The sequence below is a fragment of the Photobacterium phosphoreum genome (assembly GCF_002954725.1).
Taxonomy (GTDB): domain Bacteria; phylum Pseudomonadota; class Gammaproteobacteria; order Enterobacterales; family Vibrionaceae; genus Photobacterium; species Photobacterium phosphoreum.
Window position 1 is genome coordinate 1,201,358 of record NZ_MSCQ01000002.1, and the last position, 57,671, is coordinate 1,259,028.

The following is a 57,671-nucleotide window of genomic DNA, read 5'->3' on the forward strand; positions in this document are numbered from 1 at the left end:
AACCATTATGGTCGCTTTTTTTGTCTTTTTTATCAGTAACAATAAAAGATTATCGATTTATAACCAAAATCTAACGAATAGAGTTCAGCATAAAATCCATTACTGGATCAATCTTTGCTTCAATCGCAAGTGCTTTTGGCATAAAGCTTGGCGTTTTAAGAATACCGCGCTCAATTAACTCATCAAGTAATGGTTTAAATTCAAACCCTGTTTTACCAATGAATAATGAGGTTAGATCTTCCGTTTTATATGCCTGAATCGCATCTTTTAAGCCACGTAGATAGAGGAAGTCTTTAGTAAAACCACCGCCACGATACGCTCGAGCAGTAATGGTAAAGGCTTCGTCATCACAGACGTCATAATCATGACGCAAGCTATTAAAACAGTCGTTAAAGCTATCACCATTGACCATCATTTCGACTGCAACCACACGTAACGCCAATGTTTTTAGACGATGAAGTGGGAAGCTGCCAGATAAATGCTCACATAAAATCGCTAGACCTTCTTGAGTATGAGTATTACCCGGTAAGCCTAATTGCAATATTTTAAGTGGCTGTCGTTCAGCATTGACAGAGGTGACAAGGTGTACACCTAGTTCGTGGTGGATCAATGCATCTAGATCACCTTGGGTAAAGCGACTGTTTGGATTGACCTTAATAACCTTACCACTCACCATCGCGCGAGCAATTAACTGCTTTGATGATACCACTTTACACGGAATATTATATTCAGCCGCTGCTACTTTAAAAGCTTCTATTGCTTCTTTAGCACTGATGTTAGCGGGCTGTTGTTCTTTATATTCACACGCATGCAGAATAAATTTTGCATTGGCGATATCACGTTCATCTGGCTGACCATAGTAACGTAATGAGTTATATAAAAACTCGTCAGTACCAATACTGCAAAGTAAATCAATACGTACCGCTAACTGATCGATGACTTTTCGGTACATTTTTTGTACGTCAGCATCTCGGATCGTTTCAACAGGCAAGCGATAAAGCTGCTCACGGAACTTATACGGATCCAAATCCAGTTGACGATAAGTAAACTGTGGTTGGTAGCTGTATGGTTTACTTAAGAAGCGTTTTTTTTCTTGCTTTAAGTTAGTTGGATTTATATAGCTTAATGTATTGATACCTTTTGCTATTTTGTACAACTGACGATCAAGGTTAATCACTTCTTTCGAAAGGTTCGATGCTAAGACATCGCTACCAGTAAGCCCTTTGGCCTTGGTGCGCTTAGTGATAGTGAACGCTGCATGTTCAGTGATCACTGTCTTCATCGACTCTTTCAACTTTTCAATCACTAGAGGGTAGGCTTCACCGCCTTCTTCGTTCATGAAAATCTTTTTCACCTCAATGGGCATAATTAAGGTGTTTTTGAAGTGTTGTTTAATGAAAGCGGCTTGGTAGCCTAAACCTTTGAAAATATCATTCTCAAGCGCAATAACATCAATATTTGGCAATTCAACATTGTTAAGCCCGTCAAGCAAAACATCGATTTCTTTACGCCAACGACGACGGTTAACCTGCATTGTACCTACATTAAATGTCGGTGTTGCAGTATCAATACGTTGGTAGTTGTACGAATGAATATCGTAAATTAGGCACAAACCGAATTGCAGCTCTAAGGTCTCAACTAAGCACTGTAGAATGCGATAGTAACTTTGGTGTTTAGCCAAGGTTATTTCACGCTCAGCATCACTGAGAGGCGCTAGCCAAACCTTTTTACCCCATGCATCATCATAGATACAATTATCTGGCGCACGGTTAAGATCGTATTCATAACGCGAGTCTTCACCTTGCAATACAATCGGTAGTGAAGAAATGAAGTCTCCTGTAAACGGATCTTCTTCAAAATAACGCTCTTCTTCTGTTAGTGCACACTGTGATTGCAGTGATTGACGCAGTTGATGACCGTTATGGATTGCAGTGGCGATATAAGGCTGATATTCACTAATGCGAATCATCAAGCTACCATCGTCACGATGGGCCTCAAATGGCGTAAGACTACGGATTTTTTCTACAATTTCTAACTCAGTAAGCAGCATCTGCAATTACCTTCCGAAAATCATTTTTGCGTGTAATGCCAACTTCTTTTGCCATCACAACGCTTTCAACAAAATCGAGTACATCACGTTGCAATTTAACGCGATTTAGACGGTTAATACGGGTAATACCACCAGGGCTTAAAACGTTAACTTCAACTAATTTACCGTTAATAACGTCGAGGCCAACGAAGTACAGACCATCACGGACCAATTTAGGACCAATGTGTTTACATAAAGCAAGTTCTTGTTTAGTTAATACGTGCTTAACTTCGCGACCGCCGGCATGAATATTTGAGCGTACATCGCCTTCTGCTGGCACACGACGCATAGCACCAATAGGCTCACCATTAAGCAACATAATACGTACGTCACCTTCTTCTGCGCCTTCAATGTAGTCTTGCAGGATAACGTAGTTCTGATCATCACCAATGTAAAAATCTAAGAGTGATTTCACGCTCGATTTAGCGCTTTTTTCAATTAAGATAACACCCTTACCGCCGTAACCATTAAGTGGTTTTAGGATCATGCGTTCGTGAGGTGATTCATCAAGTACACGCTCAAGATATTCGCGGTTTTTAGAAACGTGAGTAACAGGGATAAATTCTTTGTTTGGATCAGGCAATGAAGCGGTATAAAGTTTATTATTTGCTACACGTAGACCGTCGATATCGTTAACGATAAACGTATGGTCACGCACTGAGTCAAGGAAGTTCAGTGCCATCGTGTCTAATGGCGGGTTAGCGCGCATAAAAATAACGTCAAAGCCCGCTAATGGTAGCTCGGCGTTATTAAATTCAGCTTTACGGTAGAAGCTTGGAATATTGTTTGAGACTTCACCTTTTTTTAATACGTTACAGAAAGCAATTGCCATACTGTCGCGCATGGTTAAGTTACTCGGTGTTGTAATGGCAACCGTGTGACCGCGGCTTGCGGCTTCGTGAATCAAACGTAAAGTAGAGTCGTTTTCTGCTTCAACGCGTTCCCACGGATACATAACAAAACAAATTTTCATAGCTATACCAAAAAGTGGCCTGCTAAATTGGAACGCAGGCTAATATAAGAAATAAGCCATCACACAGAGTGGGATGGCTTCATTTTGTTGGCGATTGTCTTGAAAATCCGTTTCTAAAAGTGTTGTCTAATAATCAAGGTCGTTATCAGTACCACTATCGCTATCATCATCATCACCGTATGAGCCTGTCGTATGAGCTCGTTGTGAAACACATAATGTATAACTACGTGTTTTATGACTGGTATGGTTTAGGTATTTAATCCAGCACTTTCCAAACTCAGACACCGCTTGTTGTTGACCTTGCACTTCAGCTAAAAACTGAATTTCTGAGTCATCAATCGGTTGGGTGGTGCCGTCAAAGAGCGCACGCATAGAACGTCCATAGTTTTCTAATACGCTGGTTTCACTAATAGTAAAAACCCCTGAGCGGTTAAAGCCGCGTGGGAAGTTTTTATCGTCGTAAAATTTACCTTCACTTCTCATTCATAAAGTCCTTGATGTGATTTGCGCTGATATTTATCCAGACTTGCAATGTTGTAAATCAATTATTTTTTATTGTTAAGATGAAAATATTTGATTAATATTCAGTGATAATAGATTGTACTATTTCGCAAGGTATGAACATTGAATCTATTCGCGATATAATGCCATATATATACAATTGTTTTTCTATTTAACCTACTCTTATTATTGAGAATTTTGCCGTGGATACTGAATTACTTAAAACATTCTTAGAAGTTACCAAAACTCGTCACTTTGGTCGTGCTGCTGATAACTTATATTTAACCCAATCAGCCGTCAGCTTCCGTATCCGCCAGCTTGAGTCACAATTAGGTAATCCGCTATTTTCTCGTCAACGTGGAAATGTGCACCTTACTGCTGCTGGTGAGCGTTTGCAGCCTTATGCTGAGGCTATTTTGCAAACTTGGGGACGGGCTAAACAAGATGTTGCTTTAACGGATAGTTTAAATACTCAATTGGCAATTGGTGCTTCACCTTTATTTTGGGAGTTTGACGGTATATCTGCTTGGATCAATCGTATTTATGCGACAGTACCTGGACTTGCGTTACGTTTAGAGTCAGTGAAACGAGAAGGAATGGCAAAACGATTGTTTGATAAAAGCATTGATTTGTTTATTACCAGTGAACCTCCCAAAATTGAAAATTTACATGTCCAAAAAGTGCGTGACTATCAATTACAGTTAGTGACTAACCAACCACACTGTGATGTGCATAGTGTGCGTGATATTCCACTTATTTATCTTGATTGGGGCACGCGATTCTCTGTTGAACACAGTCGTATACCGGAATTACAGCGTACACCTATATTGCATACGCATTCATGTAAAATGGCATTAGATTATATTTTGGAAAATGGTGGTGTCGGCTATTTCCCATCGCCAGTTGTTGCTAATAGCGCAGCATTAGGTGAATTGTATGTTGTTGAAGATGCTCCAATTATGGAACAGAGCCTATATTTAGTATGGCGTGAAGCGAGTGATAAAGAAGCATTGATAAATGCAATTGTCGATGTGCCATTCAAGAATGTGATCGAAAGCATTTAAGTTAAATTATTTATTATTACCAGTAAAATAACTTGTTGTACGGGAGCGAATTCCTGAATTAGTCTAAGAAAAAATGCTGCTAAGGTAAGAAACAATGAACCATGGACCGGATTGTCTGTCATGTTTTTTATATTAACTTAGCACTGTTTTGTCACAATAGAACATTACAATTGCCTGTGTTCTATTTTAATAATTATCTACTCTGGATGTAGGTCAGGAAACGTAAATGGCTAAGATAAACCAAAAATTTCACAAAGGTAGCAAATCAAAGTTAAATTCTGAGTTTGCAGATGACTTTCAGGATTTAGATCAGCAATCTCGTGGTAAGAAGAAACGTCGTGTAACACGTTCGCGTTTCGATAGTCCGGAGTACAGTGATTTCGATTATTAATAGTGATGTGTAATTCACGATAAAAGATCGGCAATTAAGCATTAAAAAAAGGCGTACCTAGAAGGGTACGCCTTTTTGTTATTAACACCGTATAGTACCAATAAATTTATAGTGCTAATGAATTATTATGATGGACTCTTTTGTTCGTTTAATGTCGCATAACGGTGCAGTAATTCTGTTAATACACTCACCCAACCAAAAGCATTATCAGGTGCGTTGGCTAAAATCTTCTCAACTTCTGCGCAATGTTGTTCTAATGTCACCGCTTCTTCTAATTGAAAAGAGATGGCATAAAAATGCCATAATAGTAAACGGATCATGCGTTCACTGTTTTGCTGCGCATTGTCAGAATCAGAAAATGCGACATTAACTTCCCCTAATGCAATCGCCGTCATTCGTAACATTGCATCAAACTGGGTTGATTTTAGACGTTCGTCGCTGTCAATTTCTTCTTGATCAAAGGTAAATATTTCCTGCATCACATCTTCTGGTACCATACGACCTATTACGCGAAGGCTAAATTCTTCTAATTCATGTCGAGGCATGGTTAAAAGGCAGTTTAAGGTATAATCACGTTGCATATAATTTCTCGCAGATACCACGACGCCGATCAGGATTGATCATTTGGCGAATTATCAAGGTGAGTATTTTGGAGTATTTGGGCACAAAAGGCTAATAAAACCCAAACTGATAGGTTGACGCAAGAATATCTGACAACGTGATGACAACCAGATTTGCATACTTAGGTATGTTAATTCTATTAATGTCAGTGTGTAGGCACTGATCTCATTTAGCGAATGCTTCACCAATTATACGTTGGTCTCCTGATAATCTCATCTATGGTGACGACGAACTTATTACATTGAACAGGCTTATGACGTCAAATAATCAACAATCACCCTCTCAAGCGCCTCAAATGAAGAAAAAACGTAGTGTTATTGTACGTGCCTTAATTGGTGCAACATTAATCGGTACTGCGGGTATGGCTTATTTAGGTTATGACTTAAACCAACAAATTAGTGCTAAATTTGCGGGTCAATTATGGCAACTACCGTCTGTTGTTTATGCGCGTGAGATGGCATTACAGCCAGGTGCACCGATAACTTATAATACCTTGGTGAATGAACTTAAAGTATTAGGGTATCAAAAAGTCGCGAAGCCTGATCAAAGTGGTGAATATGCCGCGAATGGTTGGAAAGTTGATTTTGTACGTCGCCCGTTTAATTTTAAAGAAGGGCCTGAAGGGGCTCGCCATGTGTCGGTATCGTTTAATAATAACAGCATAACGAGCATCATGGATTTAGACTCTAATAAAGAATTAGGCTTTTTGCATATTGATCCCAAGATGTTAGGGATGCTAGAAGCCCATTCAGACGAACAACGTATTTATTTGCCTGAAGATAAAATGCCTAAATTGTTAGTGGCAGGTTTAATCGATACTGAAGATCGCCATTTTTATGAACATGATGGGATTTCATTAGTCGGTATTGCACGCGCATTCATTGCCAATATTAAAGCTGGTCATACGGTTCAAGGTGGCAGTACGTTGACGCAGCAGCTTGCTAAAAATATGTTTTTAAGCAGCCAGCGTACATTCTGGCGTAAATTTAAAGAAGCTTACATGGCGATCATCATTGATACTCGCTATGGCAAACATGAAGTCCTTGATGCTTACATGAACCAAGTGTATCTGGCCCAGTTTGGTGGCTATGGTATTCATGGTTTTGCTTTAGCATCACGTTATTACTTTGACCGTCCATTATCAGAATTGCGGGTTGATCAATTAGCACTATTAATTGGAATGGTAAAAGGGCCGACTTATTACAACCCTTGGCGTCATCCTGAACGCGCTAAAGAACGTCGCAATATTGTGCTGAGTTTAATGAATAAAGACGGTGAAATTAGCGATGATGCTTATCAAGCTGCGATTAAATTACCGTTAGATATTCAGGTAAAAGGACAATTAGCAAAGCGTCAACCAGCTTACTTTGATCAAATTAAAACGGAACTTGAACAAAAAGCAGGGGCTGCTTTTGAAGCCGGTAAAGGATTACGTATTTTTACTTCCCTTGATCCTCAATCACAAAAGTTAGCAGAAGAGGCTGTTGCGAAAGTGATGCCTGAAGTGCAAAAACGGGCAGGTAAAGATTTACAAACCGCAGTGGTGATTGTCGATCGCACAACCGGTGAAATCCGTGCCATGATCGGTGGTGATAAACCGGGATTTGCAGGTTATAACCGCGCGATTAATGCTCAACGTCAAGTGGGATCAGTCATTAAGCCTGCGTTATATCTTTCTGCATTAGAAAATCCGGCTAGATTTAGCTTGGCAACTTCACTGAAAGATCAGCCGTTATCGATTAACATGCATGATGGTGCCGTATGGAGCCCACGAAACTACGATCGTAAATACCGTGGTGAAGTGCCGTTATTTGTTGCACTGGCTAAATCATACAATGTGCCGACGGTGAACTTAGGCATGGCGATAGGTGTTGATAAGGTAACCGATACGCTGACGAAGTTAGGTATTCCACGGGAGAGTATTCCCCAAGTACCTTCATTATTCCTTGGTTCAATTACCTTATCACCGTTAGATGTCGCACAAATGTATCAAGGTATTGGTAATGAAGGCTATTTAGCACCGTTAACTGCCTTGAATGCTGTGGTTGATGAAAATGGTAAGGTTCTGTACCAAAATTGGCCGAAAGCGGCTGAAGTTGTGCCACCGCAAGCAGCATGGCTAACGATGTTTGCATTGCAAGATACGGTTAAGTTTGGTACTGCCCATTCACTGAATAAACTATTCCCTAATACCCATTTAGCGGGTAAGACTGGTACCACAAATAATGGCCGTGATAGCTGGTATGTCGGTATCGATGGCCGTGAAGTGGTGACGGTTTGGATGGGGCGAGATGATAATAAGAGTACCCATTTAACTGGAGCTAGTGGTGCATTGCGTCTTTATACGGATTATATTCAACACCGTAAACCTGAGCCGCTATTGTTACGTCAACCGGCAAATATTGAAGCTGAAAATTATCAGATTGCCGCTGACGGTGAATATATTCCAAGTTGCACCGGCAAAACCCGAATGCCTATTTGGGACCCGCATGGTGATCTTAAACAGAATTGCCAAGCTGAAAAAGTGAAACATAAAGTTGAAGGTTTTTTCAATAAACTGTTTAATTGGTAGTTAGTGCTTACTACAAAAAAGCCTCCAGCTATGGAGGCTTTTTTTGTGGTGAGGTTCGTATTTTAAGTACTAATTCGGTAGGTTATTGGCTTGCAATATAGAAAGAGTAAATATTGATGCGTTTTTTAAAATCGTCAGTTCACACTGATTTAATCCACCTTGATCTTCAATCTCCAGCATTGACAATATATCATCGTCAAGCAACCCGTGCGATTGTACTTAATGGTGACAATATTTTGATGTTGTACACTGCACGTTACCATGACTATACCTTACCCGGCGGTGGTATTGATGCAGGGGAAGATCAGATCCAAGGGCTAATTCGAGAATTAGAAGAAGAAACGGGCGCGATGAATATTCATGATATTGAACCGTTTGGTCTATATGAAGAATATAGACCTTGGCATAAACCTGAACATGATATTGTCCACATGGAGTCATTTTGCTACGTGTGTAAAATTGATGCTCAATTAGGATCTACGCGGCTGGAGGATTATGAGCAGAAAAATGGAATGAAGCCTGTATGGATCAATATTTTTGATGCTATTGCTCATAACGAACAGACGATGTTACATTCAGACAAGAAAGGCATGTCCATTGAGCGAGAAACGTTTTTATTAAAGCGTATTGTCAGCGAATTATTAGCTATACCTGGTACGTAATGAATGGCCATAAAAAGAAAATCCACAATAATAACGTTATTATTGTGGATAATAATAACGTTATTTCTTTTCAGCGCGCTTAAATGTCACGGTATGGTTATCTGAACTTAAGATCAAAGTATTATTATTGACTAAAAATTTAGAAGGACCTGTTAGCATTTGTTTGACAAACCCATCAACAGTCGCTTGTTCATTTTGAATGCACATTTTTTGAGTTGATGCTAAATTTTTAGTGGTAAGATCTTGAGCGGTGATGCGTATTTTACCGGTTAACGTATTACAGCCAGAGTAGCTAACATTAAGGTTTTTATTAATCTGTAGTTGTGGCTTGATGGTTAAAGCATCTACTGGTTGGGTATAGCCATCGATAGCGCTAACTGTCCATGTATTAACAAGATCTGCTGTATTTTTAGGTGTGCCTGCACAGCCCGTTAATATTGTTGCAATAAATAGTGTTGTTAGTAGCGTTTTTTTCATGGATATTCTCTTAATCTTATGTATTAGGATGTACTGTAAGGTGTTGAGATTTAAGTTATCTTTTATGCTGGTAATCTGCATATAAACAGGGATACGAAAAAGGTTAATTGATTACCAATCATATCCGTTTGGTAGTAGTGAAAAAAACGGACGCCAAGTGTGACAAAGATCGCTAAAAATGTAAATGTTCACTTATTAAATAATAGGATATTAATTAAGTAAATTTCCTCATGGTATATATTATTTCATATAACAAATAATTATATCAATATATCGGCTCAAGGCGTGTCATTGTTTATGCAAAACGCCATATAAGTTATTAATCTCATTAGTGTGGTAGTTATGTTTCAAAAACAACATCTTATTCAATTAGCGAATATGAAAATGCCGTTTGGTAAATATGCTGGTCGTGTATTGATTGATTTACCCGATGAATATCTTCTGTGGTTTCAAAAGCAAGGTTTTCCAGAAGGGCAATTAGGCATATTAATGGCATTAGCACTTGAGTTTAAAATAGAAGGCTTAGAATCAGTGATCCGCCCATTGAGACAGGATCAGTAAGGTGGTAAAACGTAAACATCACTATTTATGGAAAACAGCCATGACGATTATGATTGGCTCAGGTCTGGTGGGGTGCGCACTATCACCTCAATTAAACGCATTAACGTTTATGGATCCTAATTTTCAGCGCTGCGTTGCTACACAGGGTAAACAAGATCTTCAGCAGATCACCACATTAGAATGTAGTCATTTTAAGATAAGAGATGCACGAGAGGTGCGCTATTTAACACATTTAAAAACATTAGATTTATCATCAAATCAATTAACGAATCTTGATGTTAGCCATAATCCGCTGCTAACGTATTTGAATTATGATGATACGCTGATTAATCATCTCGATATTAGTCGTAACCCTCACTTACTTGCCCCTTTTTATACTCTTGATGAGCCCAATGGCCCCACAATAATGGCAGAATAATAATGTTAAAAGCAATTCATCATGTCGCGATTATCTGCAGTAATTATACGCGCTCAAAAGCCTTTTACTCACAGTTATTACAATTAGAAATTGTGTGTGAAACTTATCGTGAAGATCGTGATTCATATAAATTAGATCTAAAATTACCAGATAATAGTCAAATAGAGTTATTTTCATTTAATGGTGCTCCGCAACGTCCGAGCTACCCTGAAGCACAAGGGTTACGCCATTTGGCTTTTGCGGTGGATGATATCGCAGCCATTGTGCGTTATCTAGAAGCTAACGGGGTAGTGGTTGAACCGATCCGTATTGATGAACTTACAAATAAAGCCTTTACTTTTTTTAATGATCCTGATGGCTTACCACTAGAGTTGTATCAAATTTAACAAACCGTAGTAACAAATAAAATACGGCGTATACAATATTAATTTTCATGATATCTTTAACTAACAACTATATGCGTGAGTGTGTATAGTTGTTGCTCGTTATTGGCGATCAAGGATGAAATAAATGCGTCGGATTATTTTCAATCAAAAAGGCGGTGTTGGTAAGTCAAGTATCACAGTCAATTTAGCCGCAATCAGCGCAGCTAAGGGCTATAAAACATTGGTGATAGATCTTGATGTACAAGGTAATAGCAGTGCCTATTTAGGGGTTGATATTAATCAGCCGAATGATAAAACTATTGCTGAACTCCTCAATCAAACCGCGTCTTGGTTTGCTGTATCGACCCCTGTACGTGATTACCCTCAGCCAACGGCTTATGATAACTTATTCATTATTCCATCGAGCCCGAAACTTGATAAGTTAGAAGTGGAACTTGAACGACGTTATAAAATTTATAAGCTACGGGACGTATTAGATTCTTTAGCGGAAGATTTTGATCGTATTTATATTGATACCCCTCCTAATTTAAACTTTTATACTAAATCGGGTTTAATTGCAGCCCATAAATTATTAATTCCTTTTGATTGTGATAATTTCTCTCAGCAGGCTCTAATTAAGGTAATGGATAATCTTGCCGAGTTACGTGATGATCATAATCGTGATTTAGTGTTAGAAGGTATTGTAGTGAATATGTTTAACGCGCAAGCAAAGTTTCCGCGTCAAATTATCGAAGAGATTAAAACGCTAGGCTTTCCTATTTTAGAACCGTATCTACCTCAATCAATAAAAATGAAAGAATCGCATTATCAACAATGTCCAATGCTCTACTTTGATCCTAAACATAAATTAACTCAGCAATTTATTGCATTGCATGATGGTATTGAAGCTGCCGTAACACTAGAGAATTAATCATACCGCGGAATAGAATTAATGGTAATTCGAGATTGAATTACCATTCACAGATTATGCTATTTTCGCGGGAAAGGCGCGTTCATATTCTTCCATGAAATCACGACGAATATCTTGTTCAAGGTGGGTTGCGCGTTCTGTTGGACAAAACAACATAAAATGAACGATTTGTTCACCAGTACTTGAACTACTAATATGGATATGAGGTTCTGAACCTGGAAGATCTAGCCCCGCATGCTTTTCTATCACGCTATTATAACGACGGGCAACGTCAATAAAGTCTTCGCTATGATGGTCAATTTTAGTAATTATCGTCGGAAGAAGAGGATATAGATTAACAAAGTCTCTTACGACGATAGAAAAGTTATGATAAACATAACGTTTCATGAAATTAAGATTTTTCACTGGATACGTGAAAAACATGCTGTTGGGTAAGGTGGCTGTTTTCCCTGTGTAATGATACTGCCCATGATGAAGATCTATTTCTTGAATCACTGTCGCCATCATATTGTGTTCAATCACTTCGCCACAAATTTTTCCAACTTCTATCCAATCACCAATACGAAATGATCGTGAACTTGCACGTTGTATTGAGCCAGTAAAGCACAGAATAATTTCTTTTGAGGCGACAACAATAGCAACAGCTATCGCTGTTAAAGAGAAAGCAAATTCACTTATTTCTGAGCGCCACAAGGCAAATACGATCACTAACATTAAAATAAAGGTGCCATTTTTGGTACGAGACATCCATTTACGCTGTGTTTCAGTAACAAAGAAATCATCACCACGAACTTGAGACAGTATAATGCGCCGAACAATAGTAATAACGGCAATGATTAATGCAGTGAAGAGCAGTTTGTGGGTTAATAAATAGGTGAATATTTCAGTGATTATATCCATGTATTCCTTTATATTGACGATATTAAGTTGTTAATATAACAAAAATTCCATATTTTTACTGCTTAATTTACTAATTATTTATACTTTATATATTAAATTTCTTTAATGCAATAAAGAGCTATTAGTATGTAAGATATATTTATTCTGGATAGATAATTATAGTCTTTATAAATATTTACACGACAATTAAGAAAATATGAATTAATTATAATTGTAATTTATAAAATTTTATTGTTGGTTTTTGTGAAACTTTCTATTTATATAAAATAACAAATATGAGCATGTGATATTTCTGTGTTATTAATATAATTAGTATTAAGTGCATTATTTTTTATTGGTTTCATTTATTAAGCGGTGTGTAATGAGCTCAACGTTACTTTCATTTCTAATTGCTTCATCTGTATTAAATCCGACTATGAATAACAATCATATACATACTTTAACGGATAATAATAACTTAGCAATAGTTATTCCTAAACAAAGCAACAAAATATTAACTAATCCTGGGATTGGATTTACTGAGTTGGAGCGAGTGGTTAGTAATGATCCAGAAAATCCTTTTTATGAGGGTCCGCCTGTAATATCGTATCCAGATACGAGTACGATGTATTATCGTTGGTACTGGGATCAATTAACAACGGCAACTGATCCCCAGCTAAATGAAAAGATGCTGGAAGATAAAATTGATAGTGTTTTAAAAATTGCAGCAGCGGTCAATAAAAAAGTTGTTATCCGATTTATGGCTCTGCGAGGTAAAAATGATCCTATTTATGATCCTGACGTGAATAAAGACAGTAGTGGGATTCCATGCTGGCTGGTACAAGAATTATATGGCCATGGGGTAAATGGTGGTAGTTGTCATTTGTCTGATTCAGAAGCTGTAAATATGTTTAAAAATCCATTATTTATTCATCGCATGCGGCAATTTCTTGATGTGTTAGGGAAGCGTTATGATCATAATAAGGCATTATTACGTATTGATATGGGTATGGTGGGAACATGGGGCGAATGGAATCTCTCAGGTTATGCTCCATCAACAAGTCAGAGTGTAGGTTTAACCGACAATGGCTACACACTACATGATTTAGAACCTTACATTGATGAGTTGTCTCATGCTTTTCCGCATACCCCAAAAACGATGCTAGGAACCAATAAAGGTGATTTTCTTAGTTATGCTACGACACGAGGTTTTGGTTGGCGAGTGGATTGTCTTGGTGATTGGGGGGAAGGTTGGAATGAAATGCAAAATGGTTATCCTGATTTAATTGCTCATGCTTCAGATATTAATACCAATATCGCGCCAGATTTTTTGTTTACTCAACGCTGGAAGAAGTCCGCAGTTGATTTTGAAATTTGTCAAGATTCCTTACAAGATTGGAGTCGTACGAGTAATCCATTACACCTTACGTATGATCAGGTTCAGAAAACCTTTAATTTTGCATTAGAAGAGCATGCATCATTAATTAATGCTAAATCTCATCCAATTCCTGAACAATATCAATCATTACTTAAAGGTTTTTTAAATAAATTAGGCTATAGATATCAACTTAATCAAGTAGATTATAGCCGTGAGGTTCCACAAGGTGGCACATTAACGATTAATAGTCAGTGGCAAAATTTAGGTGTCGCACCGAGTTATACTAATTATCCAGTAACATGGCGATTACGTACTACGGATGGCGATATAGTTGCTTATTATACATCGACTGCAAATATTAAAAATTGGTTACCAGCTAATCATTATGAAGATCAATCACCAATATATAAGATCTCTGATCATTTCCAGTTAAGCCCGCATATTGCGAAAGGACAATATTTTGTTGATGTTGGTTTAGTGGCTAAAAATACGCATATGGCTAAAGTATTATTAGCCAATGATACAAAAATGACGACAGATAAAGGGCTGCCTTATATATTGAATAACAACAGTGATGTTGATACACCGAGTAAAGGCAGCGATCATCACCAATATTCTGATAATAGTGGTCAATACGTACCCGATAACCGTGGCCAATACGTACCCGATAATAGTGGTCAGTATATACCGATGGATAATGGACAATACGCAGCAATAACATCAGATAAAATTAAAAATAATAATGATATTGCACCTTATCTTGATAATTATAGTTTGTATTCACATCACCAAATGAATAAAAAATCAGCCTTGTTTTATGTTAGTCAGCACAGTGATAAATATATAAAGCAACAAAATAATATTGGGCGTTGGCATGAAATTACCACTATTAATGTGATCTAAGTGTGATGGAGGAGGCGTTAAAATATTCTTACGATAGGGGATGATTGATGTTGATTATTAATATGTTTTATTTATATATATCACGCGTTAATATTAGCCAAATATAATCATTATTGAATATAATTAGGGATGTAATAATGCACATATTCACCGATCGTAAGCATATTATTATTGATACTCGCTCAGAGGAAGCGTTTATTAATCATCATATTGATGGCAGTGTCTTTGTTGGCTTTCACGGTACAGAGTTTAAATACTGGTTAGAATTATTATTACCAGATAAGAATATAGACATTGAAGTCATTACAGACGTTGTTTCTCGTCAACACATTCTTGATACCATCCATCAATTGGGTTATTCACACGCTACAATTATGACCGATGATGTAGAGTCTGAAGCGTTATCGACAATGCCATTGTTACCAAATAGTGATGATACACCCGTATTGGATGTTCGTGACTATAGTGAATCTGATGCGAAGGCTCATGTTGCTGATATTCTTCAAGTTAAATCTGGCGATGATAACCAGCAATATATTGTGCATTGTAATAAAGGTTATCGCTCATTAATTGCGGTTTCAGTCTTGAAATTATTAGGATTATGTAAGTTTATTCATGTGGATAACGGTGAGTTAGGACAACAAAAAATAAAATAGAGTGGTAAGTAATCTAAGTTTGTTGGATGAAAAAAAAGCCGAAGTATATAAAAATACGTCGGCTTTTTTATTATATATGTGCGTTATTAACGACCAAGAAACGCATAACCTGTTGTAAATGCTGATTCTTGGAATTGACGTAAACCTGTTGCACGGAAATCAATCGCCATCGGATTACGTTTTAATTTCTCTTTGATATCTGCATTAGACATAAAGTTAACATCTAGATCATCAATTAACTGGATAGCCGATTCAAGCTTAAAGCCGACAGAGCTTCCTGCAAATTTTCCGCGTGTTTCACGTGTACGGATCACTACTTTTTCTACTTTGTAGTCATCAAGTAGTTTTTTAAATGCAAATTGGAAATCTCTCATTTTTTGGTTATCAAGAGAATTATCCATAATGAACTTTTGAGTGCGACACTCTGGAATACCGATCATTCCACCTTCTAAAGTTAGTAGGCAAATAATGGCTTCGTTGCTACGTAGTTCAACTGAACAAATTTTCATGTCTATACCTGAATCCTAATATTTTGGTCGTTATTGTAGGCTAAAAAGCGATTAGCTGTTAGTGGTGAGATGTTTTTTTATCAATATTGTTGCGGAAACTTCAATCTGCGCTCTTATCGTCAGATTTTAATATAATGGACGTAAATTTGCGCCTGAAATTTCCTCAATTAATGCCATTGTGTGCATAATTATGGAGTAATAAAGCCAAAATAGGAAAAGAGATAAAAAAGATGTTCTGTTTTTGCTTTAGGGTAATTGAGTAACAATAATGAGGGATTTAATGTAATAAAAGAGAATATTATGAACAATGCATTATTTAGTCGTCAAAATACAACCATGCTCACTTTTTTTAAGCATCAGCTATTGGTTGCAAAAACCAACGATGAGTATGATGCTATTATAGCAATGATTCAGTTATGTAATTGGGATCCTAAGTATTTTCAACAAGATAAAGATTATGCTATCGATTATGAAAAATAGCTGTATGTTATAACGCTAACGACAAACTGCCGTTAGCGTTCTTAGTGTTGTTAGCCGCGTTTAACTGGCTTGTAGGCGCAACCTGCTGCTTGGTAGGTTTCTTTGTCAGTAATTTCAAATGTAGTGTAGAAGAACCAAGCAATAAAACGCATCATCTCATCGCCGTCATTCATTACCCACTCTGCAAACTCTTCAGGTTCACCTTGGTCATTTTCTTGACTAAATACATGGTAAATACGTTTTTCACCGTCAATCTCAGCTAAGCTAAAATGACCAATTAATGCAGCTGCTGCATCTGCAACTTCTGGCTCTTCATTGTTTGTTAGTGCCTCAAGGATTGCTGACACTGAATCAAGTTGTGCTAATTCTTTTACGAGTGTTTCAAATTCTTCTTGTTGCATGATGTTATCTCATTATTTCACTATGGTGAGTATAATAACCTTAATTGTAAATAGAACCAAAATGTTCAACTTGTGTTAGGTACATACGCATATCAAATTCGAGTTGATGGTATTGCGGTTCCATGTGACAGCAAAGTTGATAAAAGGCTTTGTTATGATCTTTTTCTTTTAAGTGTGCCAATTCGTGTACAACAATCATCCGTAAAAAAGGCAGTGGGGCCTCTTTAAAGATGGTAGCGATTCTGATTTCATGTTTGGCTTTGAGTTTATTGCCATGCACACGTGAAATAAATGTATGTAGACCCAATGCATGATTTATAACATTAATTTTATTGTCATAGCCAACTTTACTGATTGGCGCCGATTTTTTTAAATACTGATTTTTTAATTCAATAACATAATCATAAAGGGCTTTTTCTGTTTTAATGGTATGCGGTGCAGGGTAACGGTTAAGTAACAATGTTTTGAGTTGGTCTTTGTCAATTAATTGCTGAACTTGATCAACGAGGTGAGGAGGATAACCTTGAATATATTTGAGTTGTTGCATAACCGATATTACTCTTAACCAAAAGACTTATGCTATAAGTAGGTAACTATCGAGGCAACCTTATTCTTGGGTAAACTGAGATAAAATACTTGGAGCTTGATAACTAACATGACGTTCAATTATAGAAGGATAAGTCATTGTGTTTTTGAAAATTCCCCCACCTATCTTTGTTGTTATCGCATTACTTGCTATGTATGGATGTAAGTTGTTTTTGCCATTATGGCAATTTAAGACGCTTTGGATCATCACTATCCCATTAATTATCATTACGGTGACCATTGGTTTTTTATCCATATTAGCGTTAGCAAAAGCCGATACAACCATTAGTCCTTTTACACCAGAAAAAACAGCTCGACTCGTTACGCGAGGTATATATCAATATAGTCGTAACCCAATGTATCTTAGCTTATTATTATTGCTTATTACGGTAGTGTTTATCAGTGGAGAGTTATCCTCAGTTTTTGTGGTGATAACCTTTGTGTTAGTGGTTAATCACTATCAGATTAAGCCTGAAGAAAAAGCACTAATGTATCTGTTTGGTGATGAGTATCGTCACTATTGTCTACATGTCAGGCGTTGGTTATAGAGACTGATCTTATTTATGCCTTTACCATCTTGCTTATTTGCATACACTGTTTAGCAAATAATAATAAGATGACTGTTATTATGAGAGATAATATTAAGTTTAAATAAATGAGGCCATATATGAGTAAAGCAAAAATTGGTATCGTAACGGTGAGTGATCGCGCGAGTGCTGGTATTTATGAAGATATCTCAGGGCAAGCAATTATTGATACGCTGAATGATTATCTGACTTCTGAGTGGGAACCTGTTTATCAAGTTATTCCTGATGAACAAGATGTGATTGAGCATACGTTGATTGATCTGGCTGATAACCATAATTGTAGTTTAATTGTAACGACTGGCGGTACTGGTCCTGCAAAACGAGATGTCACGCCTGAAGCTACAGAAGCGGTATGTGATCGAATGATGCCTGGTTTTGGTGAGTTAATGCGTGCAGAATCGTTGAAATTTGTACCTACAGCCATTTTATCTCGTCAAACAGCTGGCCTTAGAGGCGATAGTTTAATTATTAACTTACCAGGAAAGCCTAAATCTATTCGTGAATGTTTAGATGCTGTTTTTCCGGCAGTACCGTACTGTATTGATTTGATGGATGGTCCATTCCTCGTTTGTGATGAGAATATAATTAAACCTTTCCGTCCAAAACAAAAGTAAAGATATAAAACGCTAAAGAGAGCGACATATTGATGTCGCTTTTTTTGTTGATCGCTATCAATTAAGCTCTTTATTTTTTTAAAAAATAATTTGAATCTAGATCACGGAAATAGATGATGATTATCATTAATAATACGATGTTCAATATTAAAAGGAGGATAAATTCTCCATAGAGAGTATTTTCTTATTTGTTTTCAATTGGTTATATTTTAGCGTCAATTTCCATTGGTTATTTATTGTTATAGATGTTGGTTTATTTATTTTCTTTGTGAATTGTTTTTTTTTGTTATTTGTAATATTCTCATGCGAAGTTTTACTGCTAGTTTCATATAAGTGCTACTGCGTGGGTTTGAATATGGATGTTAAAAAAAGCTGGGGTTTTATTTCTATCACTTTGGGTGTGATCTCTCTTTTATGGGGTATGGTTTCATTGAGTGGTATCATTGGTCAAGAGCATGTCTTTGCTGAGATGGGATCTTTTGTAACCATGACGGGATCTGATTTGTATAACAGTACTTACACTGAAAATATGTTGGCAGCGGAACGTCATAAAAATTTTATAGTGTTACTAACGGGTGTTGTAATGGCAATTATTGGCTCGTTATTAATGAGAATGCGTTTGTTTAAATTATAATTAATTTTTCAGTCATGGCTATTGTTTTATAGGCATGGCTGATACTTCCCAAGAATCATTTATATCGATTCATTTCTGCCATTTATTTGTTATCGCTGCCTACTATGTTGTGAGATAAAATAGCTATATAACAGTGAGTAACACTTGATGGTTTAAAGAAAAATCAGTGTTATTTTTCAGCTCACAAAGCCTATTAGTTGTCATTTCTTATTTCTTTTTGATATAAAAAAAGATAAAAATTGTCCATTTAAACAAATTTTTGTGTTTTTTTAATAAAACATTATTTAATTGTAACTGTAATTGTACAATGTTTTATTTTTATTGGTGATTTTCGTGTTATAACTGTATGTTTTTAAAAGGTATTCTGAATTCGTCAATTTATTGCTGTTTAAGTATTCTTTTTGTGCATTTATTTATGACAAAAGTGACAGAAACTTGACGGTCTGGCTGTTTTTTACAGTATAATCATATCGAAAGCGTGGATGTTTGAACGCGTAATTATTAGAAAACAATAGAGATGACATTACTCATTATAAAATTAGTAGTGCTAGAGGCTAGTTTAAGCTATGAAAAGACAAGCTATAAAAATAGCGGATGATGGTTATACTGTATTAATAAAAGCCAGTGATTTATTACTGCTCAATATTACATTAACATTTATTATTTCTTTACACAGTATTAGTGAAACCGCTGTTGGTTTGGCTGCAAGTTTTCTTTTTTCTGTCATTTTTTTATTGGTAGGAGAGTACAGTGGGCTTTATAAGAAATATGTCCGTCAGGATTACTATAATACGGTACTAAAAACGTTATTTACCTTTTTCTTGTCATTTTTAGTATGGCGGATTTTGTGCCAGCAGTTGAACACGTTTGAAGGTATTAATGGCTCGCATTTAAATCATGTCATTACTTGGCAATGGATTATTTTGTCTATCATTTCTGTGGTTGTTGTTAAGTTTTTAGTTATTTATGCTACCCGGGAGTTTTGGAAGCGAAGTCCTAATGTTAGACGAATAGCTATATTAGGAATGACTAAAGGTGGTATTGCAATTGAACAAGCATTAAGAAAAAACATTCGTTATCAGAAATTTGAAATATCTTATTTTGATGATCGTGATGAGAGTCGATTTGGTTATTTATCACAATCACCGCTCCATGGGAATATTGACCAATTAGTGCAGTTAGCTAAAAATGGTGAAATTGATGAAGTTTATATTGCGTTACCTATGGTAGCAAAAGATCGTATTCAGAAATTTTTGAAATTGTTATCAGATACGATTGTTGAAACTTATATTGTTCCTGATTTATATACTTATGATTTAAACGTAAGCCAGATTAGTACTATTGGTAATGTTCAAATATTTAGTGTATTTGGCTCTCCGTTTGAAGGAATGGGCGCAGTATTAAAGCGTATTGAAGATATTATTATCAGTAGTATCATTATCTTATTGATTTCACCAGTATTGGTTGCTGTTGCTATTGGTGTTAAACGCAGCTCTCCTGGCCCGGTGTTATTTAAACAAGATCGCTACGGTTTGGGCGGTAAAAAAATTCGGGTATGGAAATTCCGCTCTATGGGCGTAATGGAAAACGATACAGTGGTGACTCAAGCAACGAAGAATGATCCACGTGTAACAAAATTTGGTGCCTTTATTCGTCGTACATCATTGGATGAACTACCACAATTTTTTAATGTGCTACAAGGGAGTATGTCAATTGTAGGTCCTCGACCACATGCTGTTGCACATAATGAAGAATACCGAGTCCTTGTGAATAAATATATGTTACGTCATAAGGTTAAGCCTGGTATTACCGGCCTTGCGCAAATTAAAGGTTTTCGTGGTGAGACTGATACGTTAGATAAAATGGAAATGCGCATTAAGTATGACCTACAATATATTCAAAATTGGAGTCTGTCTAAAGACTTGAGTATTATTTTCCTTACGATCTTTAAAGGATTTGTCAGCGAGACAGCGTACTAAATTATGCATTTATTTAAGACAAAGAATGTTCATTTATTGCTGGTAGGTTGTGTTTGCGCAACCTACAGTTTTACAGCAAGTGCTGATAGTACTTTTCAAGACTCTAAGCATATAGATCCTTTTTTAGGTTTAGAATTTTCTTCATCAATCAATGCGGGCTATGGTTTTGATGATAACGTCTTGCATCAGCGCGATAGTAATATTATTAGTTCTGATTATTATGCGTTAAAACCGACTTTTAGTGTTGTTGGCCAGCGTAATACCAAAAATTTTGGTCTTTATTATTTAGGTGACTACCGAAATTACACTAATAACGTTGTAAAAAGTGATAGTTATGATGACCATCAATTTAATGGTGTGTTTAATTGGGAATTAGGTATTCGTCATCATTTATCTGTGACGGGAAGTTACAGTAAAAACCATGAAGCGTTAGGTACTGGCGTAACAAAAGGTTTTTTCTTTGATAACGATACATCAAAGCCTGATATAGCGACGTTTAATGCTTTTAATATTACGCATGATATTGGTCGAACCAATAAAAAAATAGATACTCAATATACCTATGGTGCCAAAGGGGCCAAGGGAAATATTATTGTTGATTTATCACAAGCCCGTACTAATTATAACATTCTAAATAGTTATCAATCGGCGTTTAAAAATTATTTAGAAAATGAAAATGTTACAGAAAACGATGTACGACTTATTTTTAGGCATCAATATACAGACAGAACACGTTTTGATTATACCTTGATGTATAAAGATTTTAATTACCTTGATCATGAACGTAATAATAATGAGTTGATTGGTGCTTTTTCTGTACTTAGTCAGTTAACAGGAAAGTCAAAAATAGAAGCAACAGTGTCTAAAGTGCAAAAGAAAATGCAAAGTACGAATTTTTCTGGTGTAAATTGGAATGTTTCTTATAAATGGCAACCTGTTGATTATTCAACAATAATGTTAAAAACTTTAAGTGAAGCAAAAGAACCAGATAATACTGGCGATTTTGTACAATCATTTCAAAATAGCATTAGTTGGAAGCATCAATTTTTAGGGCATATAACAAGTTTATTATCTTATAAACATACCTCTGATAAGTATCATATTCGAAAACGAACTGATCGATATGATGATGTAGCGTTGAGCTTACACTACTTATTTAGACCTAAAGTCGAGTTTATTTTCGATTATCAATATACATTATTTCATACTGATAATAGTGCTGATCCAGTGTTTATTGATGGAAATACTTATGAAAGACGATTAGGTTATGAGCAAAATCAATTTGGTTTATCAGTCAAAGTGGCGATTTAAAATGAAGAAAATAGTGTCTATTATTTGGATATTAACCGTTAGTTTATTTATGAGCACTGCTGCATCAGCAGCACCAAAAATAGCAGGTAATGATTATTTACTTGGTGCTGGCGATCAGATTCAGATTTTAGTTTATAACGAAGCTGATTTATCGATGAAATTAAAAATAGATGAAAGTGGCAATATTATTTATCCCTTGATAGGTAAGTTGCAACTTGCAGGAAAGACCCCTGATCAAGTCGCTCTAGATATTCGTGATCGATTAAAAAATGGTTATATTAATAACCCAATGGTGACTGTTTCTATGCTTGAATTCCGTCCTATGTATGTTTCAGGTGAAGTTAAAACACCTGGAAGTTATGAATATCAACCAGGACTTACATTAGAAAAAGCCATTGCGGTAGCTGGTGGTTTTACTGATCGTGCAGATCGTAGTGACATTGATATTCGCCGTTCAAATGGTCAATTATTAAAAGATGTTACACCAACTCAAGCTGTCTATCCTGGTGATACAGTTATTATAGATCAAAGTTTTTTCTAGATTAGGATAGTTATAAATGAGTTCATTATTCGTTGAAGACGGAAGCAAGTTGGAAAGTACAATTGACTTTTCACGCTTACTTAAATCAACAAAAAAAAGTTGGTGGAAAATATTAGCCTTTACTGTTGTAGTAACAGGGATAGCAGCTCCATTCATTTTAAAATTGACACCAAAATATGAAGCTTATGCAACAGTATTGCTGAAAGCTGAATTAACCAATCCAACAACATTTGAAAAAGTCGTTGATTTTGATTCCACACGTAAAGAATATTACGAAACTCAGTACCAATTACTGAAATCTCGTCGTGTAATTTCACAGGTGGTTGATGATTTAAAGCTTTATCAAGATCAAGAGTTTATTGGTAAAAAGCCAGTAAAAGATGACACTTTAGCAAAACAAAAAGAACGCAGTATTCAATATGTGCTTAAGCATATGACAATATCTCCAGTACGTAAAACGCAGTTAGTTGAGGTCGGTTTCGAATCAACGACAGCGAAAGATGCCGCTGCTGTTGCGAATGATATTGTGAAAGTGTTTGTTAACTATTCTGTTGAAGATAATCGTGATGCGAGTTTAAATGTCTCTTCGTTACTTGAAACGGAAGTTAACGATTTAAATCACCAATTGAAATCAAAAGAAGCAAAACTAAATGCTTTCTTGAAAAAAGAAGGGCTAATTACCTTCCGCGGTGTTGATGGTTTCCAGACTGAGCAGTTGTCATTATTGACTGATAGTTTAGCCACAGCAACAGCGCAACGTGTGAATTTAGAAGCGCTTTATAAAACGGTTTCGAGTTATCAAAAACAAGGTTTTAATGCCTTAGCCGCGATTCCTGATGTTTCTCGTCATCCGCAGATGGAAAATCTACGCCAGATGATTATTGAGCAGAAAACACAACTGGCTGATCTTGAAAACCGTTATGGTCCTAAATATGAGAAAGTGATTCAAGCTCGTTCACAACTTGTTGTTCTTCAAGGTCAAGCAAGTAAGTTGATTAACCAAATAGCTGAAGGTATCAAAGAGCAATATCAAGCATCAGTTATTAAGCAAAATCAATTACAAGCTGCAGTTGATAAACGCACTAATGCATTCCAGCTATTAGGTGAGAAAAAGACACAATATAACAATATGATGGATGATATTAGTCAGACACGTACGTTATATAATCAATTGCTACAACGTCAAAATGAAACGCAAGTAAGTGGTCAGTTCTCTGAGCCGACAGCAAAAGCGATTGATAGTGCTATTGTGCTATTAAAGCCGACAAAACCTAACAAGAAGTTACTGATTGTTGTTGTTGCTATTATGTCACTACTTATTGCGGTTCTGTTTGTGATTGTAATGGCGGCTCTCAATAATAAAGTCATGTCGATTAATGAAATAAAACGACGTTTAGGACTTAATGTTGTTGGGGAAATCAAATCTTACCCTCAAGCGGTTACGCCTAAATCAGTGCTGGATAATAGTGCTCAATTCTCGACGTTAGATGAGGCGTCATTGGGTATTAGAAGTCAATTGTTGTTATTAAATGCTGACGCTAAAATGTTAGCTGTAACATCAGCGACCTCTCAAGAAGGTAAGTCGTTAGTAGCAACATTAGCGGCTAAAGCGTTGGCAATTGATACCAAAGTGTTATTAATTGATATGGATTTACGCCATCGGAATATCACTAAATCATTAGGTTATGCTGATAGTAATGGTTTAACTGATATTTTGTATCATAATATCGCAACCAATGACGCTATTGTTAACCATCATGGGATTGATATTTTAGCCGCTGGCAGTGATGCAACACGTTCGCCATTAGTTGTATTAACGCATAAGAAGTTAGCTGCTTTATGTACAGAATTACGCCAATGTTATGATTATATTATTATAGATACACCTGCAGTTACTGATGCTAAAGATGCTATTTTGATTAGCCAGCTTACCGATTCAGTATTATTTGTAGTGGCATCAAATAATAATAGCACGAATGTTTCACTATCAGCGTTGAAGGAACTTAAGCAATATAAAGCAACAGTACTTGGTTGCGTGCTTAATAAAGTGAATGCGAAACTGATTGAATCTAATGAAAATATAATTACAACATCTTCAAAGGATGTTCTTTTATGAGTTTAATTAAAGGTGCCTCTACAATAGGAGGCGCTTCCGTTATCTCGCAATTGATAGGTGCGTTTACCATCCTATTTATGTCATACCGTTTTGGTATGTCAGATGTAGGTAATTACGCACTTACATTTAGCATCATTATGATTGGTGCTCAAATTGCACTTTATGGATCGCACTTTTTATTACCAAAAGTTGATCAACAAGATATAGGCAAAGCCGTGGTGTTTTGCATGTTGCAATCTTGGGGAACAAGTGCAATTTATATCTATATTGTAAGTCATTTCTTTTCGCTACCATTTTTTGCGATTTATGTTTTAACGGCCAGTTATTCAATGATGATTATTTCTGAGTATGTTTTCTTACGAAATAAAATTTTTAGTAAGTTGGCTATTCAGAGAATATCAGTGACCTCAGTTGTCTTTCTGGCATTATTAGTGTCATGGAAAATTGAATATTTTTATTATATATGGGCTGGTGTGCATGTATGTTTAATTGGTTATTGGTTATATAAGTGTCTGGATTTTAGTATGTTTTCTAAATCTGATTTCTTACCAACAACCCAAGTTCGGTTTTTCATTAAACACTGGAATCATTTATCACGAGTCGGTACTGCTGAAGTGGTGGCAAACGCAAGCCTACAGCTCCCGACGGTGTTAATTAACTATTGGTTTAGTCCATTGGTTGCTGGTTACTTTGCAGTTGTGAATCGCTTTTGTTTATCACCTGTACTTATTCTTGGCCAGTCAGTGCGTAATTATACGTTTTCTAAATGGTCTGAAGATTTTCGTAATAAAATCTTTAACTACTCTGAATTTAAACAGGTACGGTTATTTTTAGTGGCGATAGCATCGGTAACTGTTGCCGGTATTTATTTTGTTTATCCATGGTTAACACAACATGTACTGGGTGAACAATGGGTACAATCCGTTGAAACATCGCGTTTAATGCTACCTTACGTATTTGCAATGCTTGCTTTTGTGCCAATGACTGTAATCGAATTGATTTTTGGTGCTCCTAATTATTTCTTACGCATTCAGTGTGAGCAATTAGCGATAGTGATATTAGCGTTTGTGATCATGCCATTTATTTATAAAAGTTATGTAATTTCATTGTTAGCCTTTACGGTGCTAACAGCGGGACGATATTTAATGATTTATATTAAAATTAACAAACATGCGATTGTTTTACGTGATAAAGGCGTAGTGTAAATGAACACAGGTTTTTTCTTTCAAGCTTATGTATTTATTACACTAATTTTTAGTGGGACAGCACAATATTTTACCGATATTGATGCTTTTTTATGGCTGCCGTTTATTATGACGATGGTGATGGTGGCATTGGTACCATTACAAACACGTTATAATTATGAGCCGCTAGATCAGCTTGAAACGACAATTCTCGTACTTTTTACTGGCTTTTTTGTGCTAGCAATAACCAGTACTTTGATGCAAGAAGGGCTAAAAACTACCATAGCAGGTATTAAAAATGGCTTAGGAATATCATTACTATTACCTTGTTTACTATTAGGTTTTTGTCGTGAATCGCAATTATATCGTATTTGCAAAAAATTATATTGGGTGTTTTATGCTCAAATCCCATTTGTTGTTTATCAAGCTTTGATTGTTGTTCCTGCTCGGGTGGCTTTTGAAGGTAAGATGGACTCATGGGATTCTGTTGTGGGTACGTTTGGCGGTAGTATGATTGCCGGTGGTAATGGTGCCTCAATGGGGCTATTTACTCTGCTTATTATGATGATGAAACTGTCTGAATATAAGCATGGGGTAGCAAAATTATGGTCGGTAGCACTACATATAGCCATTGGCTTTATTATTTGTGTAGTTGCTGAAGTTAAATTTGTAACCTTATTAGCGCCATTCTTCTTACTGTATATATACATAAAGCCAAGTTATGTAAAAGAAGTTAGGGTTATCGACTTTAAAACGATTTTATTGTCTATCGTGGGCATTTTTATCTTATTGTCGTTAATAATTACAATATTATCATTAGGATATACCAGTAAGTACCAGTCACATTCGATGAGTATTTTTGATATTTTCCTACAAAATATTGGTTATATTTTTGATCCGACAGTCATTGTTGCTGGTCTCGATGGTAACTTAGATGAATTAGGACGTGTAACAGCATTGGCATTTTGGTCTCACCATTCTGATATTCACGGTCTTGTGAATCAGTTATTTGGTTATGGTCTAAATAGTTCAAATGCTGGCGGTGCTGATCCTGGTTATATTGCAATGTTGTTTGAATTGAGTTTAGGCTCAACCGCATTAGCGATTTTCTTGTGGGAAATTGGTCTGGTTGGTACTGGGTTATTATTAGCGATAGTGTTCCTGATTTTAAAGGGATCAAAGCCCAAACCATTATTCTCGACTAAGGACTTATCAAGAGCCGATATTAACTTGTTATCTTATCAGCCTGCCTTTATAGGATTTACTATTGCAGGTCTGATTACGTTACCTTATTCACCGCTGCTTGCGTTGATACCGGTATTTCAATTTCAGTTTTATTTTGTGTTAGGTGCCATGATGATTATTCGAAAAGCGACCCTAACAAAAGCAAAAGGTTTAGCATGCTTGAATTAATTAAAAAAGAGTTAGCATTAAACCCAGGTTTAACCTCTAAGTTCTTTATTGTTAACTTTCGGTTAGCTTCTTTATTTTATACTCCAGGAATAATGAAAAAAATATTCATTATTAACGTTATTATTCTTAAATTACTCAAGTTTATCTGTGGGCTTGATATATCACCAAAAACAAAGATTGGTGCTGGATTTATTTTATTTCATCCTCAGAACATTGTTATTAATGCTGACAGTGTATTAGGTGACAATGTGATGCTGAAACATAATGTCACCATTGGCAATAAAGTCGATCCTGTGACTGGCCAACATGTATCACCCGTTATTGGCAATAATGTTGAATTAAGCCCCGGTGTGGTTGTGTTAGGTAACGTGAGTATTGGCGATAATTCAATTATTGGTGCGGGAGCAATTGTTGTGAAAAGTATACCTAAAAACGCAATTGCAGTTGGTAACCCAGCTATCGTCATTAAAGAAATAAGTGAGAAATAGTGGATGAACACCAAAATTAATGTCATCAATTTTGTGCCTGAAGAGTTACCATCTTATCGTCCAGACGTTGATGTTTTATACTCTAAAGAGTTACCCAAAGAGGGTGTGAATACCACGATTGTTGGTATGCCTAAAACGGAAACTGTGAATATCCAAACAGAGGGTAGTACCTTAAAAACCAGTAAAAAAACAGCTAACCGTCATTTAGATTCAGTGGTTTATTTCTTTAATGCGGCAAAGTTAGCTTTTAGCGCAAAAAAAGAAGGTTTTCAACTCATTCAAGTGCGTGACATGGTCTGGGTCGGTTTAATCTGTTTAGTGATCGCTAAACTAATTAAGCTACCTTATACCTATTGGGTGTCATTTTTGTATGCTGAAAGTCGTACGATGCGTGCGAAAGATCAGACTGAAAATATACCTAGTTGGAAGCGTCCGATTATTTTAGCGCGTGGTTTGCTTGAGGAGTTTATCCTTTATCGCATTATTTTACCTCATTCAGATCGTGTCTATGTGCAAAGTGACTTTATGCTTAATTATATTAAAGATAAAGGCATCGAACAAAGCAATATGATGGTTGTGCCAATGGGGGTTGATTTTGAAAAGATTGACGACTTCGCTAATACTGATGCAATAAAAATACAACAATGGGGTGATGCGCCTGTTATTGGTTATCTAGGTAGCCTTGATCGACTCCGTAAACTTGACATTATTATTGAAGCATTTAAAGAAGCCAAACTTACAGTGCCTACACTTAAATTACTTTTTGTTGGTGATTCTGAAGTGATGAAAGATCGCGAGTTTTTACAACAAACGGCTGATGATATGGGACTGAGTGATGATTTTCATATTACGGGTTGGGTACAAACAGAACAGGCATGGGCATATCTTAAAGGTGTTGATATGGTGATTGGTTTTATGAATCGTGGCCTGTTGTTAGATGTATCAACGCCGACCAAGGCAATGGAATATATGGCACTTAAAAAAGCCATGATTTGTAATGACTCACCTGATCAGCAATTTGTCATTGAACAATCTGGTTGTGGACGAGTGACCGATGGAACGAGCCAATCCTATGCTGCCGCGATGGTTGAATTGGCACAGCAGCCAATGACACAAACCGAGTTAGATGCTGGATATAATTATATTAAAAATAACCGTTCTTACGCGTTTATTGGTGAGCAAGTTGCTACTGATATTAAGAATGTTGTTAATCAAAAAAATTCATAATGGCTGGTGATTCAATGAAAGTTCTATTTGTTAATAAATTCTTTTTCCCACATGGTGGCGCTGAGACTGTTTTCTTTCAAGAGCGCGATATGGTGCAAGAAGCAGGATATCAAGTTATTGATTTTTCAATGAAGCATGATAAGAATATTGCATCAGATTATGCGGATTTTTTTGTTGATAATGTTGATTACCATGGCAAACATTCAATTTTTGATAATATTAAAGTTGCGGTAAACTTTGTGCATAATCAATATGCATGTGATCAATTTGAAAAGCTCATTAAAGCTGAACGACCTGATATTGTTCATTTCCATAATATTTATCATCAAATCACACCATCAGTGATCAAAATTGCACGAAAATTAGGCTGTAAAACGGTATTAACTGCGCATGATTATAAATCTGTTTGCCCCAACTACAGCATGCTTGCTGCTGGGGAAAATATTGAATTAGATTGGATTACTGGTAGTAATATTAATCTCTTTAAATACCAGTGGCAGGATGGTTCATGGCCACGAAGCGTATTATTGTCACTAGAGGCGTTATATCACCGTACGATGAAGAGCTATGAAGCATTAGATGCCTTTATCGCGCCTTGTGAGTTTATGAAATCAATGATCTTACGTCAAATTCCATCAGCAAATGTTGATGTAATCGTTAATGGTATTGATGCAACAACCACTGATATCGGTAACGACGGCGGTTACTTCTTATTTTGTGGTCGTTTAACTCAAGAAAAAGGCATTGTGACATTGGCACAAGCGCATAGCCAACTTACTGGTAATACGCCGCTTAAAGTATTAGGCACTGGGCCAATGTTTGATCATATTAAACAAAATTTTGATAATGTTGAGTTATTAGGCTTCCAAACAGGAGAGGCACTGACTGAAATTATCAAAAACGCAAAAGCTGTTATTGTGCCATCAGAGTGGAATGAAAACTGCTCGATGTCAGTATTAGAAGCGATGAGCTATGGTAAGCCAGTAATTGGAGCCAATATTGGTGGTATTCCTGAGCAAGTTGTAGATGGTGAAACGGGTTACTTGTTTACATCTGGTGATGCCGATGATCTTGCCGCTAAAATGCAATTATTAGCAGATGATGAAGCATTAGTGGCTGCAATGGGACAAAAAGGGCGCGCACGCTTATTAGAGAAATATTCATTAGATGTGCATAAAAGAGATTTGATTAAATTATATCAATCACTTTTAGCTAATTAATTTCCCCCTAATAATAAAATGTCAGTTAATTGCTGGCATTTTACATTTTAAGAGATGGTATTGTGAATAAATCTATTTTAGTGTTGGGTACGCGTGGTATTCCTAATGTTGCAGGTGGTGTGGAATCACATTGCCAAGCTTTATACCCATTGTTAGTTGAAAAATATGGTATGGATATCACCGTCACTGCTCGTAAGCCTTATGTACCTTATACTACAAGTGTTTACGAAGGGGTGAAGCTCGTCGCCTTACCCGCTGTCACGAATAAAGCTTTAGAGGCTCCATTACATTCGTTACTTGCTGCTTTTTATGCGATAAAAACTGGCGCTGATATTGTTCATATTCATGCGATTGGACCGGGACTCGTGACACCATTGTTACGTTTATTTGGTAAAAAAGTGGTTTTTACTCATCATAGTCAAAATTACGATCACCAAAAATGGGGTAAATTAGCGAAGTTTATTTTACGCTTAGGTGAAAAGTGTGCGATGAAATATGCCTCTGAAGTCATTGTTATCTCTGATTTTATGCAAAATTTGATGAGTGAAAAATATGGACGTAATGATACCCATCTGATTTTTAATGGTGTCAATAAGCCTCAATTACCGAATCAACCAATTATTCAGCAATATTTAGATCGTTATGATTTATCGGCGCGTGATTACGTGGTTGCTGTTGGTCGCTTTTCACAAGAAAAAGGGCTAGATGTATTATTAGAGGCTTACAAGCGCAGTGGTATTAATAAGAAATTAGTCCTTGTTGGTGATAGCGATCAACCGACAGCCTATAGTGAAAAATTAAAAGCCACGGCCCTTGCGACACCGGGTGTTGTATTAACTGGCTTTTTATCAGGAGAAGCGCTTAATAGTATTTTCTCGCAAGCCGATACTTTTGTTTTACCTTCGTTTAGTGAAGGGTTACCAATAGCACTATTAGAGGCAATGTCTTTTTCTTTACCGGTTGTTGTGAGTGATATTCCTGCTAATAAAGCCGTTCATTTAGATGAAAAATGCTACTTTGCATGTGGTGATAGTCAAGCATTAGCCACATTACTTACCACTGCTGTTGATCAACCGTTAGTCTGTTATGCTGAGTATTTAAAAAAATATGACTGGAATTTAATTGCAAAGCAAACGTACGATGTATTTTTAGCAGCAGAAAATGATAAATAATAGGTGAGTAGCGTGTCTTCAAATAGTAAATATACTCAAAGCCAGCAAGGTGTTATTGATCGTATAGTTCACACGATCCCCATTGAAATACGTGATACCTTTGATAAAAAACAGTTAGCTGCTATTGAAGAATCAATTGCTATCAATAGTAGTTATGATCACCATTGTATTGATTTTCGTCCCGTTATTGGTATTGGGCGGTGGCGTTATTATGCTGTGTTTTTATTAGGTAAAGATCGCCGTAAAGCACCACGCCGTCGAGCGAGTATTACAACGGTTATCAAAGCGTTGGCTGTAGTGTTTGGTTTGTTTTTTCTATTTGTTTCTGCTGTATTGACGTTATATTTAATTAAATCAGCGTTGGGTATTGATATTTTTAAACATTTTTCCTTTGGTATTTGGGATTATTTTAAAGCGCATTTTTTAAATTAAGAATAAAGGCATATCACCAACGCTATTTAATAGTAGTAAATCGGTGATATGCCTTATTTTTAATTATTGCTTTTTTAAAATTGTAATCGTCGTGATGTTGTACCAGTTATCGTCCAGTTTGCCTTCAATGCCTAACTTTACAACAGCATTATTTGTTTTTGGGGATACTAACCCAACATCGAGAAAGTAAAAATCAGCAGCAATATTTCCTGATATATGAACTTTATTTTCAACATGATAAGTTGGAGGTGTGCCACCAAGCACATTTGCTGGTAACCACTTCCTGATATTGGTATTGGTATTAAAAGTGGCTACAATTGCACCTGACGAGGAACGTAATCGCCATTTTAGTGAGTAATTATTATAACTAGGGGCGACACCTGTGTTTGCCCACTGACTTTTCAACAATAACATATCCCCTTGATATACTGATTGTTGGGTTGTGAGTTGTTGAAGTTCAAACCGATAACCTAATTTTCGCAATAGATTATCGATAATCGGTTGATATTGTGTTGGTATCATTGATGATCGAGCATTGATCAATGATGCATGCTGCTCTAGTGCGTAATTGAATGTGTCTTGTATTTTATCGTAAGTATATAACCACGTTTGTTTAGACCATGTGTTGAGTGTATTACAAAGCTCAAAATCTACCGGTGCTTTTTTCCAGCGTTGAGAAAATGCATGATCAACATTGTGGTTAACAATCTCATTTTTACCCATTGCGTGTGCAATCGCATCAGGGTAACCATTTTCCATATGATTCCAACCGCTTTGATTCCAATCACCTAAACAGTCTGCTCTCCATCCCATGTGAAAATGCGACGTTGCATAACTCATAAAATCTTCATGAGCTGAAGCCATTAGCGTGGTTTTTTGAGTATGAGGAAATGCCCTTGCAACCAAATTGATATAAAATTGCAGATCTTTTTCAGTGTAACCCTGATCGGTTAAATCAGGTATATTTGAAATTTTGGCGTTAGTGCGCTCAGAAAGATTCCATTCACCCCATGTACCAACAAGTCCGGTATCAATACGGAGGAGATTTGGATTCCCATCAAATTTTTTCCCCAATGCCATCATTAGTTTAGTAATTTGTTGTTTAAAGTAAGGATCATTGTAATTAGGTATAAACTTATCAGAACGCGAGCACGATTCTTGAGCGTAGTCGTTATTGCCGTTGATAAGTTGTTTCTTTAACCAGCAAGGAATGCCTAAAATAATATTATGATTATCACTTAATTGATAATATTCGTCTTTACCTGAGAGTGTCATAATACGGAAAACAAGTTTTTTATGATGTGCAATTGCTTGAGCTAGTGTTTTCTCTATGATGCCGAAATCATATACGCCTTGTTCTGGCTCCAATTGCTCCCAATACCAACGGTAATATACAACACTCGTTTGTGGGTAGCTTTTAATAGGATTATAAAGATCATCATGGCTATCAATAGTGTAAAAATCAGTTAATCCTATATCGGGATTAACTAAAATATCATTAATAGGATGAGGATTGAGAACCTGATTATTGACACTCGTATTATGAGGTTGAATCTGAAAGTTATTTTTTTGTTTCTGTTCAGTTATTATAGGGTGTTTAGGTAATATAACCGAAGGATGGTTATTATGCATGACGGTTGATAATAAAAAAGCACTAAGTAACATAATTTTCCTAGCAAAATATATTTAGAAGTAATATCAATATTAATTATTATTATTAATTTTTGATCTTAGTTATTATTTGATAATAAAGTGTATTAATGAATACCATCGATTATTATCTTTATTATTAATAGCAATTGAGACTGCTGCATTATGTGTATGTGGTGTTACTAGGCCTACTTCAAGTATATACTCTCCTGGTTGTATATTTTTAGGTAATGTAAAGTCGTTATTTTGATTATAAGTCGGTGAAATACCATCTAAATTTTTAGCGGGTAGCCAATGTGTAATATTATTTTTAGTGTTATAATATGCGATGACTTTGTGTTTCTTATTTACAATTCGCCATACGATAGGGTAATTGTTATAACTTGGTGCAACACCAACATTTTTCCATGTTGATGTTATTTTTATTAATTTACCAGGTATAAAACTACTGCTAAGTGTTACCTTATTAAGAATAAAACGATAGCCTATTTTTTTTAAAAAATTATTTAATAAAGCTTGATATTCTTTTGGAATAGGGCTTGATTTTAAATTTAATAATGAAGCATGTAGTGTAAGGGCCGTTGTGAAAGTTTGTTTAACTTTTTGCTGAGTATAAATAGTAGGTTGTTGAGCCCATTGTAGCATTGTATCGCAAATTTCAAAATCAACGGGGGCTTTTTCCCAACGAGATAAGAATAACGGATCATCAAATTTATCTGTAGTGTTGGATTTTATATCCTTTGTCTGTTTTCCTTCGATATGGCGTAGTGTCTGGGGGTATCCTTGTTGCATATGATTCCAGCCTTTAGCCCAGTCGCCAAGGCAATCTGCTCGCCAACCTAAACCGTGTTTAGTGGCATAACTGGCAAAAGCATCATCAGGTGAGCCCAGATCAATCGAAAGCATTTTATTGGGAAAAGCGTTACGCATCATGTCAATATACGGTATTAATTCTGCCGTCGTATAGCCAATATGCCCTAGCGTAGGTCTTTTTCCCTTATAGTGTGTTGCTAAATGCCACTCTCCCCAAGTACCAACAAGACCGACATCAAGGCGTAAGATGTTTGGATTATGATCATAGCGTTTCCCCATTGCCGTGATGAACTGCTGCAAATTTTTCTTAAATATTATGTTGTTATAATCAATGACAAAGCTATTGTCATTACTACAACGATTGTGTGTGTGAGGGTCTAATTGCTTTTTTAGCCAGCAAGGAATACCAAGTATTTTTTTAGTATCTTGCGATTTAGGCGAATAATAGGTTTCATTTAATCCAGCTAACGTCATAAACCTGATAACAACTTTTTTGTTGGCTTTTTTGGCGGCTCGAATCGTATCATCGATCAGTTTATAGTTATATTGACCTTTGTTAGGTTCTAATTGCTCCCAATACCAGCGAAAGTAAACAACCGACGTCGTTGGGTAGCTCGGTATATTCCAGTTTGGGTTATCTTTAATATCAATAGTTTGGTGGTCAGTAATTCCAATATCAGGATTGACTAATATTTTGTCACTTATTGTTGGTTGATATTCAATTGTCATAGCCTGTACAACCGTAGGTGAAAATAAGCTAAAAAAACACCCAAAGATGAGGTATTTATTTACTATTGGCATCATGTGTGACCTTCTTGAGTTATTATCGGTGTTTTACAAATGTGTATTTTTTATGATTAGTCAAATAAATAAATAAATTTTTATATTATTGATATCATCATAATTGAGTATATATTTTATTTATATTTATTGTGTTATATTTATAACAGAATTAATGTATACATGCTGTATATTGATTAGCATTAGTTATATATGAAATAAATATTTTTCCTGTGTTTACCTATATTGTGTTTCACGTTATGTGGAGCATTTAAGGAATTAAATTAAATGAAGTTGTTAAATAAATTTACTGATCAAGATTTCTGGCGTATTGGCTTGATCAAAGAGCATCCATTAGACGTGATTATGAATGGCTTAAATGCTTATGATATTCATTGGTTTAATTTTACAGATAAAGATTTTGAAGCAGATCCTTTTGTGTTTACATTAAACAATAAAAATTATATTGCTTATGAGATTTTTGACTACTCTCATGGTAACGGAAAAATTGAATGCGTTGATTTTGATGGTAAACGTTATGATTTTTTTGACGATGTAAATAAAATTGTGGGACATAAATCATTTCCTTTTACGTTTGAAGAAGAAAATGAGTTATATTCTATTATTGAAACGTCAGATTTAAATGAAATGTCATTGTATAAATTTAATGGCATTAAATTTGAGAAGGTAAAAACGTTACTTAGCGGTGGTAAATACATTGATAGCTGTGTAAAAAAAGTTGATGGTGTATTTTACTTATTTACCTCTACTTCAGACGAACCTTTTAAGCAGCAGTTATTTTTTGCAGATACCTTATTAGGTGATTATCAACCTCACCCTTGCTCTCCTATCGCAAATGATAAGGCTTTTGGTCGTAATGGCGGGCCGATTGTTGACCGTGATAATAATTATTACCGTGTTTGTCAAAACTGCGCTGTAACATATGGTGGTAGTTTAAAAGTAATGCATATTACGACGCTATCAAAAACCGCTTATACAGAAGAATTTTTTAAAGATGTAATGCCTGTCGTTCCATTTTCTGATGGTATTCATACCTTGTCATGCTGGGGCAATATGACAGTGATTGACTCAAAAAACATTTTATCTAAATATAGCAATATATATAGAAAAATCAATTATTTAGTAATGGTTAAGTTGGGTAAGGAAATTCCTTATTTTTAGCAAATGAATTATATCAACACGCTTAAATAAGTGAAAAGCGCCATATTCATAATGAATAGGCGCTTTTTTGTGATTAGTGGTTGATATTTATACTATCAATATAATACCAATTATCATGCGTTATACCATCAATGCCCAATTTGATTTTTGCCGTAGTCGTTGATGGCTCAACCAGTGCGACATCAAGCTTATAATTACCCGGCTCAATATTATGTGGTAAATTAAATGTGTTTATTTGCTCATGTTTTGGCGCGTCACTGTCACGATTATCAGCCGGTAACCAAGCGCGAATATCATTATTGGTAGAGAAATAAGTAATGACATGATTATCGTCGTTACGTAAACGCCATACGACAGGATAATTATTATAACTAGGTGCCACTCCTGTATTTTTCCACGTTGAGGCGATAGTTATGGGTGATGACGGTGTAAATCGACTGCTGATCTCAACTGACGATATTTCGAAACGATAGCCCAATTTTTTAATAAAATCATCCATAAGATCTTTATATATTATAGGAACATTACCTGACTTTAGATTAAATAATGAGGCATGTGAATCGAGGGCAAAGTCAAATGTCTTTTTAACTTTATCCTGCGTGTAAATTTTTTCATTTTGTGCCCAGGAATCGAGATCCTGGCAAACTTCAAAATCAACGGGTGCTTGTTTCCAACGATTAAGAAAATGGGGATCTGCATGCTTATTCGTATTATGGCCATTGCCTTGTATGTGTTCAATGGTATTGGGATAGCCTTGATCCATATGATTCCAATCGGGTTGCCAGTCTCCGATACAATCAGCACGCCAGCCAATATTGCGCTTGGTTGCATAGCTTGTAATATCATCATCAGTAGATGCCAAATCAATAGATAACTGCTTGTTAGGAAAAGCATTCTGCATTAATTTGACATAGGGGATTAAATCTTTCGTATCATACCCATGATGACCTAGCGTTGGTTGTTGATAGCCCATTTGTGATGCGAGGTTCCATTCTCCCCAAGTGCCTACTAAACCGATATCTAAACGTAATATATTATTATTATTGTTATAACGATCTCCCATTGCTTTAATAAACCGTTGTAAGTTCTTTTTTAAAATCGGGTTTTTATAATCGACCACAAAGTGATTATTATCAGCGCAACTTGCCCCTGCTGTATTTTCATCAACTTGTTTTTTGACCCAACAGGGTATACCCAATATTTTTTTACCTTCATTAGAGGACGGGTTGTAATAAACCTCATCTTTTCCTGCCATTGTCATAAATCGGATAACGGTTTTTTTACCTAATGCAGCGGCTTGATTAATTGTTTCATCAATGAGCTGGAAATTATATTGTCCTTTTTTAGGCTCTAATTCTTCCCAATACCATCGAAAGTACACTACGGATGTTTCTGGATGGCTTGGCTTGTTCCACCATGGATCACCATTAATATTAAATGATTGGTGATCAGTAATACCAATATCAGGATTGATTAATATATTGTCGATGATTGTTGGTGTACTTGTTTGGGTCGTCTCTTGTGCAATAGCCATATTAGTTAATGGCAGAGTAGTAAAAGTCAGTAAGCAAAGCTTCGCTAACAGAGTGATTGATTGGGAAGGCATATTGAAAGCAATCGATTTTTTAGTGTTTGGTCGCATAGTTATTCACTCGGGGAATATTAAGTAATTATATATAGTTAATATGTATTGTTATGGTGTGAACTATGCCAAAAAAAGAACAAATGAGAAGAGATATTATCGGAATCGGAATCACACTTTTCAATAATGGTTATTGTGTTTGTGGGGTAGATGTTTATGTAATGTTGGTTATTGTTATTAAATCGGCTTTTTTTATGGTGTGATTATTGGTTTTTTATATGATTTATGAGGGACAAGTGAAAAAGGTAATGCAATATATCGCTTCTAAATCAGAAAGAATAAGAAGCGATATGTGGATATTATTGAATATTGGCTGTAGGAGTATGAGCAACGTAAGCTTTAGTACCCCATAATGGTACGGTTGATAAACTGTGCTTATAACTACCGGTAGTGGTTTTGGTTGAATATGATAAATACATCAATGTTTCTGATTGTGGATCATAAATACGACGTATCTTCATTGTCTTAAAGAAAATACTTTTCGATTTTTTAAATACCACTTCACCTGATTTTGATTTATCAATTTTCGCTATCATATCAGGGGTTATTTCGCCTGTTTGACGGCATGAAATTGAGGAGTCAGATGGATCCGCTAAACTTAAATCGGCTTCAATACTTGCAATATGACAAGTAACACCTGGTACAACAGGATCGACTAATGTATTTAGTTTAATGTCTTTAGTGGTAAACATACCTAAAGAAACGTCGCCAACTTCATTATCTGAACAGCCACTCAGTGTTAATGCGATAGCAATAGTACTGGCAACGAATAGGTTTTTTTTCATACAAACTCCCTGTTAAATGAACGATATCACTTAATATTATTATTGGTTATTGTTACGCTAAGTTATACGCGAAACTGAGATCGTTTTCATCATACTCTTTGATTTGTGATACTTATCAACAATGAGGTATGGTTAAGATAACTTATTTCAAAAAAAATATCTTATCTATCATAAAGAATTAATATCATTATAACACTTTGATATCTATAGTTTTTAATGTTTAATTTTAGGTCTTCAATTCTTGCTTTATAGTGATGTAGCGTAACTTTTATTAAAAATGCGCTTTTCAAGAGCAACAATTACACATAGGATGAATGTAGCAGCAATGTTACTATAATAATTGTCAACGGATAATTATTACTGATTATGAGGAGGATATGATGTCAAATATTCTTGCGTTTCCAGTAAAAGAACAGCTTCGAGATCGTACGCCGTTAGAATTAATTGTTGAGCAAGAATTGTTAGATTTAGGTGCAGATAGCTACATGATTGATGTTGTTATTGAACGAATGGAAAAATTTTTAGTGCTTGCTTCATTTGAATTTGATTTGAAGATGAAAGTGTCTAAGAACTGTTTAGATGAAATGAATCAGACTGTATTTCCTGTGATTTCTGATATGCAGGCATCAATACGAGAAAATATGAATGAAATGCTAACCGAGCGCGTGTTGCATGAAATCCGATTATACAATTTAGAAAGGCATGCCGTTAAATAATATATGCCCACATTTTATGATTTCACTATATATGAAAGACATTGTATCTATAAATAATGCCGCTGCTTGATGTTTATCATGACAGCGGCTTTTTATTAGTGTTTATTTCCTAATTGCCACAGCTTTTCTGCTCGGCTACCTATCCACCAAAAACTTAAAGCTAATATCGCAAAAAAGAGCGCTTTATGCAGTGTTCCCCAAAAAAACTCAAAATAACGGCTATATAAACACAATAATAAAAAGATGATCCCAAAAGCTCTTATTAGTGGGTTATTATATTTAATCCCGTAGAGAATAGCGCCTAAGGTCAGGAATATCATTGCAACACTCCAACCCCATAGCTCAATTTGTTTGATATGTGACCAAGCACTTAAACTGTCATAATTACCAAAAATAGTTAGCATCCATAAGGCGCTAAAGAAATACAGTAACCCGATAAATAGCGTTGCTTCTTGGAGATATAACAGTCGGGGATTATGTTTTACAAGGGCACTGAGCCCAATAATTAGTGCGCCAATCACTGTCAACCGTAATGGAATATTCATCCCCCAGAAGAGATAGTGATTTGGGGCGAGATAAGAGGTTTCTGTTAATACCCAGAGCCCCACACCGAATAAAGCAAATAGCCACACTAAGACAGAGCGTAGTTGGACACCAATAATGAGATAGGTGATAGTAGGAATAAGAATAAAAAGACTTTCACGCCAATTTTGTGCCATCGCAGTATGACTTAAAAAACCACTGGCAACGGCAGTTATGAGTACGCCAAAGAAAAACATCGCTTCATTACTGACTGTTTTTTCTGGGTAACGTTGTCGACGTTTGACACCAAGAAAAAAGAATCCTCCAGCAATGAGGGTGCTGATAATCGTTAATACACTTGCAGGGGTATTAATCAGGCGTGACATCAGTGCCATTAAATAATCATCAGCGACTAATAAGATCACTGATAAAATGAAACAAGCAATAGCGACCCAGAATGAATAGACCGCCAGCAGCTTCCAATCAAAACTGATAATGCGGTAACTCTGGCGCAATTGCTGCGCTTGTTGAGTATCAATTAGCTGTTGCTGTTGCCATTGAGCAATTGTCTCGTTAAGCAGTTGCCCCTGACGTTTATTAACTTTCATATCCATGTGAGTTCCAGATAACACCGAGCATCTATGTGCGTTGTATTATCTTAATTGTATAGTCAAATAATAGAACTGATGATTGTAACGGATTGGTATGATATTGGTAGCGTAAAGGTTGGCTTTGAGTAATGCTGCTGGATATATTATATTGTTGGCATTAGTGATAAACATTGTCGGCACAGGCAAACCTTCGGTGAATCTGACGATGTTTGGCGTGGTTCAATATCAAAACACCAGCATGTTGATTTTCCCGCACTAATATCACATTGTGCTGGCTGTTGGCATTGTGGGCATTGGTGAGTGGCTTTAATCGCTTTAATATCTGCCATTATCGCCAGTTGTTGGTGTTCTTGATAAGCTATCCAGTGGCTGATCTCTGTCATTGTGCGTAAGCAGCCACTGCACATTCCTGCGTTATTTTTACATTTAGCAATACATGGTGATTTCACTATTCATACCTATTAACGAGTCCAGTAAGTGGATTAACATGCTAACGACTAATAGGGACAAATACTACTCTTGCTATCGCTTCAACGCGCAGGAGGGCTAATTTATTGTGGTTAGATATGTTCAGATGCTTATGAAGCAACTTGTTTGATTACCTCATAAATAGCAATATCATCTTGTGATAGATGGTGACTAGGTATGGTTAACGTTGTGACGTTTTTCATGCCAATTTTAAGCATGACATTTTCAGGACCTGATACTGTTTTTAAATGGCGACCGTAAAGGTGTTGTAAATTAAGCTTATTAAAGCCAAATTCTTTAATACGCTCAACGGCTTCAGTACAATAACCGTTACCCCAAAATGGTACGCCAATCCAATAGCCCAGTTGCGCGCTGTTCTGATTAATATTTTCTAATCCAGCACAGCCTACCAGTTGGTGATTACTTTTTAGTGTAATGGCAAAGATAGCTGATTGGTGACTATACCATCCCGCTAAGTGTTTACCGATCCATTTTCCCGCCATACCATCAGAATAAGGGTGTGGAACACTAATGGTACCGTTTGCGATATCAACATTTCCTGCAAGTTGTTGTATTTTGGTTGCGTCAGATAATTCTAACGGACGAAGAATTAAGCGTTCTGTTGTTAACAGCGGTTGAATTGTATTCATAAAATGTACTCAAAACATAGCTAGATGTGACTATTAATCAATAAATTCAAATTTATTTATAGTGCCATGATCAATTATTGAGCGAGTAATACTGTAAAATAGTAAAATCTGTGGAGTAACGCTTGATTATTAACGTGGTATGGATCATTAGGAATGTGGATAGACTACTTTATTGAGGGGATCGGCGTTAGTTTCGCTAAAATGAATTAATTTAACTAATGCGAGTTTAATAAAGCGATAAATATGTTGTTTGATCAGCCACCCTGTCCCTATAAATTTAGGCGTAAAGGTCATGTGGTAGAGGATCTTGGTTTGATTTGCATTAATGCTAATAAATTTTATCCAACTACCGTGCTCTGCAACGGGTGCACCAGTTATAATTTTATAATGAAGATGTTCATTTTCTTTAAAATCAATAATTTGTTCTTGATAAACGAAAAAACCATTATTCACTTCACGTATAGCGCCGATCCCATTATTATGGGGTTTTCCGGGACGTAATAAAATGTAATGCGCATTAAAAAATCGGTGTAGTTGTTCATGATCTGAAAGTAATGCAAATAATACCTTTTTAGGCGCATTAGCGATAAGCTCAATAGTGATACTGTGTACCGTCATAGTTCTTTCCTGAATCTAAAACTTTTTCTCATTGTTAAGCATAGATGTTAGAACAGTATTTGTGTTCTTATCATGAGTAAAAAAATATTATCGGCGTATTTTTAGTATGAGCGTCAAAATGGCGGCATAATTAATAAAAAAACACAAGCAAGGGATAAAATAAAAGCTAAAAAATTTTACTTATTTAGCAATATGTTAGCTCTTTTTTTATCCAATAAATAACCAAATTAAGACATATTGCACAAAAAAAAGACCATCAATGGTTGTCAAACAGCAAAAACATATTTATATTAACTAGGTTGATATAGATCGTTAGGTGAAATTAATTGTAAAAAACAGAAAGTAGTAGATTATATTCTTTCCTAAATTATCCTCCACGAAACCTTATCACCATCATATTTATCCACGACGGAACTTATTTATAGTCATTGTTGTCATAAATATATATAAAAGAAGTTGTTCATCGTAATTCAATTAATATGTCATTGTAATGTCATATAAGATTGGTTAACTAGAACACGAATAGTCGAGTAAGAACGGTATTAATATATAGTGATATCAACCTTGCTCATTGGGAAATAAATGAGAGGTTTATAATGAAAACACGCAGTCGCAGACAGTGGTTTTACCATAAAAATCAAACAACTAAAGCAGTTAAAGCTTAAGTTTAAGAAAACATTTCTTTGTGGGTGATAAAGAAATGAATACATTTAATTATCCTCTAATTAAGTGTTTGTTGAAAATTGTTTATAACAAAGCTCAACCGCAAAGTGGCCAGGAATCTATATTCACGTTGTAAAATTTCTGGCTAACTTATACTCCTTGTTATGTAATACTTTAAATTTTTAATGCCTATAAAAAGCAATCGTTTGCTTTGGTGTTGATTTGTTTCTTATTAATAATAATTATTATGCACTATTTCTAATTATCTATATAAATTACCACCAAGAATAAGATCGCTAGGTAAGGTAGTAAGCGACATATTACCAATATAAATATTACCGTCGACAACCAGTTTATTAGGTAAGGCTCGAAGTTGGCTATTTTGAAGTAACAAATTCCCTTTAACATATAAGTTATCGGGTAATTTTTTGAGTTGAGTATGAGCAACACTGAGATCACCGTGCACTTGCAGTCCAAAGTTAAGCTCTTTAATTTTAGAGTATGCAAGGTTGATATAGCCATCGACTTTGAGTGCTAAAGGTAAATATTCAATATGACTATAGGCTAAATTAAGATTTCCTTTAACCGTTAGGCTTAGCGGTAACAAACGAATACGACTATTTTCAAGATTAAGATCACCACTGACTACGAGGGGATCGGGTAATCGAATATCGCCACTGTCTGTTAATGAAATATTACCGTAGCTATCTTGATAATTAAGTAAATGAGTCGGAGTTAATGCCAAAGCTGGTTGGACGATAGTGAATAAGCTGATCACGCATAATAGTCGTTTTAAAATAGACATATTGATAGACACCGCCACTTTTCATAATGAGTAAGTGCTTATATCGGACGATATTGGACTTTCTTTAGGTTTTAATGAGCATTTAATGGCGGTGATCGTTGTTGTTTTTGTTTGTGTTTCTATTCAATGTATAATCAGCGCCCATTTAGCTAATAGGTTAATCGTTAATGAACAAACAAGCGTTACTTGAGCGTATTCAGGCACAGTTAGAACAGACGTTACAAATAGCGACTGAGGCTGCGATGCGTGCTTATAATACCGCAACTGACGATGAAAATGTGGCTGAAAATAAATATGATACTTTTGCATTAGAAGCTTCTTATCTTGCTCATGGTCAAGCATTGCGAGTGACTGAATGCAAAGCTGATATTAGTGCGTATCAACAGTTATTGGCCACAATGCCCACCCAACAAGATACGGTTGTTGTTGGTCATTTAGTCTGTTTAGAAGATCATGATGGTAACGTCAAACGTGTATTTTTAGGTCCTGCAGCCGGTGGATTAAAGTTTATTATTGATGGGCAAGATGTGATTATTGTGACGCCAACATCGCCTTTTGGTGAAGCATTACTTGGCCGTGAAATCGATGAAGAAGTCGATATTCATATTGGTGGTAATGTCATATGGTTTGATGTGATCAGTATTGCATAGTGTAATAAACACACGATGTAGTAAGGGGTTATTGGAACTGATTACGATTGCGTTGATAATAATAATATAAATGCTCAATGAATAATTTGACTTTAGTTGGTTGCTGTTTGGTATAAGGATATACCGCATAAATACCTAATGATTTAGCGACATAAGGTGCTAATACTTCAACTAATGCGCCTTGGGCTAAGTCTTGAGCGACTAATATCTTAGGAACGTAAACCAAGCCTTGACCATGTAATGCTGCCCCCCGTAGTGCAGAAGCATTATTGGTTGTAAAATTGCCATGAACATTGATCGTATGGGTGCCGAATTTATCGTTAACGAGCCAAGCATTAGCCCCTGTTTCTTGAAAGCTATAACCAAGGCAATTATGGCAACTTAATTGTTCGGTATCGACAGGCGTACCATGTTGAGCAAGATAGCTGGGTGCACCACATATCACCCACCGCGCTTCTACCAATTGTCGTGCAATAAAACTAGAGTCCGGCATTGCGCCTGTACGAATAGCGAGATCAAATCCTTCCTGTACTAAATCAACAAAACGATTATCGAGATCCATTTCAATGTGAATATCGGGATATTTCTCACTAAAAGCGGCAATCGCCTCTGGCAGAATAAGTTCACCAGAGATAGTGGGAACCGTTAAGCGAATATTGCCCGTTAAACTTTCACCTAAACCACTCATGGCGTCATTGGCATTTTGAACTGCGTTATACACTTCTCTAGCATGGTGATAAAACACTTCCCCAGCTTCTGTCAGTGTTAATTTTCGAGTGGTGCGGTAAATGAGTTGTACCCCTAACGCATTCTCTAACGCTGTTATGCGTTTGCTGACGACGGATTTCGTTAAGCCGATATGATCGGCGGCCTTACAAAAGGAACCGGTTTCAATTAGATGGTAAAACAGTAATAAATTTTTAGTGGTTGGCATTAGTATAGTTTTTGCAACACAGATGTGAATTAATCAATATATATCAACTATACCGATAGCAGTAAAATTATTCATCCTTTATTGAAATAGTAAGCATGGTATTTATGCTTAAAAATAATCACATGGAGCAATGATGCAGCCTGCTTATACGGATTTGATAGAACAATTACGCCAGCAAATTGATGAAAAAAGAATTATTACCGATCCAACCTTAACCTTGGCTTATGGTACTGATGCGAGTTTTTACCGTTTGTTACCGCAATTAGTTCTACAGCTTGATACACTCGATGAAGTTATTTTTGCGATTAAAACCTGTTATGAACGTCAAATAGCCATTACGTTTCGCGCAGCAGGCACCAGTCTTTCTGGTCAAGCACAGTCTGATTCTGTGTTAATTACCTTAACGCGACGTTGGCGTGATTATAAAGTGTTGAATGAGGGTGCTCAAATTTGGCTGCAACCGGGTCTTATTGGTGCAGAAGCGAATACCATTTTAGCCCCATTTGGACGTAAAATTGGCCCCGATCCCGGTTCAATCAATAGCTGTAAAATTGGAGGGATTGTTGCTAATAATGCTTCAGGTATGTGTTGTGGTACTTCTCAAAATAGCTACCGTACCATTGCAGGTATGACGGTGGTTTTAGCCGATGGTACTTTGCTTAATACTTTAGATCTCAACAGTATTGCCGCGTTTAAAAAAAGTCATCCAAAGATGATTTCAGAACTGATGCTATTGGTGAGTGAATGCCAAGCTAATCGTGTTTTAGCCGATAAAATTCGTCATAAATATCGATTAAAAAACACTACTGGATACAGCCTTAATGCGTTGGTGGATTTTGATGATCCGATTGATGTCTTGCAACATTTATTTATTGGCTCAGAAGGGACGTTAGGTTTTATTGCTGATGTGACTTATAACACTGTTATTAACCATGCTTTTAAAGCGTCTGGTCTGTTCGTGTTTGCTGATATTGAACAAACATGTCTTGCTGTCAGCCAACTCAGTAAAACCCGTGTTGCAGCGGTAGAGTTAATGGATAACCGTTCATTAGCATCCGTAGCTGAAAAGCCCGGCATGCCACGTTTTATTGCGCAATTAGGTGTGGATGGTAATACTGAGGCAGCGGCATTATTAATTGAACTGCATGCTGAAGATGAACACGATCTGCTGCTTCAAAGTGATGGAATACAACAGATAATCAATGCGTTTTCGCCCATTAAACAAATAGATTTTAGTCGTGATGCTAAAGTGTGTGAGCAATTATGGGGCATTCGTAAAGAACTATTTCCGGCTGTTGGTGCAGTACGAGAAAGTGGCACAACGGTTATCATTGAAGATGTCGCCTTTCCAATTGAACAATTAGCGCCCGCCGTACGTGATTTACAAACACTCTTTGTGCAATTTGAATATCATGAAGCGATCATTTTTGGTCATGCTTTAGCGGGTAATTTACATTTTGTCTTTACACAGGCATTTGATACGCAAGTTGAAATTGAACGTTACAGCGCATTTATGGATGCTGTTGCCCAATTGGTGGCGGTTGATTATCAAGGTTCATTAAAAGCCGAGCATGGTACGGGTCGCAATATGGCACCCTTTATTGAACTTGAGTGGGGGTATGATGGCTATCAGCTGATGCTGGCGATTAAAGCTATTTTTGATACGCGCGGAATATTAAATCCGGGTGTGATCATTAATGCAGATAAAAAAGCACATATTAAGCATTTGAAAGCCATGCCCATTGCGGATGAGCTTATTGATAAATGTGTTGAGTGTGGTTTTTGTGAGCCAGTATGTCCATCACGTAATTTATCGTTAACACCGCGTCAGCGTAATACCGTATTTCGTGAAATATCACGTTTGCGACGCAGTAATGAAGATCCTGCTCGTTTAGCCGCAATGGAAAAAACCTACCGCTATTATGGACTTGATACCTGTGCGGCTACTGGGCTGTGTGCTGAGCGTTGCCCTGTTGGTATTAATACTGGGGATTTAGTGCGTAAATTACGCCAAAATCACACTGAAAAAGCCAAGAAAATTGCTTCATGGACAGGGGACCATTTTGCAACAGTGACCGCTTCTGCAAAGGCTGGATTAACTATTGCGAGCCAAATGCATAAAGTATTGGGCACGAACAAAATGCGTAAACTAACGCAAAAGGCTTATCAACTGTCAGGGCATAAAATACCGCAATGGACGCCACATTTACCATTGCCTGCTGCGAAAATAATAGCCCCTGTTATTAACGGGATAACAAAAGAGCGAGTGGTGTATTTTCCAAGTTGTGCAGCTCGAAATATGGGGGTTGAAGTACAAGCAAAAGATAAACGTCCATTGGCTGAAGTAACGATGTCTTTGCTGGAAAAAGCAGGCTATGAGGTGATATTGCCTGCAGATCTCAATAATCAATGTTGTGGAATGCCTTATACCAGTAAAGGCTTTCCTGAAACAGCACACCTTAAAGCACAGCAACTTGAACGCGTTTTGTGGGAGGCTTCAGAGCAAGGCCAATATCCGATATTGATGGATACCAGCCCATGTGCCAGTACCAGTAAGCAACATTTACGAAAAGAACTTACTATTTATGAACCGTTCCAATTTGTGGCTGAGTTTGTCTTCTCAAGATTAGAAATTATCCCTCAGCAAGAGCCGGTGATGCTACATATTACTTGTACGTCACGACGCCAAGGCTTAGCACCACTTATCGAGCAAGTAACTAAAGCCTGTGCGCCACATGTGATTATTCCCGATGATATTAGCTGTTGTGGTTTTGCGGGCGACAAAGGCTTTACTAAACCAGAACTTAATGCCAGTGCTCTCGCCCCATTAAAAGCGCAAGTACCGGCAGGGTGTAGTGAAGGGTATTCAAATAGTCGAACCTGTGAAATTGGTTTATCAGAACACAGTGGTATTGAGTACCGCTCAATTTTATATTTAGTTGATAAAGTGAGTCATCGTCGCTAATCACGATGGGTTGATTTTCGTTAAAAAAGAGTTTGATTATTGGCTCGAATAAAAACCTCACATTGTTGAGGTTTTTATATTTAGATATGTCCAAATTATGTCGTTCCAGCTGAGAAACTTTATTTTAGTGCGTGTATTAGTTACGTAACGCTTAAAAAGTAACCATTAATAAAAATGGTTTTTAAGTTTTTATATTTAAAGTTAAATAATAAAAAGAACTAAAAGTTATCTGATAGTGGTGGTTTAGTGAGGGAAAATCATTAAATTAATGCTTTTACTCTAATTCATATTCGCTAATGCTTAAAATGAATGCTTATAAAAGCAGTTTGTGAACTCTATCACTGTTTGCTGTACTTGAAAGCCTTGGTTTGCAGGATTATTATTTCAACACTTTAATTTTTGTATTTATGTTTATAATAATACAGTTGCACTATTGTTAATGTGTGTATGTATTTTTTGTTAGCAGGTAAACATTTTTAGCTAAAATAATCCCTATCATCTAGACTCAAATTTAGCTAACTATTAGCTAAATAGGATAAATCCATGGCAACGACAGATACGGCTCAAATAGAACAGTCAAAACCAGCAAAAAAATCAAATAAGTTTCGTAATATTATCATTTTTATTATTATTGCTGCTGGTTTAGGTACCGCAGGATATTTTTATACTCGCCATCAAAAATTATATCCAAGTACTGAAGATGCTTATATTCATGCCAACATTCTTTATGTTGCACCGCAAATTAGCGGTAAGGTTTTAAATGTTAATGTTGAAAATTATCAGCATGTTACTGAAGGGGATTTATTAGTTAAGATTGATCCTGCGCCTTATGAAATTCAGTTAGAACAAGCGAAAGCGGCTTATGAAGTGGCCAGTCAGCAAAATAAAGCCACCGATGATGCAATTTTAGCGGCGAGTGCGAATGTACGTGCGGCTGATGCTAACCTTGTTGATGTTCAAAAAACATACCATCGTGTGATGGATTTAGTGAACCGTAAATTATTACCGTTACAACAAGGTGATGATGTCAAAGCAAAATTAGCTGGTGCGCAAACGGCACTTGAAGCTGCTCGTGCAAAAATGTCGCAATTGATTAATCAACAAGGTGCGAAAGGCGATGAAGCCCCGCAGGTAAAACAAGCGGCAGCTGCATTAAGCCAAGCTACGTTAAATCTATCGTATACCAATATTTATGCGCCATATGATGGTGAGTTAGGAAAAGTCACTGTTCGCCCTGGTAGTGTTGTTTCGCCTGGTCTTGCAATGATGCCATTAATTGAAGACAACACCGCATGGCTGCAAGCTAACTATAAAGAAAAAGATGTCGGCTTATTAAAAGTAGGTATGACAGCAGATGTTGTTTTAGACATGTATCCTGATGTGACTTATCAAGGTCAAGTTGAAGCACTTTCACCTGCGAGTGGTTCATCTTTCTCATTATTACCCCCTGAAAACGCAACCGGCAACTGGGTGAAAGTGCCTCAACGTTTCCCTGTTCGAGTAAAATTTACTGATTTAAAAAATAAGCCATTACTTCGTGTGGGTGCGAGTGCTGATGTGACTATTGATACCCAATCAGAGACGAAGTAATGAGTGGGTCAGTCACGCCAGCTAATCGCACATGGATCACCTTAGCCGTTATGTTATCAGCGATCATGGTATTGCTGGATATGACGATTGCCAACGTTGCATTGCCACATATGATGGGGGCACTAGGGGTTACATCTGAGCAGGTGACGTGGGTACTTACTTCCTACTCAATGGCTGAAGCTATTTGTATACCGCTGGCAAGTTATTTTGCGCTTAAATTTGGTGTGCGTAGATTACTCATCGTTTCGGTGATTGGTTTTATCATTAGCTCCGCTTTGTGTGGTCAAGCTGATAGCCTTGCTGAGATGGTTATCTTTCGAATAATGCAAGGCGCGTTTGGTGCGTCTGTTATTCCATTAGCACAATCAACCATGGTACAAATTTACCCTGCAAGTGAGCGCGGTAAAGCGATGGCATTATTCAGTGTCGGTATTTTATTGGGTCCTATTTTAGGTCCAACAGTCGGTGGTATTATCACTGAAAATATGGATTGGCGCTGGATTTTCTATGTCAACGTACCTGTAGGTGCATTATGTCTTACCTTGGTTTATCTGTTCGTTAAGATAGACGGTAAAGGTGAATCAAAATTAGATTGGCCATTAGTTATAGGCATGACCGTTGGTATTGGTCTACTGCAAATGGTACTTGATAGGGGCAATGAAGAAGGATGGTTTGCATCTAACTTTATTCTCTTTTCATTGATCATTAGTGCGATTGCTTGGGTATTCTTCATTGTGCGTTCATGGCGTACAAAAGGGGATGTCGCGCCAATGTGGCTACTAAAAGACCGTAACCTTGCGGTGTCATGTTTAATCATGGCAGGCTTTTCGATGGGGTTATTTGGTATTACGCAGCTACAACCGATGATGTTGGAACAGTTACTCCATTATCCGGTCGAGACGACGGGGTTTGTGATGGCACCCCGCGGGTTAACATCAGCGATTGTATTGTTAGTCATGGCGCAATACATGGATCGATTAGATCCCCGAATGCTGGTGGCTGTCGGACTTGGATTTAGTATCTTTGGTACTTATTTAATGATGCAATACTCAATGAATATTAATTTATATTGGGTATTAATACCGTCAATTATTCAAGGCATGGGAATGGGATTAGTATTTGCCCCATTGAGTCAAATGGCATATCGAACCTTAGAGGCGAAATATGCAGTTGGTGGGGCGGTGATGTATAACCTTTGTCGAACCATTGGTAGTTCATTTGGTATATCGATAGTAAATACTTACTTTAGCCGTACACAACAGCGTGAATGGCATGCATTAGGTGCTGATATTACCCCAATGAATCCTATATTGCAGCAGCAGGCAATGCAGCACCATACCACGGTTACTGATCCTAACTTTATTGCTCAATTAGGTGCGCTATTGCACCAACAATCGACATTACTGGCATTTGTATATACGTTTGGTTTTTTGATGTTTTCTTATGTTGCATTGCTACCTTTATTGGTATTGTATAGATTTAAGAAAAAAGCGATTAGCACGAATGAATAAAGTGTCTTGATTTTCGTATATACCACTAAAAGGTAGGGTTTCTGCCTTTTAGTGGTTGTGATTTAATGCTTATACTAAAGCGGCTAAATTTTTGACCTAGCGGTGAGTTTTATTGTGTCATCCCAATGTGAACCACTAGTCGATCATTGGTATGGTTGGCTATTGATATGTATACCTTTTTTAAAACCGGTCACAAAATGTACGCTATAAAAAACTTTACAACCGCAAGGTTTAATGCGAATATACTTTTACTCTGTAGCTAGAGTTATTGATTGAGAATTAAGTTAAAGAAAAACCCTTAGAAACATCTTCGTTATTGTTGTGTACACTAGTGTTTCCCTTCGCTTTTCATCATCATATTGAATAATTTAAGCTTCAGTGCATCGCATTTTGCGATAATTTTAAAAAATCTATATTAAGGGACACATTATGTCTAACAAATCAACTGGTCTAGTAAAGTGGTTTAACGAAGAGAAAGGTTTTGGTTTTATTACTCAAGACAATGGCGGCGCTGACGTATTCGTTCATTTCCGTGCAATCGCTTCTGAAGGCTTCAAAACTCTTGCTGAAGGCCAGAAAGTGTCTTTTGAAGTAGAGCAAGGCCAAAAAGGTCTTCAAGCTGCAAACGTTGTAGCTCTATAATTTTATAGTTAATCTATAAAGTTTGATAAAAGCGTAAATAACAATGTTATTTACGCTTTTGTAGTATCTTGGATCCGTATTTAACGATCATCACTTTCACTGCTTTTCTTAATGTCCTTTCCTGCTACTATTTTTACTCCGATAAATCCTATTATCTTCATTAATATAAAATAATGTCTCTAACTATAATTTAAGTATTATATTTACCAATACCAATACCAATACCAATACCAATACCAATACCATTAATTATAAGTGGTCATCTTTCAAAAGCATTAGATTCGCATGTGCTACCATTATAGGACCTATCACCCTCGCGGGCATTCACTGTCGGGAATGACGAAAAAGGGTATTAAATTAGGTCATAAATTTATTGTAATCGGTATTATTATTATGAATAGTTAAAACTAACTAAGCGTCCATCATAAGAGCAAATGAGGCTTATAACCTTTTTTTTAAATGCTTGTTGGCAACCATAGACAGTTTTTAAATATTGAATTTCATCTTGTATATTACTTTCAAATTCTGGTGGATAAACAGCATCGATTGTTAATGAATTGCCAGTAATTGTTTGATGTGTAAGACGAATGTTTTTCCAATGTGTCATGCTGTACCTTATTTAATATTATGTATATCATTAAATAGTACGTCATTCTGTATATTGTTGATAGCAGTATAGGGTGTTATTGGTGATAAAGAGGTTACTATTCTGTATCTGGTTTATATATAGCATAAACTATACATAATAATGGGAAAACTGGAGGGGATAAATACAAGAGAAGTATTAGTATTATTAAAAAGCCACTATGAAGAGTGGCTTTTGTGTGAAGTGGTAGGTGTTTTTATCGTGCGTTAGTCGGTGCAATAAGACGAGCTTTACCAATAACGTGCGCTAAAATGTTATAACCTGCTAATGCTGGTGATGCATTTTCAGGTAGTTTAATATTCGCTGTATTTAATGCATAAACAGTGATTTGGTAATTATGTGGTTTTGCATTTGGCGGTGGGCACGCGCCACCAAACCCTTTAAAGCCAAAGTCATTAGTTACCATACTTGCACCTTTTGGTAATGCTTTACCACCAACAGTACCAGCGCCTTCGACAAGTGAATGTACATCAGCGGGAATATTAATCACACTCCAATGCCACCAACCACTGCCTGTTGGTGCATCAGGATCGTACATTGTTACCGCAAAGCTTTTTGTTCCAGCCGGAACATCGGTCCAACTTAATTGTGGAGATTCATTTTTCCCGGTACAGCCCCATTGGTTAAAGAGCTGCTGATTACTCAATGTTTGATCATTGGTTACATTTTGACTGGTTAATGTCATTGCGGCTTGTGACATAAAAGAGGGTAAAGTAAAGAGCATGGCCACAGCAATTGTTTTAATTTTCATTATTGCACCTTTGAATGGTTAATCTATATTATTAAATAAATTATGATCATTAAACGTTAATGTAAAATACCTTACGCCTATGATGTATCATTAGTTACAATAGCTCAAATCAATAAAAATATACGAATAGTTGAGAAAAAATAACTTAAGGATAAAAATTGAGATCATTTCCCCCGTTAAAAGGTATTATTTATTTTGAAGCTTGTGCAAGGTTACAAAGTTTTAAATTAGCCGCTGAAGAATTATTTGTAACACCAGGAGCTGTGAGTCATCAGATCCAGACGCTTGAGGAATTTATAGGTCAAAAATTATTTATTCGTCAACATCGAAAAATTAAATTAACCAATGCCGGAATACGATATTTTGGTCGTATTTCATTGATTCTAAAAGATTTAATTCGAGCGACGACTGATGTGGGTTTTATAACAAAAACACAAAAAATAACGGTGTCGATTCCACCGACGTTATTAAATCGATGGTTATTACCACGTATTAATTACGGATACTTAACGGCAAATGATATTTCAGTTGTCTTTATTGATACCATTGAAATGTTAGATTTAAATAGAGAAAATATAGACATTTCAATACGTTACTGTATTGATAGGCCGAATGAGAAATATTGCCGGTTATTATTTCAAGAACAAATGATTGCGGTATGTGCTTCGAGTTATATTGATCGGCCTTTAATCAAACTTTCAACGGAATTATTAGCGACCAGTACGTTGATTGAAACGACCAATAGATTAATTCAATGGGATTTGATTTTAGCTAATAATAATATCAAACCGCATCCAAATCAGAGTAAGGTTTACTTTCAAAGCTCAATGCATGCAATTGAAGCTGCAATACAGGGGCTCGGTATCGCTTTCATTAATCGTATTTTTGTTGAGTCGTATTTACAACAAGGAATATTGATAGAGGCGATTGATATGAAAGTAATGGAGGATAAGATTCCTAGTTATTACTTAGTGAGTAATTATGAAAAAATGCAAAATCCAGCAACTCAACTTCTTTATCAAGAAATTGAGTCATACATTAATGATGATATTACAACAACTAATGTTGATATTTTTTAAGGGGCAGTGTTATTGAATTAATGCGAATTACTCAGCATGCATTGCAATATCTGTAATCGCATTATCATTCTCAATATCTTCAAGCAGTGATCTTAATATTAAAATTGCTTGTTCTAGTGAATATTCATTAGAACTCACTAATGCCTGAATTTGTTGCTGATAATCTGATAATTGCCTCACTATTTATCCTTATAAACATCAGTTGTTAATTTAGCACTGTATTTCTCACCCAATAAACTATCGCGTGCTGCTGACCATGCATTGGCATAACACATTGCTAATTTTGCATTATCGCTACTAAGGATAGTTCCTTTTTCAATCGCTTCTTTTTTATCATAGCATTGGGCATTAATTGTTTTGCTATACACATCACCTTGGTTAGTTAGATTATAAACTTGATCCTTAGCTGTTTTTGTTACTTGTTGTAAACAATGAATAAGCCCTTGTTCGTCATAATTTTGATTAGTAACACATGATTGTACAACAATCGAATTTGTTGCATTCGCTGTTACTGAAAATAGCGTACCAAGAGTAACAGTCGCTAAAAGTGTGTTTTTTAAAAAAGGAGACATTTATATTTACTCTGTTATTTATCATCTATATATAACAAATAATATACCTTAAGCATATAAAGTAAATGCGATAAATAATGAAAAAGACTATTTATTACGTTTTAAACTGCCCTTTTGAGAAAAGCTAATAGCTGGGTTAATTTACGTAATCATTTGTTGTGTAAAAGATAAAAATAGAGTTAATATGTTGCAACTAAATAACAGTTAGAATGATAAATGCTCAAGGATGATGTATGAGGGAAGTTACATTTGAAAGTGATGTAGTTCGTCTTTATTTGAATGACATATCGTTTAAGCCTTTACTCACTAAGGCTGATGAGATTCTTTATAGTCGTAAATCATTATTAGGTGATGAAAGGGCTAAATGTGTTCTTATTGAGTCTAACTTACGTTTGGTTGTTAGTTTAGCTAAAAAATATCGAGCATCTACTTTATTACTGAGTGATTTAATTGATGAAGGAAATATTGGTTTAATTACTGCTGTGGAAAAGTTCGATCCAGAAAAAGGCTTCCGTTTTTCTACTTATGCATCGTGGTGGATTAAACAAACCATTGAACGTGCTATTCATAATCAAAGTCGTACTATTCGATTACCCGTACATGTGTCAAAAGAAGTGAATACTATTTTACGCGCTCATCGTGATTTAATGAGTAAAAATAATAATGAACCATCGCCAGAAGAAATTGCGGCGTATTTAAAGCGTGATGTGAGCGAAGTATCATTTCTAATCACAAATAATTTACATGTTTTATCGTTTGAACAAACATTGAATGAAGATGAAAATAATTCGTTATCATCTTTTATTGCGGATGAAAATTCTAATTTAGACAAAGGATTAGAATATAATGACATGCAGATTATCACTAAAAAAATGTTATCTAAATTATCAGATCGTGATCGTGATATTATTTGCCGTCGCTTTGGTTTATTGGGCTATGAACCGCAGACATTACAAGAAGTTGCTGATGCTATTGGATTAACACGTGAACGAATTCGTCAATTACAAATAAAAAATCTTACTCGTTTAAAGCGTTCTTTAGTTAATGATAATTATGATATGGAAATGTTGTTTTCTGCCTCAGCATAAGTAATGCCATTGATATAATTTGTCATATTTTGAAGGGAGGGTATAAGTCATCCCTTTTATATTTGGTATAAATACAGGGAGTGATCATAAACACACAGTTATGCTCCATATCTGTAGATTGCGATTTGTATTGAGAGGCATACTATAAAAGTTACGTACATAGTGATGAAATCATTATTGTTCATAATTTTAGGAGTATTGTTATGCCAATTACTGGTGAAGCATGTGAACATTCAGAATTACTGAATGTATTAATTTCTCGGCAATCATTATTATCTACCAATAGAATGCAATATATTGTTTATGCTGCTGCATTAGCGTCTAAAAATAACCATGTGCTACAAATGATCCAACACCTTGTTGGGGATGTAACAATCAATCAGCGTCAAGATATCCATCATGCTGTTGTCAGAATGGCGGCGACTAATGCTTACTATATGGCAATGCATAGTGTCGAATTAAGATGTAATCTTACTAATGCGATGCAGTTAGCACCTTTAAAAGAATTAGATGTTGAAGACCAAACTAGCTATTATTATGCGTGTATTGCGGCTTGTTTAGTTAATAATGGTTACAGTTGTTTAAAGAATCATATTACACTTCTACGTTCTTGTGATGAGTCTGATGATTCAATTAATATGGCATTAAAATTAACAGCCTCAGTGTTAGCCATGTGCCAATCAAATTTTAATAATAACTGTTTTTTAGATAAGTGATTTATTCTAAAACAAATGAAAAATTTAGATATAAAAAAACCGCTAATAAATTAGCGGTTTTTTTTAATGTGGCGGAGAGATAGGGATTTGAACCCTAGATACGCTATAAACGTATGCCGGTTTTCAAGACCGGTGCTTTCAACCGCTCAGCCATCTCTCCATACTGCATATAATAAAGTTAAAGGATTGAGCTGTAAATATATTTATCAAAATGACTGTCTAACTGCATGCTAAATAGACGATATTGATGTTTTATAAGGCTTTTTATCCATTTACTCTTAAAATATT

59 protein-coding genes and 1 tRNA gene are annotated in these 57,671 nt (G+C 36.1%); 36 read left to right on the plus strand and 24 right to left on the minus strand.

Going from position 1 to position 57,671, the window contains the following annotated elements:
* Nucleotides 1-70: 70 nt before the first annotated feature.
* The 3 genes from BTO21_RS17190 to BTO21_RS17200 form a co-directional block, all read right to left on the minus strand.
* A complete protein-coding gene (locus BTO21_RS17190; RefSeq protein ID WP_045029436.1) occupies nt 71-2,050 on the minus strand; it encodes a flavohemoglobin expression-modulating QEGLA motif protein in 1,980 nt (659 codons plus the stop codon).
* Nucleotides 2,037-3,062 (minus strand): glutathione synthase, encoded by a 1,026-nt coding sequence (gshB, locus tag BTO21_RS17195; RefSeq protein WP_045029438.1) that lies wholly within the window; start codon nt 3,060-3,062, stop codon nt 2,037-2,039. The genes BTO21_RS17190 and gshB overlap by 14 nt, the downstream gene beginning before the upstream one ends.
* A gap of 126 nt (nt 3,063-3,188) precedes the next feature.
* The gene (locus BTO21_RS17200) at nt 3,189-3,545 is read right to left on the minus strand and encodes a MaoP family protein (protein WP_045029440.1); all 357 of its coding nucleotides are present in this window, start codon (nt 3,543-3,545) and stop codon (nt 3,189-3,191) included.
* 221 nt (nt 3,546-3,766) lie between these two features.
* Here BTO21_RS17200 and hdfR point away from each other — a divergent pair, with 221 nt between their 5' ends.
* Both hdfR and BTO21_RS20125 read left to right on the plus strand, forming a co-directional pair.
* A complete protein-coding gene (gene hdfR / locus BTO21_RS17205) occupies nt 3,767-4,627 on the plus strand; it encodes an HTH-type transcriptional regulator HdfR (RefSeq protein ID WP_045029442.1) in 861 nt (286 codons plus the stop codon).
* 226 nt (nt 4,628-4,853) lie between these two features.
* Entirely contained in the window at nt 4,854-5,018 is a 165-nt protein-coding gene (locus BTO21_RS20125) for a hypothetical protein (protein ID WP_170064528.1), read from the plus strand.
* Between the two features lie 125 nt (nt 5,019-5,143).
* Here BTO21_RS20125 and BTO21_RS17210 read toward each other — a convergent pair whose 3' ends face one another.
* Nucleotides 5,144-5,599, minus strand: a complete 456-nt coding sequence (locus BTO21_RS17210) for a hypothetical protein (protein ID WP_045029444.1) — start codon at nt 5,597-5,599, stop codon at nt 5,144-5,146.
* Between the two features lie 293 nt (nt 5,600-5,892).
* Between BTO21_RS17210 and mrcB the strand changes: the two genes are divergently transcribed.
* Nucleotides 5,893-8,211 carry a penicillin-binding protein 1B gene (gene mrcB / locus BTO21_RS17215; RefSeq protein WP_045029446.1) on the plus strand — a complete coding sequence of 773 codons (2,319 nt, stop codon included), beginning with the start codon at nt 5,893-5,895 and terminating at the stop codon, nt 8,209-8,211.
* Nucleotides 8,212-8,327: 116 nt separating this feature from the next.
* On the plus strand, nt 8,328-8,873 hold the full coding sequence (locus tag BTO21_RS17220) for an NUDIX hydrolase (RefSeq protein ID WP_045029448.1): 546 nt from the start codon (nt 8,328-8,330) through the stop codon (nt 8,871-8,873).
* Nucleotides 8,874-8,933: 60 nt separating this feature from the next.
* Here BTO21_RS17220 and BTO21_RS17225 read toward each other — a convergent pair whose 3' ends face one another.
* Entirely contained in the window at nt 8,934-9,350 is a 417-nt protein-coding gene (locus BTO21_RS17225; RefSeq protein WP_045029449.1) for an META domain-containing protein, read from the minus strand.
* A 342-nt stretch (nt 9,351-9,692) separates the two neighbouring features.
* Here BTO21_RS17225 and BTO21_RS17230 point away from each other — a divergent pair, with 342 nt between their 5' ends.
* The 4 genes from BTO21_RS17230 to BTO21_RS17245 all read left to right on the plus strand — a co-directional run bounded on the left by BTO21_RS17230 (nt 9,693) and on the right by BTO21_RS17245 (nt 11,625).
* A complete protein-coding gene (locus BTO21_RS17230; protein WP_045029451.1) occupies nt 9,693-9,911 on the plus strand; it encodes a DUF3820 family protein in 219 nt (72 codons plus the stop codon).
* Between the two features lies 1 nt (nt 9,912).
* Nucleotides 9,913-10,329 (plus strand): leucine-rich repeat domain-containing protein, encoded by a 417-nt coding sequence (locus BTO21_RS17235; protein ID WP_105026932.1) that lies wholly within the window; start codon nt 9,913-9,915, stop codon nt 10,327-10,329.
* A gap of 2 nt (nt 10,330-10,331) precedes the next feature.
* Nucleotides 10,332-10,715, plus strand: coding sequence for an SMU1112c/YaeR family gloxylase I-like metalloprotein (gene gloA2 / locus BTO21_RS17240; protein WP_045029452.1), 384 nt, complete (start codon nt 10,332-10,334; stop codon nt 10,713-10,715).
* A 124-nt stretch (nt 10,716-10,839) separates the two neighbouring features.
* Entirely contained in the window at nt 10,840-11,625 is a 786-nt protein-coding gene (locus BTO21_RS17245; RefSeq protein WP_045029454.1) for a ParA family protein, read from the plus strand.
* A gap of 54 nt (nt 11,626-11,679) precedes the next feature.
* Here BTO21_RS17245 and BTO21_RS17250 read toward each other — a convergent pair whose 3' ends face one another.
* Nucleotides 11,680-12,525, minus strand: coding sequence for a mechanosensitive ion channel family protein (locus BTO21_RS17250; protein ID WP_045029455.1), 846 nt, complete (start codon nt 12,523-12,525; stop codon nt 11,680-11,682).
* A 361-nt stretch (nt 12,526-12,886) separates the two neighbouring features.
* Here BTO21_RS17250 and BTO21_RS17255 point away from each other — a divergent pair, with 361 nt between their 5' ends.
* Both BTO21_RS17255 and BTO21_RS17260 read left to right on the plus strand, forming a co-directional pair.
* Nucleotides 12,887-14,785: a DUF4832 domain-containing protein gene (locus BTO21_RS17255; protein WP_105026933.1), complete on the plus strand. Its 1,899-nt coding sequence runs from the start codon at nt 12,887-12,889 to the stop codon at nt 14,783-14,785.
* Between the two features lie 137 nt (nt 14,786-14,922).
* Complete coding sequence (locus BTO21_RS17260) at nt 14,923-15,441, plus strand: rhodanese-like domain-containing protein (RefSeq protein ID WP_045029460.1); 519 nt, start codon at nt 14,923-14,925, stop codon at nt 15,439-15,441.
* Nucleotides 15,442-15,527: 86 nt separating this feature from the next.
* Here the strand turns inward: BTO21_RS17260 and BTO21_RS17265 are convergent, their stop codons facing one another.
* The gene (locus BTO21_RS17265) at nt 15,528-15,950 is read right to left on the minus strand and encodes a DUF3010 family protein (protein ID WP_045029462.1); all 423 of its coding nucleotides are present in this window, start codon (nt 15,948-15,950) and stop codon (nt 15,528-15,530) included.
* 300 nt (nt 15,951-16,250) lie between these two features.
* Here BTO21_RS17265 and BTO21_RS17270 point away from each other — a divergent pair, with 300 nt between their 5' ends.
* Nucleotides 16,251-16,430 (plus strand): hypothetical protein, encoded by a 180-nt coding sequence (locus BTO21_RS17270; protein WP_045029463.1) that lies wholly within the window; start codon nt 16,251-16,253, stop codon nt 16,428-16,430.
* Between the two features lie 50 nt (nt 16,431-16,480).
* Here BTO21_RS17270 and BTO21_RS17275 read toward each other — a convergent pair whose 3' ends face one another.
* Together BTO21_RS17275 and BTO21_RS17280 are read right to left on the minus strand one after the other, a co-directional pair.
* Nucleotides 16,481-16,831, minus strand: a complete 351-nt coding sequence (locus tag BTO21_RS17275; protein ID WP_045029465.1) for a hypothetical protein — start codon at nt 16,829-16,831, stop codon at nt 16,481-16,483.
* 40 nt (nt 16,832-16,871) lie between these two features.
* Nucleotides 16,872-17,378 (minus strand): M48 metallopeptidase family protein, encoded by a 507-nt coding sequence (locus tag BTO21_RS17280; RefSeq protein ID WP_045029466.1) that lies wholly within the window; start codon nt 17,376-17,378, stop codon nt 16,872-16,874.
* Nucleotides 17,379-17,517: 139 nt separating this feature from the next.
* On the opposite strand from BTO21_RS17280, the gene BTO21_RS17285 reads away from it, so the two are divergent.
* The 14 genes from BTO21_RS17285 (at nt 17,518) to BTO21_RS17350 (ending at nt 32,334) form a co-directional block, all read left to right on the plus strand.
* Nucleotides 17,518-17,964 (plus strand): methyltransferase family protein, encoded by a 447-nt coding sequence (locus tag BTO21_RS17285; protein WP_045029468.1) that lies wholly within the window; start codon nt 17,518-17,520, stop codon nt 17,962-17,964.
* Between the two features lie 119 nt (nt 17,965-18,083).
* On the plus strand, nt 18,084-18,617 hold the full coding sequence (mog, locus tag BTO21_RS17290) for a molybdopterin adenylyltransferase (RefSeq protein ID WP_045029470.1): 534 nt from the start codon (nt 18,084-18,086) through the stop codon (nt 18,615-18,617).
* A gap of 355 nt (nt 18,618-18,972) precedes the next feature.
* On the plus strand, nt 18,973-19,251 hold the full coding sequence (locus BTO21_RS17295) for a hypothetical protein (protein ID WP_045029471.1): 279 nt from the start codon (nt 18,973-18,975) through the stop codon (nt 19,249-19,251).
* A 566-nt stretch (nt 19,252-19,817) separates the two neighbouring features.
* Nucleotides 19,818-21,230: an undecaprenyl-phosphate glucose phosphotransferase gene (locus BTO21_RS17300; RefSeq protein WP_045029473.1), complete on the plus strand. Its 1,413-nt coding sequence runs from the start codon at nt 19,818-19,820 to the stop codon at nt 21,228-21,230.
* Nucleotides 21,231-21,233: 3 nt separating this feature from the next.
* Nucleotides 21,234-22,541 carry a porin family protein gene (locus BTO21_RS17305; RefSeq protein WP_045029475.1) on the plus strand — a complete coding sequence of 436 codons (1,308 nt, stop codon included), beginning with the start codon at nt 21,234-21,236 and terminating at the stop codon, nt 22,539-22,541.
* A gap of 1 nt (nt 22,542) precedes the next feature.
* Entirely contained in the window at nt 22,543-23,082 is a 540-nt protein-coding gene (locus tag BTO21_RS17310; protein ID WP_045029476.1) for a polysaccharide biosynthesis/export family protein, read from the plus strand.
* A 16-nt stretch (nt 23,083-23,098) separates the two neighbouring features.
* Nucleotides 23,099-25,198: a GumC family protein gene (locus tag BTO21_RS17315; RefSeq protein WP_045029478.1), complete on the plus strand. Its 2,100-nt coding sequence runs from the start codon at nt 23,099-23,101 to the stop codon at nt 25,196-25,198.
* A complete protein-coding gene (locus BTO21_RS17320) occupies nt 25,195-26,403 on the plus strand; it encodes a lipopolysaccharide biosynthesis protein (RefSeq protein WP_065194358.1) in 1,209 nt (402 codons plus the stop codon). Before BTO21_RS17315 ends, BTO21_RS17320 begins: the two co-directional genes overlap by 4 nt.
* Nucleotides 26,404-27,795 (plus strand): hypothetical protein, encoded by a 1,392-nt coding sequence (locus BTO21_RS17325; RefSeq protein WP_045029480.1) that lies wholly within the window; start codon nt 26,404-26,406, stop codon nt 27,793-27,795.
* Nucleotides 27,783-28,283, plus strand: coding sequence for a serine O-acetyltransferase (locus BTO21_RS20355; protein ID WP_052672646.1), 501 nt, complete (start codon nt 27,783-27,785; stop codon nt 28,281-28,283). The genes BTO21_RS17325 and BTO21_RS20355 overlap by 13 nt, the downstream gene beginning before the upstream one ends.
* 3 nt (nt 28,284-28,286) lie before the next feature.
* Nucleotides 28,287-29,510, plus strand: a complete 1,224-nt coding sequence (locus tag BTO21_RS17335) for a glycosyltransferase (RefSeq protein ID WP_045029482.1) — start codon at nt 28,287-28,289, stop codon at nt 29,508-29,510.
* 14 nt (nt 29,511-29,524) lie between these two features.
* A complete protein-coding gene (locus tag BTO21_RS17340) occupies nt 29,525-30,730 on the plus strand; it encodes a glycosyltransferase family 4 protein (protein ID WP_045029543.1) in 1,206 nt (401 codons plus the stop codon).
* Between the two features lie 62 nt (nt 30,731-30,792).
* Entirely contained in the window at nt 30,793-31,902 is a 1,110-nt protein-coding gene (locus tag BTO21_RS17345) for a glycosyltransferase family 4 protein (RefSeq protein ID WP_045029483.1), read from the plus strand.
* A 12-nt stretch (nt 31,903-31,914) separates the two neighbouring features.
* A complete protein-coding gene (locus tag BTO21_RS17350) occupies nt 31,915-32,334 on the plus strand; it encodes a hypothetical protein (RefSeq protein WP_052672647.1) in 420 nt (139 codons plus the stop codon).
* Nucleotides 32,335-32,397: 63 nt separating this feature from the next.
* Here the strand turns inward: BTO21_RS17350 and BTO21_RS17355 are convergent, their stop codons facing one another.
* Together BTO21_RS17355 and BTO21_RS17360 are read right to left on the minus strand one after the other, a co-directional pair.
* Nucleotides 32,398-33,999, minus strand: a complete 1,602-nt coding sequence (locus BTO21_RS17355) for a DUF4832 domain-containing protein (RefSeq protein ID WP_045029485.1) — start codon at nt 33,997-33,999, stop codon at nt 32,398-32,400.
* 72 nt (nt 34,000-34,071) lie between these two features.
* A complete protein-coding gene (locus tag BTO21_RS17360; protein ID WP_239998002.1) occupies nt 34,072-35,601 on the minus strand; it encodes a DUF4832 domain-containing protein in 1,530 nt (509 codons plus the stop codon).
* A gap of 264 nt (nt 35,602-35,865) precedes the next feature.
* Between BTO21_RS17360 and BTO21_RS17365 the strand changes: the two genes are divergently transcribed.
* Nucleotides 35,866-36,759, plus strand: coding sequence for a glucosamine inositolphosphorylceramide transferase family protein (locus BTO21_RS17365; protein WP_045029488.1), 894 nt, complete (start codon nt 35,866-35,868; stop codon nt 36,757-36,759).
* A 73-nt stretch (nt 36,760-36,832) separates the two neighbouring features.
* On the opposite strand, the gene BTO21_RS17370 is transcribed toward BTO21_RS17365, so the two are convergent.
* On the minus strand, nt 36,833-38,401 hold the full coding sequence (locus tag BTO21_RS17370) for a DUF4832 domain-containing protein (protein WP_045029490.1): 1,569 nt from the start codon (nt 38,399-38,401) through the stop codon (nt 36,833-36,835).
* A 65-nt stretch (nt 38,402-38,466) separates the two neighbouring features.
* On the opposite strand from BTO21_RS17370, the gene BTO21_RS20130 reads away from it, so the two are divergent.
* A complete protein-coding gene (locus BTO21_RS20130) occupies nt 38,467-38,604 on the plus strand; it encodes a hypothetical protein (protein ID WP_156728300.1) in 138 nt (45 codons plus the stop codon).
* A 96-nt stretch (nt 38,605-38,700) separates the two neighbouring features.
* Here the strand turns inward: BTO21_RS20130 and BTO21_RS17375 are convergent, their stop codons facing one another.
* Nucleotides 38,701-39,186 carry a CreA family protein gene (locus BTO21_RS17375; RefSeq protein ID WP_045029491.1) on the minus strand — a complete coding sequence of 162 codons (486 nt, stop codon included), beginning with the start codon at nt 39,184-39,186 and terminating at the stop codon, nt 38,701-38,703.
* Between the two features lie 380 nt (nt 39,187-39,566).
* Between BTO21_RS17375 and BTO21_RS17380 the strand changes: the two genes are divergently transcribed.
* Complete coding sequence (locus tag BTO21_RS17380; RefSeq protein WP_045029493.1) at nt 39,567-39,902, plus strand: hypothetical protein; 336 nt, start codon at nt 39,567-39,569, stop codon at nt 39,900-39,902.
* Nucleotides 39,903-39,997: 95 nt separating this feature from the next.
* Here the strand turns inward: BTO21_RS17380 and BTO21_RS17385 are convergent, their stop codons facing one another.
* The 5 genes from BTO21_RS17385 to BTO21_RS17405 all read right to left on the minus strand — a co-directional run bounded on the left by BTO21_RS17385 (nt 39,998) and on the right by BTO21_RS17405 (nt 44,239).
* Nucleotides 39,998-41,038: a hypothetical protein gene (locus tag BTO21_RS17385; protein ID WP_045029494.1), complete on the minus strand. Its 1,041-nt coding sequence runs from the start codon at nt 41,036-41,038 to the stop codon at nt 39,998-40,000.
* A 140-nt stretch (nt 41,039-41,178) separates the two neighbouring features.
* Nucleotides 41,179-41,484, minus strand: a complete 306-nt coding sequence (locus BTO21_RS17390; RefSeq protein WP_045029496.1) for a DUF1289 domain-containing protein — start codon at nt 41,482-41,484, stop codon at nt 41,179-41,181.
* Between the two features lie 129 nt (nt 41,485-41,613).
* A complete protein-coding gene (locus BTO21_RS17395) occupies nt 41,614-42,153 on the minus strand; it encodes a GNAT family N-acetyltransferase (RefSeq protein WP_045029497.1) in 540 nt (179 codons plus the stop codon).
* Between the two features lie 147 nt (nt 42,154-42,300).
* Nucleotides 42,301-42,771: an SRPBCC family protein gene (locus tag BTO21_RS17400; protein WP_045029499.1), complete on the minus strand. Its 471-nt coding sequence runs from the start codon at nt 42,769-42,771 to the stop codon at nt 42,301-42,303.
* A 925-nt stretch (nt 42,772-43,696) separates the two neighbouring features.
* Nucleotides 43,697-44,239 carry a hypothetical protein gene (locus BTO21_RS17405; RefSeq protein WP_205068426.1) on the minus strand — a complete coding sequence of 181 codons (543 nt, stop codon included), beginning with the start codon at nt 44,237-44,239 and terminating at the stop codon, nt 43,697-43,699.
* 167 nt (nt 44,240-44,406) lie between these two features.
* On the opposite strand from BTO21_RS17405, the gene BTO21_RS17410 reads away from it, so the two are divergent.
* Nucleotides 44,407-44,889: a GreA/GreB family elongation factor gene (locus BTO21_RS17410; protein WP_045029501.1), complete on the plus strand. Its 483-nt coding sequence runs from the start codon at nt 44,407-44,409 to the stop codon at nt 44,887-44,889.
* Nucleotides 44,890-44,917: 28 nt separating this feature from the next.
* Here the strand turns inward: BTO21_RS17410 and BTO21_RS17415 are convergent, their stop codons facing one another.
* Nucleotides 44,918-45,823: a LysR family transcriptional regulator gene (locus tag BTO21_RS17415; protein WP_045029502.1), complete on the minus strand. Its 906-nt coding sequence runs from the start codon at nt 45,821-45,823 to the stop codon at nt 44,918-44,920.
* Nucleotides 45,824-45,953: 130 nt separating this feature from the next.
* Between BTO21_RS17415 and BTO21_RS17420 the strand changes: the two genes are divergently transcribed.
* The 4 genes from BTO21_RS17420 to cspE all read left to right on the plus strand — a co-directional run bounded on the left by BTO21_RS17420 (nt 45,954) and on the right by cspE (nt 52,531).
* Nucleotides 45,954-48,788: an FAD-binding and (Fe-S)-binding domain-containing protein gene (locus tag BTO21_RS17420; protein WP_416055190.1), complete on the plus strand. Its 2,835-nt coding sequence runs from the start codon at nt 45,954-45,956 to the stop codon at nt 48,786-48,788.
* Between the two features lie 543 nt (nt 48,789-49,331).
* Nucleotides 49,332-50,378, plus strand: a complete 1,047-nt coding sequence (locus BTO21_RS17425) for an HlyD family secretion protein (RefSeq protein ID WP_045029506.1) — start codon at nt 49,332-49,334, stop codon at nt 50,376-50,378.
* Nucleotides 50,378-51,889 (plus strand): DHA2 family efflux MFS transporter permease subunit, encoded by a 1,512-nt coding sequence (locus tag BTO21_RS17430; protein WP_045029507.1) that lies wholly within the window; start codon nt 50,378-50,380, stop codon nt 51,887-51,889. The genes BTO21_RS17425 and BTO21_RS17430 overlap by 1 nt, the downstream gene beginning before the upstream one ends.
* A gap of 429 nt (nt 51,890-52,318) precedes the next feature.
* A complete protein-coding gene (gene cspE / locus BTO21_RS17435; protein WP_036791338.1) occupies nt 52,319-52,531 on the plus strand; it encodes a transcription antiterminator/RNA stability regulator CspE in 213 nt (70 codons plus the stop codon).
* Nucleotides 52,532-52,922: 391 nt separating this feature from the next.
* Here cspE and BTO21_RS17440 read toward each other — a convergent pair whose 3' ends face one another.
* Complete coding sequence (locus tag BTO21_RS17440; protein WP_105026934.1) at nt 52,923-53,138, minus strand: hypothetical protein; 216 nt, start codon at nt 53,136-53,138, stop codon at nt 52,923-52,925.
* A 235-nt stretch (nt 53,139-53,373) separates the two neighbouring features.
* Nucleotides 53,374-53,928 (minus strand): YbhB/YbcL family Raf kinase inhibitor-like protein, encoded by a 555-nt coding sequence (locus BTO21_RS17445; RefSeq protein ID WP_045029511.1) that lies wholly within the window; start codon nt 53,926-53,928, stop codon nt 53,374-53,376.
* Between the two features lie 158 nt (nt 53,929-54,086).
* Here BTO21_RS17445 and BTO21_RS17450 point away from each other — a divergent pair, with 158 nt between their 5' ends.
* The gene (locus BTO21_RS17450; RefSeq protein WP_045029512.1) at nt 54,087-55,007 is read left to right on the plus strand and encodes a LysR family transcriptional regulator; all 921 of its coding nucleotides are present in this window, start codon (nt 54,087-54,089) and stop codon (nt 55,005-55,007) included.
* Nucleotides 55,008-55,034: 27 nt separating this feature from the next.
* Here the strand turns inward: BTO21_RS17450 and BTO21_RS20135 are convergent, their stop codons facing one another.
* Complete coding sequence (locus tag BTO21_RS20135) at nt 55,035-55,187, minus strand: hypothetical protein (RefSeq protein WP_156728302.1); 153 nt, start codon at nt 55,185-55,187, stop codon at nt 55,035-55,037.
* Entirely contained in the window at nt 55,187-55,579 is a 393-nt protein-coding gene (locus BTO21_RS17455; RefSeq protein WP_045029514.1) for a hypothetical protein, read from the minus strand. The genes BTO21_RS20135 and BTO21_RS17455 overlap by 1 nt, the downstream gene beginning before the upstream one ends.
* A gap of 233 nt (nt 55,580-55,812) precedes the next feature.
* Here BTO21_RS17455 and rpoS point away from each other — a divergent pair, with 233 nt between their 5' ends.
* Nucleotides 55,813-56,667, plus strand: coding sequence for an RNA polymerase sigma factor RpoS (gene rpoS, locus BTO21_RS17460; protein ID WP_045029516.1), 855 nt, complete (start codon nt 55,813-55,815; stop codon nt 56,665-56,667).
* A 203-nt stretch (nt 56,668-56,870) separates the two neighbouring features.
* Nucleotides 56,871-57,383 carry a hypothetical protein gene (locus BTO21_RS17465; protein ID WP_045029518.1) on the plus strand — a complete coding sequence of 171 codons (513 nt, stop codon included), beginning with the start codon at nt 56,871-56,873 and terminating at the stop codon, nt 57,381-57,383.
* A gap of 69 nt (nt 57,384-57,452) precedes the next feature.
* On the opposite strand, the gene BTO21_RS17470 is transcribed toward BTO21_RS17465, so the two are convergent.
* Nucleotides 57,453-57,543, minus strand: a tRNA-Ser gene (locus tag BTO21_RS17470).
* Nucleotides 57,544-57,671 lie beyond the last annotated feature (128 nt).

What these genes read in the sequence shown, in the direction of transcription:
- BTO21_RS17190 (WP_045029436.1), bottom strand. Translation starts at nt 2,050, where the DNA reads ATGCTGCTTACTGAGTTAGAAATTGTAGAAAAAATCCGTAGTCTTACG.
- gshB (WP_045029438.1), bottom strand. Translation starts at nt 3,062, where the DNA reads ATGAAAATTTGTTTTGTTATGTATCCGTGGGAACGCGTTGAAGCAGAA.
- BTO21_RS17200 (WP_045029440.1), bottom strand. Translation starts at nt 3,545, where the DNA reads ATGAGAAGTGAAGGTAAATTTTACGACGATAAAAACTTCCCACGCGGC.
- BTO21_RS20125 (WP_170064528.1), top strand. Translation starts at nt 4,854, where the DNA reads ATGGCTAAGATAAACCAAAAATTTCACAAAGGTAGCAAATCAAAGTTA.
- BTO21_RS17210 (WP_045029444.1), bottom strand. Translation starts at nt 5,599, where the DNA reads ATGCAACGTGATTATACCTTAAACTGCCTTTTAACCATGCCTCGACAT.
- mrcB (WP_045029446.1), top strand. Translation starts at nt 5,893, where the DNA reads ATGACGTCAAATAATCAACAATCACCCTCTCAAGCGCCTCAAATGAAG.
- BTO21_RS17220 (WP_045029448.1), top strand. Translation starts at nt 8,328, where the DNA reads ATGCGTTTTTTAAAATCGTCAGTTCACACTGATTTAATCCACCTTGAT.
- BTO21_RS17225 (WP_045029449.1), bottom strand. Translation starts at nt 9,350, where the DNA reads ATGAAAAAAACGCTACTAACAACACTATTTATTGCAACAATATTAACG.
- BTO21_RS17230 (WP_045029451.1), top strand. Translation starts at nt 9,693, where the DNA reads ATGTTTCAAAAACAACATCTTATTCAATTAGCGAATATGAAAATGCCG.
- gloA2 (WP_045029452.1), top strand. Translation starts at nt 10,332, where the DNA reads ATGTTAAAAGCAATTCATCATGTCGCGATTATCTGCAGTAATTATACG.
- BTO21_RS17245 (WP_045029454.1), top strand. Translation starts at nt 10,840, where the DNA reads ATGCGTCGGATTATTTTCAATCAAAAAGGCGGTGTTGGTAAGTCAAGT.
- BTO21_RS17250 (WP_045029455.1), bottom strand. Translation starts at nt 12,525, where the DNA reads ATGGATATAATCACTGAAATATTCACCTATTTATTAACCCACAAACTG.
- BTO21_RS17255 (WP_105026933.1), top strand. Translation starts at nt 12,887, where the DNA reads ATGAGCTCAACGTTACTTTCATTTCTAATTGCTTCATCTGTATTAAAT.
- BTO21_RS17260 (WP_045029460.1), top strand. Translation starts at nt 14,923, where the DNA reads ATGCACATATTCACCGATCGTAAGCATATTATTATTGATACTCGCTCA.
- BTO21_RS17265 (WP_045029462.1), bottom strand. Translation starts at nt 15,950, where the DNA reads ATGAAAATTTGTTCAGTTGAACTACGTAGCAACGAAGCCATTATTTGC.
- BTO21_RS17270 (WP_045029463.1), top strand. Translation starts at nt 16,251, where the DNA reads ATGAACAATGCATTATTTAGTCGTCAAAATACAACCATGCTCACTTTT.
- BTO21_RS17275 (WP_045029465.1), bottom strand. Translation starts at nt 16,831, where the DNA reads ATGCAACAAGAAGAATTTGAAACACTCGTAAAAGAATTAGCACAACTT.
- BTO21_RS17280 (WP_045029466.1), bottom strand. Translation starts at nt 17,378, where the DNA reads ATGCAACAACTCAAATATATTCAAGGTTATCCTCCTCACCTCGTTGAT.
- mog (WP_045029470.1), top strand. Translation starts at nt 18,084, where the DNA reads ATGAGTAAAGCAAAAATTGGTATCGTAACGGTGAGTGATCGCGCGAGT.
- BTO21_RS17295 (WP_045029471.1), top strand. Translation starts at nt 18,973, where the DNA reads ATGGATGTTAAAAAAAGCTGGGGTTTTATTTCTATCACTTTGGGTGTG.
- BTO21_RS17300 (WP_045029473.1), top strand. Translation starts at nt 19,818, where the DNA reads ATGAAAAGACAAGCTATAAAAATAGCGGATGATGGTTATACTGTATTA.
- BTO21_RS17305 (WP_045029475.1), top strand. Translation starts at nt 21,234, where the DNA reads ATGCATTTATTTAAGACAAAGAATGTTCATTTATTGCTGGTAGGTTGT.
- BTO21_RS17310 (WP_045029476.1), top strand. Translation starts at nt 22,543, where the DNA reads ATGAAGAAAATAGTGTCTATTATTTGGATATTAACCGTTAGTTTATTT.
- BTO21_RS17315 (WP_045029478.1), top strand. Translation starts at nt 23,099, where the DNA reads ATGAGTTCATTATTCGTTGAAGACGGAAGCAAGTTGGAAAGTACAATT.
- BTO21_RS17320 (WP_065194358.1), top strand. Translation starts at nt 25,195, where the DNA reads ATGAGTTTAATTAAAGGTGCCTCTACAATAGGAGGCGCTTCCGTTATC.
- BTO21_RS17325 (WP_045029480.1), top strand. Translation starts at nt 26,404, where the DNA reads ATGAACACAGGTTTTTTCTTTCAAGCTTATGTATTTATTACACTAATT.
- BTO21_RS20355 (WP_052672646.1), top strand. Translation starts at nt 27,783, where the DNA reads ATGCTTGAATTAATTAAAAAAGAGTTAGCATTAAACCCAGGTTTAACC.
- BTO21_RS17335 (WP_045029482.1), top strand. Translation starts at nt 28,287, where the DNA reads ATGAACACCAAAATTAATGTCATCAATTTTGTGCCTGAAGAGTTACCA.
- BTO21_RS17340 (WP_045029543.1), top strand. Translation starts at nt 29,525, where the DNA reads ATGAAAGTTCTATTTGTTAATAAATTCTTTTTCCCACATGGTGGCGCT.
- BTO21_RS17355 (WP_045029485.1), bottom strand. Translation starts at nt 33,999, where the DNA reads ATGTTACTTAGTGCTTTTTTATTATCAACCGTCATGCATAATAACCAT.
- BTO21_RS17360 (WP_239998002.1), bottom strand. Translation starts at nt 35,601, where the DNA reads ATGATGCCAATAGTAAATAAATACCTCATCTTTGGGTGTTTTTTTAGC.
- BTO21_RS17365 (WP_045029488.1), top strand. Translation starts at nt 35,866, where the DNA reads ATGAAGTTGTTAAATAAATTTACTGATCAAGATTTCTGGCGTATTGGC.
- BTO21_RS17370 (WP_045029490.1), bottom strand. Translation starts at nt 38,401, where the DNA reads ATGCGACCAAACACTAAAAAATCGATTGCTTTCAATATGCCTTCCCAA.
- BTO21_RS20130 (WP_156728300.1), top strand. Translation starts at nt 38,467, where the DNA reads ATGCCAAAAAAAGAACAAATGAGAAGAGATATTATCGGAATCGGAATC.
- BTO21_RS17375 (WP_045029491.1), bottom strand. Translation starts at nt 39,186, where the DNA reads ATGAAAAAAAACCTATTCGTTGCCAGTACTATTGCTATCGCATTAACA.
- BTO21_RS17380 (WP_045029493.1), top strand. Translation starts at nt 39,567, where the DNA reads ATGTCAAATATTCTTGCGTTTCCAGTAAAAGAACAGCTTCGAGATCGT.
- BTO21_RS17385 (WP_045029494.1), bottom strand. Translation starts at nt 41,038, where the DNA reads ATGGATATGAAAGTTAATAAACGTCAGGGGCAACTGCTTAACGAGACA.
- BTO21_RS17395 (WP_045029497.1), bottom strand. Translation starts at nt 42,153, where the DNA reads ATGAATACAATTCAACCGCTGTTAACAACAGAACGCTTAATTCTTCGT.
- BTO21_RS17400 (WP_045029499.1), bottom strand. Translation starts at nt 42,771, where the DNA reads ATGACGGTACACAGTATCACTATTGAGCTTATCGCTAATGCGCCTAAA.
- BTO21_RS17405 (WP_205068426.1), bottom strand. Translation starts at nt 44,239, where the DNA reads ATGTCTATTTTAAAACGACTATTATGCGTGATCAGCTTATTCACTATC.
- BTO21_RS17410 (WP_045029501.1), top strand. Translation starts at nt 44,407, where the DNA reads ATGAACAAACAAGCGTTACTTGAGCGTATTCAGGCACAGTTAGAACAG.
- BTO21_RS17415 (WP_045029502.1), bottom strand. Translation starts at nt 45,823, where the DNA reads ATGCCAACCACTAAAAATTTATTACTGTTTTACCATCTAATTGAAACC.
- BTO21_RS17420 (WP_416055190.1), top strand. Translation starts at nt 45,954, where the DNA reads ATGATGCAGCCTGCTTATACGGATTTGATAGAACAATTACGCCAGCAA.
- BTO21_RS17425 (WP_045029506.1), top strand. Translation starts at nt 49,332, where the DNA reads ATGGCAACGACAGATACGGCTCAAATAGAACAGTCAAAACCAGCAAAA.
- BTO21_RS17430 (WP_045029507.1), top strand. Translation starts at nt 50,378, where the DNA reads ATGAGTGGGTCAGTCACGCCAGCTAATCGCACATGGATCACCTTAGCC.
- cspE (WP_036791338.1), top strand. Translation starts at nt 52,319, where the DNA reads ATGTCTAACAAATCAACTGGTCTAGTAAAGTGGTTTAACGAAGAGAAA.
- BTO21_RS17440 (WP_105026934.1), bottom strand. Translation starts at nt 53,138, where the DNA reads ATGACACATTGGAAAAACATTCGTCTTACACATCAAACAATTACTGGC.
- BTO21_RS17445 (WP_045029511.1), bottom strand. Translation starts at nt 53,928, where the DNA reads ATGAAAATTAAAACAATTGCTGTGGCCATGCTCTTTACTTTACCCTCT.
- BTO21_RS17455 (WP_045029514.1), bottom strand. Translation starts at nt 55,579, where the DNA reads ATGTCTCCTTTTTTAAAAAACACACTTTTAGCGACTGTTACTCTTGGT.
- rpoS (WP_045029516.1), top strand. Translation starts at nt 55,813, where the DNA reads ATGAGGGAAGTTACATTTGAAAGTGATGTAGTTCGTCTTTATTTGAAT.
- BTO21_RS17465 (WP_045029518.1), top strand. Translation starts at nt 56,871, where the DNA reads ATGCCAATTACTGGTGAAGCATGTGAACATTCAGAATTACTGAATGTA.